This window comes from Neorhizobium sp. BT27B (assembly GCF_050455485.1).
In the GTDB taxonomy this organism is placed as follows: domain Bacteria; phylum Pseudomonadota; class Alphaproteobacteria; order Rhizobiales; family Rhizobiaceae; genus Neorhizobium.
On the sequence record NZ_JBCIYT010000008.1, the window covers coordinates 114534 to 171250 of the forward strand.

Annotated in this window: 55 protein-coding genes and 1 pseudogene (2 of these 56 cut by a window edge); 34 read left to right on the top strand and 22 right to left on the bottom strand. The window is 59.2% G+C overall.

Annotated elements, in window-relative coordinates; genetic code table 11:
* From AAIH70_RS21110 to AAIH70_RS21145, 8 genes are all read left to right on the top strand, one after another.
* Positions 1–349, top strand: partial view of a nucleoside hydrolase gene (locus tag AAIH70_RS21110; protein WP_132277698.1) — the 3' portion only. The gene continues 614 nt to the left of window position 1, outside the view; 349 of the gene's 963 nt are visible here — the last part of the coding sequence; the start codon falls outside the window, past its left edge; the stop codon is at positions 347–349.
* Positions 346–1326 carry a nucleoside hydrolase gene (locus tag AAIH70_RS21115; RefSeq protein ID WP_430035405.1) on the top strand — a complete coding sequence of 327 codons (981 nt, stop codon included), beginning with the start codon at positions 346–348 and terminating at the stop codon, positions 1324–1326. Before AAIH70_RS21110 ends, AAIH70_RS21115 begins: the two co-directional genes overlap by 4 nt.
* Positions 1323–2297, top strand: coding sequence for an ABC transporter permease (locus AAIH70_RS21120; RefSeq protein WP_132277702.1), 975 nt, complete (start codon positions 1323–1325; stop codon positions 2295–2297). The genes AAIH70_RS21115 and AAIH70_RS21120 overlap by 4 nt, the downstream gene beginning before the upstream one ends.
* A complete protein-coding gene (locus AAIH70_RS21125; protein WP_132277704.1) occupies positions 2297–3238 on the top strand; it encodes an ABC transporter permease in 942 nt (313 codons plus the stop codon). Before AAIH70_RS21120 ends, AAIH70_RS21125 begins: the two co-directional genes overlap by 1 nt.
* A 4-nt stretch (positions 3239–3242) precedes the next feature.
* Positions 3243–5060, top strand: a complete 1818-nt coding sequence (locus AAIH70_RS21130) for an ABC transporter ATP-binding protein (protein WP_430035408.1) — start codon at positions 3243–3245, stop codon at positions 5058–5060.
* Positions 5061–5072: 12 nt separating this feature from the next.
* Positions 5073–5963, top strand: a complete 891-nt coding sequence (locus AAIH70_RS21135) for a ribokinase (RefSeq protein ID WP_430035411.1) — start codon at positions 5073–5075, stop codon at positions 5961–5963.
* Between the two features lie 441 nt (positions 5964–6404).
* A complete protein-coding gene (locus tag AAIH70_RS21140; protein ID WP_430035413.1) occupies positions 6405–6746 on the top strand; it encodes a helix-turn-helix transcriptional regulator in 342 nt (113 codons plus the stop codon).
* A gap of 277 nt (positions 6747–7023) precedes the next feature.
* A complete protein-coding gene (locus AAIH70_RS21145) occupies positions 7024–7770 on the top strand; it encodes a HipA domain-containing protein (RefSeq protein ID WP_430035416.1) in 747 nt (248 codons plus the stop codon).
* A 147-nt stretch (positions 7771–7917) separates the two neighbouring features.
* Here AAIH70_RS21145 and AAIH70_RS21150 read toward each other — a convergent pair whose 3' ends face one another.
* From AAIH70_RS21150 to AAIH70_RS21170, 5 genes are all read right to left on the bottom strand, one after another.
* Positions 7918–8835 carry an SMP-30/gluconolactonase/LRE family protein gene (locus AAIH70_RS21150; protein WP_430035418.1) on the bottom strand — a complete coding sequence of 306 codons (918 nt, stop codon included), beginning with the start codon at positions 8833–8835 and terminating at the stop codon, positions 7918–7920.
* Positions 8836–8872: 37 nt separating this feature from the next.
* Positions 8873–9820, bottom strand: coding sequence for an ABC transporter permease (locus AAIH70_RS21155; protein ID WP_430035420.1), 948 nt, complete (start codon positions 9818–9820; stop codon positions 8873–8875).
* Entirely contained in the window at positions 9817–10758 is a 942-nt protein-coding gene (locus AAIH70_RS21160) for an ABC transporter permease (protein ID WP_430035423.1), read from the bottom strand. The genes AAIH70_RS21155 and AAIH70_RS21160 overlap by 4 nt, the downstream gene beginning before the upstream one ends.
* A complete protein-coding gene (locus AAIH70_RS21165) occupies positions 10755–12215 on the bottom strand; it encodes a sugar ABC transporter ATP-binding protein (protein ID WP_430035425.1) in 1461 nt (486 codons plus the stop codon). The genes AAIH70_RS21160 and AAIH70_RS21165 overlap by 4 nt, the downstream gene beginning before the upstream one ends.
* Positions 12216–12297: 82 nt before the next feature.
* Positions 12298–13305 (bottom strand): ABC transporter substrate-binding protein, encoded by a 1008-nt coding sequence (locus tag AAIH70_RS21170; RefSeq protein WP_430035427.1) that lies wholly within the window; start codon positions 13303–13305, stop codon positions 12298–12300.
* A gap of 241 nt (positions 13306–13546) precedes the next feature.
* Between AAIH70_RS21170 and AAIH70_RS21175 the strand changes: the two genes are divergently transcribed.
* Both AAIH70_RS21175 and AAIH70_RS21180 read left to right on the top strand, forming a co-directional pair.
* Positions 13547–14785, top strand: a complete 1239-nt coding sequence (locus AAIH70_RS21175) for a GAF domain-containing sensor histidine kinase (RefSeq protein WP_430035429.1) — start codon at positions 13547–13549, stop codon at positions 14783–14785.
* Positions 14782–15492 (top strand): response regulator transcription factor, encoded by a 711-nt coding sequence (locus AAIH70_RS21180; protein ID WP_132277722.1) that lies wholly within the window; start codon positions 14782–14784, stop codon positions 15490–15492. Before AAIH70_RS21175 ends, AAIH70_RS21180 begins: the two co-directional genes overlap by 4 nt.
* Positions 15493–15690: 198 nt before the next feature.
* Here the strand turns inward: AAIH70_RS21180 and AAIH70_RS21185 are convergent, their stop codons facing one another.
* Positions 15691–16293 (bottom strand): hypothetical protein, encoded by a 603-nt coding sequence (locus AAIH70_RS21185; protein WP_430035431.1) that lies wholly within the window; start codon positions 16291–16293, stop codon positions 15691–15693.
* Positions 16294–16319: 26 nt separating this feature from the next.
* Between AAIH70_RS21185 and AAIH70_RS21190 the strand changes: the two genes are divergently transcribed.
* Positions 16320–16505 carry an SMP-30/gluconolactonase/LRE family protein gene (locus AAIH70_RS21190; RefSeq protein ID WP_132277724.1) on the top strand — a complete coding sequence of 62 codons (186 nt, stop codon included), beginning with the start codon at positions 16320–16322 and terminating at the stop codon, positions 16503–16505.
* A 583-nt stretch (positions 16506–17088) separates the two neighbouring features.
* Here the strand turns inward: AAIH70_RS21190 and ribA are convergent.
* The gene (gene ribA, locus AAIH70_RS21195) at positions 17089–18204 is read right to left on the bottom strand and encodes a GTP cyclohydrolase II RibA (RefSeq protein ID WP_430035434.1); all 1116 of its coding nucleotides are present in this window, start codon (positions 18202–18204) and stop codon (positions 17089–17091) included.
* A 305-nt stretch (positions 18205–18509) separates the two neighbouring features.
* Here ribA and mdoH point away from each other — a divergent pair, with 305 nt between their 5' ends.
* From mdoH to AAIH70_RS21220, 5 genes are read left to right on the top strand one after another with little or no spacing between them, the layout of a single operon-like run.
* On the top strand, positions 18510–20459 hold the full coding sequence (mdoH, locus tag AAIH70_RS21200) for a glucans biosynthesis glucosyltransferase MdoH (RefSeq protein WP_430035436.1): 1950 nt from the start codon (positions 18510–18512) through the stop codon (positions 20457–20459).
* Positions 20456–21430: a zinc-dependent alcohol dehydrogenase gene (locus tag AAIH70_RS21205; RefSeq protein WP_132277730.1), complete on the top strand. Its 975-nt coding sequence runs from the start codon at positions 20456–20458 to the stop codon at positions 21428–21430. Before mdoH ends, AAIH70_RS21205 begins: the two co-directional genes overlap by 4 nt.
* An 18-nt stretch (positions 21431–21448) precedes the next feature.
* Positions 21449–21847: a 6-pyruvoyl trahydropterin synthase family protein gene (locus AAIH70_RS21210; protein WP_430035438.1), complete on the top strand. Its 399-nt coding sequence runs from the start codon at positions 21449–21451 to the stop codon at positions 21845–21847.
* Positions 21844–22905 (top strand): glycosyltransferase family 4 protein, encoded by a 1062-nt coding sequence (locus tag AAIH70_RS21215; RefSeq protein WP_430035440.1) that lies wholly within the window; start codon positions 21844–21846, stop codon positions 22903–22905. The genes AAIH70_RS21210 and AAIH70_RS21215 overlap by 4 nt, the downstream gene beginning before the upstream one ends.
* Positions 22902–23684, top strand: a complete 783-nt coding sequence (locus AAIH70_RS21220) for a class I SAM-dependent methyltransferase (RefSeq protein WP_132277734.1) — start codon at positions 22902–22904, stop codon at positions 23682–23684. The genes AAIH70_RS21215 and AAIH70_RS21220 overlap by 4 nt, the downstream gene beginning before the upstream one ends.
* 31 nt (positions 23685–23715) lie before the next feature.
* Here AAIH70_RS21220 and AAIH70_RS21225 read toward each other — a convergent pair whose 3' ends face one another.
* From AAIH70_RS21225 to AAIH70_RS21240, 4 genes are all read right to left on the bottom strand, one after another.
* Positions 23716–24525, bottom strand: coding sequence for a RibD family protein (locus tag AAIH70_RS21225; protein WP_430035442.1), 810 nt, complete (start codon positions 24523–24525; stop codon positions 23716–23718).
* A 273-nt stretch (positions 24526–24798) separates the two neighbouring features.
* On the bottom strand, positions 24799–24999 hold the full coding sequence (locus AAIH70_RS21230; protein WP_430035444.1) for a transposase: 201 nt from the start codon (positions 24997–24999) through the stop codon (positions 24799–24801).
* A 286-nt stretch (positions 25000–25285) separates the two neighbouring features.
* On the bottom strand, positions 25286–25759 hold the full coding sequence (locus tag AAIH70_RS21235; protein WP_132277740.1) for an AtaL-like protein: 474 nt from the start codon (positions 25757–25759) through the stop codon (positions 25286–25288).
* Positions 25760–25798: 39 nt separating this feature from the next.
* Positions 25799–26668, bottom strand: a complete 870-nt coding sequence (locus AAIH70_RS21240) for an SDR family oxidoreductase (RefSeq protein WP_430035446.1) — start codon at positions 26666–26668, stop codon at positions 25799–25801.
* Positions 26669–26778: 110 nt separating this feature from the next.
* Between AAIH70_RS21240 and AAIH70_RS21245 the strand changes: the two genes are divergently transcribed.
* The gene (locus AAIH70_RS21245) at positions 26779–27669 is read left to right on the top strand and encodes a LysR family transcriptional regulator (RefSeq protein WP_430035448.1); all 891 of its coding nucleotides are present in this window, start codon (positions 26779–26781) and stop codon (positions 27667–27669) included.
* Positions 27670–27799: 130 nt separating this feature from the next.
* Here AAIH70_RS21245 and AAIH70_RS21250 read toward each other — a convergent pair whose 3' ends face one another.
* Complete coding sequence (locus AAIH70_RS21250) at positions 27800–28531, bottom strand: SDR family NAD(P)-dependent oxidoreductase (protein ID WP_132277746.1); 732 nt, start codon at positions 28529–28531, stop codon at positions 27800–27802.
* Between the two features lie 81 nt (positions 28532–28612).
* Here AAIH70_RS21250 and AAIH70_RS21255 point away from each other — a divergent pair, with 81 nt between their 5' ends.
* The gene (locus AAIH70_RS21255; protein WP_132277748.1) at positions 28613–29005 is read left to right on the top strand and encodes a winged helix-turn-helix transcriptional regulator; all 393 of its coding nucleotides are present in this window, start codon (positions 28613–28615) and stop codon (positions 29003–29005) included.
* Positions 29006–29274: 269 nt separating this feature from the next.
* On the opposite strand, the gene AAIH70_RS21260 is transcribed toward AAIH70_RS21255, so the two are convergent.
* Positions 29275–30027 carry an FCD domain-containing protein gene (locus AAIH70_RS21260; RefSeq protein WP_132277776.1) on the bottom strand — a complete coding sequence of 251 codons (753 nt, stop codon included), beginning with the start codon at positions 30025–30027 and terminating at the stop codon, positions 29275–29277.
* A 453-nt stretch (positions 30028–30480) separates the two neighbouring features.
* Between AAIH70_RS21260 and AAIH70_RS21265 the strand changes: the two genes are divergently transcribed.
* The 10 genes and pseudogenes from AAIH70_RS21265 to AAIH70_RS21310 all read left to right on the top strand — a co-directional run.
* On the top strand, positions 30481–30954 hold the full coding sequence (locus AAIH70_RS21265) for a RidA family protein (protein ID WP_430035451.1): 474 nt from the start codon (positions 30481–30483) through the stop codon (positions 30952–30954).
* Positions 30955–30976: 22 nt separating this feature from the next.
* Positions 30977–31732 (top strand): amino acid ABC transporter ATP-binding protein, encoded by a 756-nt coding sequence (locus AAIH70_RS21270; protein ID WP_245519275.1) that lies wholly within the window; start codon positions 30977–30979, stop codon positions 31730–31732.
* Between the two features lie 10 nt (positions 31733–31742).
* The gene (locus AAIH70_RS21275; RefSeq protein ID WP_132277780.1) at positions 31743–32411 is read left to right on the top strand and encodes an amino acid ABC transporter permease; all 669 of its coding nucleotides are present in this window, start codon (positions 31743–31745) and stop codon (positions 32409–32411) included.
* Between the two features lie 9 nt (positions 32412–32420).
* Positions 32421–33071, top strand: a complete 651-nt coding sequence (locus tag AAIH70_RS21280) for an amino acid ABC transporter permease (protein ID WP_430035453.1) — start codon at positions 32421–32423, stop codon at positions 33069–33071.
* Between the two features lie 41 nt (positions 33072–33112).
* Complete coding sequence (locus AAIH70_RS21285) at positions 33113–33958, top strand: transporter substrate-binding domain-containing protein (RefSeq protein ID WP_430035455.1); 846 nt, start codon at positions 33113–33115, stop codon at positions 33956–33958.
* 183 nt (positions 33959–34141) lie between these two features.
* A complete protein-coding gene (locus AAIH70_RS21290) occupies positions 34142–36232 on the top strand; it encodes a hydantoinase/oxoprolinase family protein (RefSeq protein ID WP_430035457.1) in 2091 nt (696 codons plus the stop codon).
* Between the two features lie 14 nt (positions 36233–36246).
* Positions 36247–37884, top strand: coding sequence for a hydantoinase B/oxoprolinase family protein (locus tag AAIH70_RS21295; RefSeq protein ID WP_430035459.1), 1638 nt, complete (start codon positions 36247–36249; stop codon positions 37882–37884).
* Between the two features lie 66 nt (positions 37885–37950).
* Positions 37951–39156 carry a pyridoxal phosphate-dependent aminotransferase gene (locus AAIH70_RS21300; protein WP_430035461.1) on the top strand — a complete coding sequence of 402 codons (1206 nt, stop codon included), beginning with the start codon at positions 37951–37953 and terminating at the stop codon, positions 39154–39156.
* A 74-nt stretch (positions 39157–39230) separates the two neighbouring features.
* Complete coding sequence (gene kdgD / locus AAIH70_RS21305) at positions 39231–40136, top strand: 5-dehydro-4-deoxyglucarate dehydratase (RefSeq protein WP_430035463.1); 906 nt, start codon at positions 39231–39233, stop codon at positions 40134–40136.
* A gap of 199 nt (positions 40137–40335) precedes the next feature.
* A pseudogene (locus AAIH70_RS21310) lies at positions 40336–40501 on the top strand (3'-5' exonuclease); the annotation flags it as partial.
* Positions 40502–41040: 539 nt separating this feature from the next.
* On the opposite strand, the gene AAIH70_RS21315 reads toward AAIH70_RS21310, so the two are convergent.
* Genes AAIH70_RS21315 through AAIH70_RS21325 form a run of 3 tightly spaced genes read right to left on the bottom strand, consistent with a single transcriptional unit; the run spans position 41041 to position 44688 of the window.
* Positions 41041–42675 (bottom strand): GMC family oxidoreductase, encoded by a 1635-nt coding sequence (locus tag AAIH70_RS21315; RefSeq protein WP_132277794.1) that lies wholly within the window; start codon positions 42673–42675, stop codon positions 41041–41043.
* 14 nt (positions 42676–42689) lie between these two features.
* Positions 42690–43217 carry a sugar dehydrogenase complex small subunit gene (locus AAIH70_RS21320; RefSeq protein WP_430035465.1) on the bottom strand — a complete coding sequence of 176 codons (528 nt, stop codon included), beginning with the start codon at positions 43215–43217 and terminating at the stop codon, positions 42690–42692.
* 52 nt (positions 43218–43269) lie between these two features.
* Positions 43270–44688: a c-type cytochrome gene (locus AAIH70_RS21325; RefSeq protein WP_245519276.1), complete on the bottom strand. Its 1419-nt coding sequence runs from the start codon at positions 44686–44688 to the stop codon at positions 43270–43272.
* Between the two features lie 334 nt (positions 44689–45022).
* Here AAIH70_RS21325 and AAIH70_RS21330 point away from each other — a divergent pair, with 334 nt between their 5' ends.
* The 3 genes from AAIH70_RS21330 to AAIH70_RS21340 all read left to right on the top strand — a co-directional run bounded on the left by AAIH70_RS21330 (position 45023) and on the right by AAIH70_RS21340 (position 47338).
* Complete coding sequence (locus AAIH70_RS21330) at positions 45023–45961, top strand: LysR family transcriptional regulator (protein WP_430035467.1); 939 nt, start codon at positions 45023–45025, stop codon at positions 45959–45961.
* 208 nt (positions 45962–46169) lie between these two features.
* On the top strand, positions 46170–46904 hold the full coding sequence (locus tag AAIH70_RS21335) for a sulfite exporter TauE/SafE family protein (RefSeq protein WP_132277802.1): 735 nt from the start codon (positions 46170–46172) through the stop codon (positions 46902–46904).
* Between the two features lie 242 nt (positions 46905–47146).
* Entirely contained in the window at positions 47147–47338 is a 192-nt protein-coding gene (locus AAIH70_RS21340; RefSeq protein WP_132277804.1) for a sigma factor, read from the top strand.
* A 307-nt stretch (positions 47339–47645) separates the two neighbouring features.
* Here AAIH70_RS21340 and AAIH70_RS21345 read toward each other — a convergent pair whose 3' ends face one another.
* From AAIH70_RS21345 to AAIH70_RS21370, 6 genes are all read right to left on the bottom strand, one after another.
* Complete coding sequence (locus AAIH70_RS21345) at positions 47646–48245, bottom strand: flavodoxin (protein ID WP_132277806.1); 600 nt, start codon at positions 48243–48245, stop codon at positions 47646–47648.
* 6 nt (positions 48246–48251) lie between these two features.
* Positions 48252–49469, bottom strand: a complete 1218-nt coding sequence (locus AAIH70_RS21350) for a (R)-mandelonitrile lyase (RefSeq protein ID WP_132277808.1) — start codon at positions 49467–49469, stop codon at positions 48252–48254.
* 179 nt (positions 49470–49648) lie between these two features.
* On the bottom strand, positions 49649–50665 hold the full coding sequence (locus AAIH70_RS21355) for a zinc-dependent alcohol dehydrogenase family protein (protein WP_132277810.1): 1017 nt from the start codon (positions 50663–50665) through the stop codon (positions 49649–49651).
* A 52-nt stretch (positions 50666–50717) separates the two neighbouring features.
* Entirely contained in the window at positions 50718–51518 is an 801-nt protein-coding gene (locus AAIH70_RS21360; RefSeq protein ID WP_132277812.1) for an SDR family oxidoreductase, read from the bottom strand.
* A gap of 193 nt (positions 51519–51711) precedes the next feature.
* Complete coding sequence (locus AAIH70_RS21365) at positions 51712–52764, bottom strand: multidrug effflux MFS transporter (RefSeq protein ID WP_430035470.1); 1053 nt, start codon at positions 52762–52764, stop codon at positions 51712–51714.
* 77 nt (positions 52765–52841) lie between these two features.
* Positions 52842–53831 (bottom strand): aldo/keto reductase, encoded by a 990-nt coding sequence (locus AAIH70_RS21370; RefSeq protein ID WP_430035472.1) that lies wholly within the window; start codon positions 53829–53831, stop codon positions 52842–52844.
* Between the two features lie 157 nt (positions 53832–53988).
* Here AAIH70_RS21370 and AAIH70_RS21375 point away from each other — a divergent pair, with 157 nt between their 5' ends.
* From AAIH70_RS21375 to accC, 3 genes are all read left to right on the top strand, one after another.
* Positions 53989–54885 (top strand): LysR family transcriptional regulator, encoded by an 897-nt coding sequence (locus tag AAIH70_RS21375; protein WP_132277816.1) that lies wholly within the window; start codon positions 53989–53991, stop codon positions 54883–54885.
* Between the two features lie 284 nt (positions 54886–55169).
* Positions 55170–55592 carry an acetyl-CoA carboxylase biotin carboxyl carrier protein gene (locus tag AAIH70_RS21380; protein ID WP_132277818.1) on the top strand — a complete coding sequence of 141 codons (423 nt, stop codon included), beginning with the start codon at positions 55170–55172 and terminating at the stop codon, positions 55590–55592.
* Positions 55592–56717 carry the 5' portion of an acetyl-CoA carboxylase biotin carboxylase subunit gene (accC, locus tag AAIH70_RS21385; protein WP_430035474.1) on the top strand. Its footprint extends 242 nt past the window's final position, so only the first 1126 of its 1368 coding nucleotides appear in the window; the start codon lies at positions 55592–55594; its stop codon lies off the right edge, out of view. The genes AAIH70_RS21380 and accC overlap by 1 nt, the downstream gene beginning before the upstream one ends.

Genomic DNA, 56717 nt, shown 5'->3' on the forward strand with positions numbered 1-56717 from the left:
TGTCGCCGAGTTTTCGCGCGTCAGCGGCCGCATTTCCGCAACGCTTGCCGAACTCATGGCCTTTTGGGATCGCAACGATGTGCGCCGTTACGGCTCGCGTGGTGGTCCGCTGCATGATCCGCTGGTCATGGCCTATATTCTTGCACCGCACCTGTTTGAAACCCAGAAGGCCCGCGTTTTCGTTGAATACGAAAGCGAGCTCTGCATGGGCCAGACGATTGCCGACTGGTACGGCAAGAGCGGGTTGGAGCCGAATGCCGACATCGTCACCAAGGTCGATGCGGAAGGCGTGATCGCCTTTTTCCTCGAGCGCCTGTCGCGTTACGCCGACGAAAAGGTTGTCGCATGAGTATCCACAAGGTCATCATCGATGCGGATCCGGGCGTGGACGATGCCGCCGCCATCCTGATGGCGCTTGCCTCGCCGGAAATCGAGGTTCTCGGCCTGTCGATCGTGGCCGGCAATGTCTCGCTCGAACATACCGTGACGAATGCCTGCAAGCTGGTGGGCGTGAGCCGTCGTCGTGACGTGCCGGTTTTTGCCGGTGCCAGTGGTCCGCTGGTCCGCGAGCAGGTTTTTGGCAAATATGCCCGCATCGGCTCGTTCGATGATACGCTGGTCAAGGCGGGCGATATCGTGCTTTCGAAAGAGAGCGCGATCCAGTTCATCGTGCGTTCGGCACGTGCTGCCGCAGCGGCAGGCGAGCAGATCACCATCTGTGCTATCGGCCCGCTGACCAATGTCGCGTTGGCGCTGATCCAGCATCCGGATGTGGCGCACGGTATCCGCCAGATCGTCTCCATGGGCGGTGCGTTTACGGCACTTGGTCACCGCACGCCCTGGGCGGAATTCAATATTTATGCAGATCCGCATGCGGCCGAAATCGTTTTTCAGTCCGGCGTACCGATCGTGCTGATGCCGCTCGACATGACCTTTCAGGCTCTTTTTACTGCCGAGCATTTCGAAAGATTTCGCGCTGGCGGCGAGGCGGGTGAGGCACTCTACAATCTCTTCACGACCTTCGACCGCAGCGACGAAAAACGCTTCGGTCGTCCGGGCGGGCCGATCCATGACGCGACGACGATCGCCTGGCTCATCCGCCCCGAACTGTTCACCAGCCGCGAGGCTTTTGTCGGCGTCCAGGTCACAGGCCTGACGATGGGTTATACCTATGCCGATTTCTACAAGAAGATGGATCGGCCGGCCAATGCCACCGTCGTCACCGATGTCGACGAAACCGGGTTCATCGAATTGCTGATCGAGCGCATTGCCCGCCATGGCGACGTGGCGCTCTACGGACAAACTCTGGGAGGCTCAAACGCATGAGCGGATATCTCTTAAGCCGGTCGCTGCAGACCGTGCTCACACTCCTCGTCATGTCGGTTCTGGTCTTTGCCGGCCTCTATCTGGTCGGCAATCCGGTTGACGTGCTGTTGAGTTCGACGGCGACGCCGGCGGAACGTCTTCAGGTCATCCAGTCCTTTGGCCTCGATCGGCCGGTCTGGGAACAATACTGGCTTTTCCTGACCCGCGCGTTGTCCGGTGACCTCGGCAATTCCTTCGTGTTCAACCAGCCGGCCCTGACGCTGATCCTCAACCGTATGCCGGCAACGCTGGAACTGGCCTTCGTCGCATTGTTCATGGCGCTGGTCATCGGCATTCCGCTGGGTGTTTATGCCGGCCTGAAGCCGAAAGGTTTCATTTCCAAGTCGATCATGACCTTCTCGATCCTCGGCTTCAGCCTGCCGACCTTCTGGATCGGTCTGGTGATGATCATGTATTTCAGTGTCTATCTCGGCTGGCTGCCGTCTTCCGGCCGTGGCGATACCGTCAATATGCTCGGCGTGCCGCTCTCGGTGTTCACGTGGGATGGCCTGTCGCATCTGTTTCTGCCGGCCTTCAATCTGGCGCTGTTCAAGATCTCGCTGGTCATCCGCCTTACCCGCGCCGGCGTGATGGAAACCATGCAGCTGGATTTCGTCCGCTTCGCGCGCGCCAAAGGCCTGACGGAACGCCGTATCGTCACCGTGCATGTGCTGAAGAACACGCTGATCCCGCTCATCACCGTCATCGGGCTCGAGCTCGGTTCTCTGATTGCCTTTGCCGTCGTCACCGAGACCATCTTTGCATGGCCGGGCATGGGCAAGCTGATCATAGACGCCATCGGCGTTCTCGATCGCCCCGTCATCCTCGCCTACCTGATGATCACCGTCGTGATGTTCAGCGTCATCAACCTGCTGGTCGACATCCTCTATTCAATCGTCGATCCCCGCGTCCGTCTTGAGGGGAACTCGTGATGACCGACAACAATTCGACCTCGACCACTTCGGTGCATACAGCCGCCAACAGCGGCGCGAAATCCGCCTCGCGCTCTCCTACCCGCGAAGTCATCTATGCCCTGCTGCATGACAAGCTGGCGCTGCTCGGCATCGTGCTGGTAACGATCTTCATTCTCGCCGCCGTTTTTGCGCCGCTGATCGCGCCGCAAAACCCGTATGATCTGGCGCAGCTGGATATTCTCGACGGGCGTTTGCAGCCCGGTTCGGAAAGCATGTCGGGCATGACCTATCTGCTCGGCACCGATACGCAGGGCCGTGACCTGTTCAGCGCCATTCTCTACGGCCTGCGCACCAGTATTCTCGTCGGTCTCTCCAGTGCCGCCATCGCGCTCGTCATCGGCGCGTCGATCGGCCTCACAAGTGCTTATGTCGGTGGCCGCACGGATTCGATCCTGATGCGTATCGTCGATATCCAGCTCAGCTTTCCGGCAATCCTGATCGCGCTGATCTTTCTCGCCATCCTTGGACAGGGCGTCGACAAGATCATTCTGGCGCTGGTCGTGACCCAATGGGCCTATTACGCCCGCACGATCCGCGGTTCGGCGCTGATCGAGCGCAAGCGCGCCTATGTCGATGCCGCCCGCTCCATGGCGCTGCCGGATCGCAGCATCCTGTTCCGGCATATCCTGCCGAACTGCCTGCCGCCGCTGATCGTCGTCGCCACCATGCGTGTCGCGTACGCGATCATGCTGGAAGCGACGCTGTCCTTCCTCGGTATCGGCCTGCCGGTCACCGAACCGTCGCTCGGCCTGCTGATTTCGAACGGTTTCGAATATCTGTTGTCAGGTGATTACTGGATCAGCTTCTTTCCGGGCATCGCGCTTCTGTTGCTCATCGTCGCGATCAATCTGATCGGCGATTCCTTGCGCGACATCCTCAATCCGCGTCGTGAGGGCTAAGATCATGAGCAATACCAACACTGGTCCAATTCTCAAGATTTCCAACCTCAACACGGCCTTCCGGGTCGGCAGCGAGTGGCGCAATGTCGTCAACAACGTGAGCTTCGACATCGCACCGAAGGAAACTGTCGCAGTCGTCGGCGAAAGCGGCTCCGGCAAGAGCGTCACCGCCATGTCGATCATGCGGCTTCTGTCGCCCGGCAATTCGCGCGTCACCGGCAAGATCGAGTTCGAGGGCAAGGACCTTCTGTCGATCCCGCTCGACGACATGCAGAAAATCCGCGGCAACCGCATCGGCATGATCTTTCAGGAACCGATGACCTCGCTCAACCCGGTGCTGAAGATCGGCGATCAGATCACCGAGGTTCTGCGCCAGCATCGCGGCATGTCGCAAGCCCAAGCACAGGCGGAAGCCGTGCGGCTTCTGGAAAAGGTGCGTATTCCGTCGGCAAAATCGCGCCTCAATGAGTACCCGATGAATTTTTCGGGCGGCATGCGCCAGCGCGTCGTTATTGCCATCGCCCTTGCCTGCGATCCAAAGCTGCTGATCGCCGATGAGCCGACCACGGCGCTCGACGTCACCATCCAGGCGCAGATCCTCGAGCTGATCAAGACGCTGCAGGAAGAGGAGGGCATGTCCGTTCTCTTCATAACCCACGACATGGGTGTGGTCGCGGAAATTTCCGATCGCACCGTCGTCATGTATCGCGGCGAACAGGTTGAGACCGGCACCACGCATGACCTGTTTGCCGGCGCCAAACATCCGTATACCCGCGCGCTTCTGTCAGCCGTGCCGCAGTTGGGCTCGATGACGGGCAAGGATCGGCCATTGCGCTTCCCGCATGTCGACATGGCAACGGGCGAAATCCATCCGGTCAAGCCGACCGAAGACACCGTCAAGCGCAATCAGCCACCGATCCTCAAGGTCGACAACCTAATCACCCGTTTCCCGGTCAAGCAGGGCTTTTTGCGCAAAACGATCGGCCGCATCCATGCCGTTGAAGGCGTGTCGTTGGAACTGCGTCAGGGCGAAACCCTGTCGCTGGTCGGCGAGAGCGGCTGTGGCAAGTCCACGACTGGACGCTCGATCATTCGTTTGACGGACCCTGTCTCCGGTGAAGTGCAGATCGACGGCAAAAACGTGCTGAAAGCCGGAAAATCGGAACTGACGGATATTCGCCGTGAAGCACAGATGATCTTTCAGGACCCGTTCGAAAGCCTAAATCCGCGCATTCGTGTCGGTCAGGCGATTGCCGAGCCGATCATCAGCCATGGTCTGGTCAAGGCGTCGGATGCCCGCCAGCGTGTCGGCGAGCTGCTGGAGCGTGTCGGTCTTGCCGCTTCGATGGCGGATCGTTTCCCGCACGAGTTTTCCGGCGGCCAGCGCCAGCGTGTCTGCATTGCCCGTGCGCTTGCTCTGGAGCCAAAACTGCTGATCGCCGATGAGTCCGTTTCGGCGCTCGACGTCTCAGTCAAGGCGCAGGTCATCAACCTGATGCTCGACCTGCAGGAAAAGCTTGGCCTCGGTTATCTCTTCATCAGCCATGACATGGCCGTTGTGGAGCGTATCAGCCACCGCGTCGCGGTCATGTATCTCGGTGAAATCGTCGAGATCGGCCCGCGTCAGGCCGTGTTTGAAAACCCGCAGCACGACTACACTAAGCGGCTGATGGCAGCGGTGCCGATCGCCGATCCGTCACGTCGGCAGACGCGCCGCATCTCCAATGACGAGATCAAAAGCCCGTTCCGCGCCGCCAATTATGTAGCCCCGAAGCGCACTTATGAAGAAGCCGGCGAAGGTCACTTCGTGCAGGTCGCGTAAGGGGAACATGCCATGATCATCACCTTCGGCTCCATCAATGTCGACTTCGTCTACGAGGTCGAAGACATGCCGCAACCTGGCCAGACGCTGCTTGCCAAAAAGTTTCGTACCGAATCCGGTGGCAAAGGCGCCAATCAGGCGTTGGCGGCGGCGCGTGATGGCGCCGAGGTGGTCATGGTCGGTGCTGTCGGCTATGATAGTCTGGCCAAGATTGGCTTGCAGAACCTGTCCGCTGCCACGGATATCAGCCGGGTTGCGCGTGTCACGGAGCCAACCGGCAATGCCTCGATCCATATCGACGCCAATGGCCGCAACATGATCGTTGTCGCAAGCGGCGCCAATCTGGCGGCGTCTTCGGATATGGTGGAGGAAGGCCTGCTCGCGCGGGCGAACATCGTTCTCCTGCAAATGGAAAATGATGTCGCCGAGGTGGAAAAGCTGATCCGCCGTTCGCTTGCCGTGAAGGCGACCTCGATCCTCAATCTGGCGCCTGCCTTTCCCTTGTCGCAACAGGTTCTGTCGCTGTGTGATCTTGTCGTGGTCAACGAGGATGAGGCGGAAGCACTGGCCGGTTGGCTTGGCTGCGGCCCTTCGGCGGAAGCACTGTCTGCGCACCTCGATACCGGTGTTCTGCGTACACTCGGCGGTGATGGCGCGGAAGCGTGTGCTTTTGGAGAAAATGTCCGCATCGCTGCTATGTCGGTATATGTTCAGGATACAACGGCGGCTGGCGATTGTTTTGTCGGAGTACTGGCGTCTGCGCTTGATCGCGACCTGCCATTGAAGGTGGCCATGCAAAGAGCATCGGTTGCCGCTGGTTTGGCGTGCTCTCGGGCAGGGAGCCAAAGCAGCATCCCGTCATTTCAAGAAACACAGCTTGCTCTCACCGATACGAGATCTTAACGCTTCCCATCTGTGAGGACTCTTAAAAAATGTGTTCAACGTCTGATGGGAATCGACATCGACACTAATGCGCCAATATGATTGGCGAGCAGCGCATTAACCAAATCAAAAATTTGTGGAGGTATCTCAAAAAATCGTTCCCGCTGAAATTAATCAGCTGCCCGATCAGAGAGCGGTCTTAAAAATACAAGATATTAGAAACTTAGTTATCTACTCCACAGGTCGGTGGTTCGATTGTGTTCAAAGCGTAAGGGTGTTGGCTGGAGCTCACGAGCAAACCGGCACGGTGACGCCCTAATATCTTGGTGAAATTTTTGTTCGATGCATGGCGCATATAGCGCGAATGTGTTCGATGTATCTTTCAATAGTGAACAATGCGAAAGTGTTGCGCTAGCTCGATGCATAGCGCATATTGTCGCTATGTGATTGATGAATCGACCAATGCCGGCCACTAAAAAACAGAGCTACGCTCGATATACGGTTGCTGCGGTTAGCGTCCTGGGGAGTATGATCCAGCTTGAGCGTAAATCTCGCAAGATGACGGCGCAGGAGCTTGCCGGCCGGCTCGGCATAACACGCGGAACTCTTCAGCGGCTCGAACAAGGAGATCCCAAAGTGGAGCTGGGCCTTGCCTTTGAGGCATGTACCGTTCTCGGCATTCGGCTTTTCGACGAAGATCTTGCTGGTATCACGTTCAGAAACGAAGACCTTCAAAAACGCCTTACGCTTCTACCCAAATATGCGCGCCCACGAAAACAGACAGCGGTCGACAATGACTTCTAAAAAGCCGCAGCCAACAGAAGCGTTCGTATGGGTGTGGCGATCAGAAAGCCCCGATCCAGTAGTGGCCGGTCGCCTTGCAGTGACGAATGGCGGAATCAGCTTCGTTTATGGTCGATCTTATCTCGAAGACCCGCGCTCGGTTGCCCTTTATCTCCCGGAATTACCGCTCGAGACGGGCGAGATAAGACCTCTCCATGGTCTTTCAATGGCCAGCTCCATTCGCGACGCTTCGCCCGACGCATAGGGACGTCGTGTTATTCTTAATCGCGCGTTCGGCGTGAAAGGCGGCGAGTTGAATGGACTGGACCTTGATGAACTGACTTTTTTACTTGAGTCAGGCTCAGACCGAATTGGGGCGCTCGATTTCCAAGCATCGGCGACGCACTATATTGGCCGGGGGACCGGCCAGGCCACTCTTGATCAACTTCTGACCGCCGCAGAACGAGTTGAGAAAAATCTTCCTCTCAGCCCCGAACTTGATCAAGCTCTCCATCACGGCAGTTCGATCGGTGGGGCGAGGCCAAAAGCCCTAATCGAAGATGGTGCTCGTAAATTCATTGCAAAATTCTCGAGCAGTTCCGACGCTTATAGCGTGGTGAAGGGCGAATATATTGCGATGCGCCTAGCAGCTCTTTCGGGACTTAACGTGGCGCCGGTAGAAATCGTTCGCGCATCCGGGAAAGACGTGTTGCTTGTTCAGCGCTTTGACCGATTCCACGCGGGCGACGCTTGGTATCGCCGGTCGCTTGGACCCGTCTGCACGGCCGCGACCGTGCATTTCTGTGCGGCTGTACCGAATTTCTCATGGCTGGAGATCCGCAACAGCCCCGCCGAAACGCATCTTGGCTTTGAAAATTCGGATTTCTTCCCGGTCCAGCCCAAGCTCGAAGGCGCGTTTTATCCGGTCTCCGACGCTCCTGGCCTTGGTATCGAGGTGAACGAAGAGTTGCTGGCAAGGCAGAGTTTCGAATTCTGGGAGGCCCCGCACCTGAAGCGTCGGGATGGATCCGTGACGAATTGGTGAGTGACTGCCTGCTGGCCGCCAGCGGGAGGCCGCCCTTTGGAAAGCCGCGCTGGCGGCTGCTTGTCCCGCCCTGCAAGCAACCGAAGCTCGTCTTCTATCCGCTTCCCGGCCCTGACGGCGGATAAAAGCGAAGCGGCCATGGAGCATTTATCCGATAGAACTGCCGTTGGTCGCGGTGTAGACGGCATACAGCGACCGCGTTGCCGTTATGAACAGGCGGTTTTTGCGTGGCCCGCCGAAGGTGATATTGGCGACCGTCTGCGGAATAAGGATTTTTCCGAGCAGCTTTCCATTCGGCCCGAAACAATGCACGCCATCGCCGGCGCTGGTCCACAGATTGCCGTGAATATCGAGGCGAATTCCATCCGGCAGGCCGTTGTCGAGTTCGCAGAACACGCGGCTGTTGGAGACATGACCGTCTTCGGCCATATCGAGGGCGCGGATGTGGCGCGGCGCGCTGGTGTCGTGGCTGGAGGATGAATCCGCAACGTAAAGCGTTTTTTCGTCCGGCGAAAACGCAAGGCCATTGGGCTGGCCGAAATCGGTGATGACGGCATCAAGTCTGCCGTTTGCCGGATCAAGCCGGTAGACGTTGCGTGTCGCTTGCTCCGGCTCGGCGCGATATCCCTCATAGTCTGACTTGATGCCGTAGGTGGGATCGGTGAACCACACGCTGCCATCAGATTTGACGACCACATCGTTGGGCGAGTTCAGGCGTTTGCCCTGATAGCTGTCGGCCAGCACGGTGATCGAACCGTCGATTTCGGTGCGGGTCACGCGCCGGCCGCCATGTTCGCAGGTGACAAGCCGGCCTTGCCGATCGCGCGTGTTGCCATTGGCGAAGTTTGACGGCGAGCGATAGGTCGATACGCCACTGCCTTCCGTCCAGCGCAACATGCGCTGATTGGGAATATCACTGAAGATCAGGCAGCCGAGATCTGCAAACCAGACTGGCCCTTCAGCCCATCGGCAGTCGGAATAAAGTTCCTCCAGATCCGACGTCCCGACAATCAGGTGGCGGAAACGGTCGTCATGGATCTCGTAGATGGAAGATGGCTGCGGCATGGTCTTTAAGTCCAATCGATATGTTCGAAACGGGTGATCAGCGGCTCGAGCGCTTGCCGCCGGCAAGCAGGATGACCGCGATGATGATGAAGCCGGTGAGCATGAGGCGGATGCCAGCGCCGAAACCGTAAGTATTGAGCATGGACACCACCAGGAACATGAAGAGCGATGCGCCCCATATGCCCGGAATGTTGGAATTGCCTCCGGCAACCGCGGTTCCGCCGATCACCACCACGGCGATCGACATCAGCAGGTATTCCGAGCCCATGTTGAGCGCGGCGCCGCCGGAAAAACTGGCGAGCAGATAACCGCAGACGGAAGCCAGCACCGCACAGAGCATGTATGTGACAAGCCGCGTGCCATCGACGGGAATACCCGCCATGCGGGCGGCGAACCGGCTCTGGCCGATCGCCGAGATCCAGCGCCCATAGATGGATTTTTCCAGCATAACCCAGGCGATAACCGACAGAACCAGCGCCACAAGCGCGATGTTGGGAATGCCGAACAGGCCTGATGTCGTGAAGTTCGCGAGAGTTTCCGGCGGCTTGATGCGCAGGCCGCGATTGCTCCAGATCGCCACCGACTGGACGATGAAACTCATCGACAGCGTGGCGATGATCGGCGGAATGCGCAGGAGCTTGATCAGGATGTAATTGCCCAAGCCGATGACCAGGCCAACGCCGATCGAGGCCAGCAGACCGACGATGATCATCCCGTCCTGCACATCCATCAGTTTCAGTGCCAATGTGCCGGACAGCGTCATGGTGGCGGGGACCGAGAGGTCGATATTGCCCGGTCCGAGCGTGATGACGAACATCTGGCCGATGCCGACGATGACTGAAAAAGCCGCGAATGTCAGTGCTGCCTGTGACAGTCCGAAGGAACTGGCGCCACCGGTGAAAAGGACGGTGATGATCCAGACGGTGATGGTGGCGGCAAATGACCAGATCCACGGCTTCTCGGCGATGAATTTTTGTATCGTCATTGATGTTTCTCCCGCTTTTCCAGCCGGTTGAGGGCAAGGCGCAGTGCCAGCACGACGATCAGGATCGCGCCCTGCGCGCCGATCTGCCAATCCGGCGATATGCGCATGAAGGAGAGGAATGAGCCGGCAAGCGTCAGCGTCAGCGCGCCGATGACGGCGCCGATCGGCGAAACCTTGCCGCCGACGAATTCGCCACCGCCGAGAATGACGCCCGCAATCGACAGCAGTGTGTAGCGCAGAGCGATATTGGCATCGGCGGAGGTCGTGAGGCCGACCAGCGCGATGCCGGCGAGGATGGCGAACAGTCCGGCCAGCGCATAGGTGGCGGCGCGGATGCCGATCACCGACCAGCCGGCGCGTTCCACCGAGCGGTCATTGCCGCCGGTGCCGCGCATCAAGACGCCGAAGGACGAGCGCATGACGATGTAGTGGGTCACGGCGGCGATCAGGATGCTGGCGACGATGGCCATTGGCACGAGCGGCGGTTTGGCGGTCATGATCGCCCGCGCCCAGGAGGGGGCGGTACCGCCGGGCGAAGGCAGAATGAGGACGGCAAGGCCGCCCCAGACGAAACTCATGCCGAGCGTGACGACGATCGACGGCAGTTCGCGAACGTGGATGAGCACGCCCATGCCGGCATAGGCGGCGATTGCGCCGATGAAGATCAGCACGCCGAGAAGCGGCGAGGTCTGCAAAACGGTGGCTGCCACGCAGGCGCAAAAACTGACGAATGTGCCCATCGACAGATCAAGATCGTTGACTGACATGATCAGCATCTGCGCAATCGTTGCCAGTGCGATCGGCACCGCAAGATTGAACAGCAGGTTGAGGCCGGTATAGCTCATCGCCCGCGGCTGCATGTAAAAGACGGCGGCCAGAAGCAATGCCAGCGACGCGGCGGGAATGATCAGGCGGATCGTGCCGGAGGAAAGCTTCATGCCGCTTCTCCTTCACTGAAGGATGCGGCAAGTACATTCTTTTCGCTGATCTCATCACCAACCAGTTCGGCAACGATGGCGCCTTCGCGAAAGACGTAGACGCGGTCGCAAAGGCGGATTTCGTCCATTTCCGTCGAATACCAGATGAAGGTACGGCCCTTGGCAGCCTCGGAGCGGAGGATCTCGTAAACTTCTTGCTTGGTGCCGATATCGACGCCACGCATCGGGTCATCCATCAGCACCGTTGAGGCCGTGGTTGCCAGCGCGCGGGCAAACAGCACTTTTTGCTGGTTGCCGCCCGAAAGCGACAGGATGCGGTTTGTGATGTCAGGCGTGCGGATTTCGATGCGCTGTTTCCAGCCCGCGCCAAGCGCGTCTTCACGGGCGCGATCGACTATTTTTCGCGACGACAGCTGACTGAGCGAGGCGATCGACAGGTTTTTCAGAATGCTCCAGAGTGGAAACGTGCCGTTGAGGCTGCGATCGCCGGCAACAAAGGCGATGTCGCGTTTGCGCGTCGGCCACCAGTTGCTGTTGTGCTCCAGATAAAGATCCAGCAGCGCGTCGGTCTGGCCGTGGCCGCCAAGTCCGGCAAGGCCGATCATCTCGCCGCGATAGGCTTTGAAAGCGATGCCGTGTCCGCGAGGCGGCGGCATGGAAAGAACCGGAGAACCCGTCTGCTCGGTGGTCTTGCGCGAAAATTCCTGCTCGCGCACGACATTGCCCATGGCCTCGACAAGGCTGTGGGTGTTGAATTCCTTTGCTGCGCGATCGGCGACGACACGGCCGTCCTTCATCACCACGATGCGGTCTGATGTGGACAGGATTTCGCCGAGAATATGCGAGATCAGCAGGACAGAGCCGCCGTCGCCGATGAAGGTGCGGATATACGCCATCAGCTGGGCGGCAAGGCCGGCATCCAGCGAAGAGGTCGGTTCGTCGAGAATGACGAGTTTCGGCCGCTGGTTGAGGCCGGCAAAACTGATGGCGATTTCCACCATCTGCCGCTCGGCGATCGACAGGTCGTCCACGGTGCTATCGCAATCGATGGCGTGGCCGGGGAAGATTTTCTGTAGTTGTGCGACGACCAGTTCGCCGGCACGGGCGCGCCAGTTCCAGCCTTTCAGTTCCGCATGCATGATACGAACATTTTCATTGACGGTCAGGTTGGGGCAGAGGGACAATTCCTGAAACACGCAACGCACGCCATTGGTGCGGGCGGCGGAAATGCCGTGAACGGCTTGGCCGCCATAGGTCAGCGTACCGTCATGCGGTTCAAGCCCGCCATTGATGACATTAACGATGGTCGATTTGCCGGCGCCGTTATGGCCGACGAGCCCGACACATTCGCCGGAATGGATCACGAGGTCGGCGCCATCGAGCGCCTTTACGGCCCCGAAGGTGACCTTGATGGCACGCGCGGCCACCACCTCTTCGCGTTTCAAAGGGTCTGTCATGCGATCGCTATCGGTTGGTCTGTCGCAAGGCCGTGCCGGGGCGAGGGGCATCCACTTTCGCCCCGGCAGCTTGGAGATGGCGTTACTTGCCGGCGATGACCTTCTGGGCATCCTCGAGCGAATATTCGACATTCGCCACGCCACCCTTCTGGGTGTTCTTCAGGTTATCCTCCAGATTGTCCTGGTCGATCCGCAGGAAGGGCACGACGAGGTCCTTCTTGACCTCTTTGCCGTCCAGGATCTGCTGGGCGACCCAGAAGGCGAGCGTCGAGACGCCGGGCGCGATGGAGACCGACATGGTCTCGTAACCGTCCTTGTCCTTCTGGCTTTTCCACCACACGAGTTCATCCTCGCGGTTGCCCATGACGATGGTCGGGGTCGGGCGCTTGGCCGCGGCAAAGGCCTGTGCTGCGCCATATCCGTCGCCGCCCTGGGTAACGACGGCCGCCACTTCCGGCAGGCTCGGCAGAACACCGGCAACGGCACGCTGGGCAACGTCCTGCGCCCAATCGCCATTGACGGAACCGACCACCTTGAACTGCGGGTTCTTTTTCACGCCGGACTCGATGCCGGCATGGATCTCGTCATCGACGGAAACGCCGGCAAGGCCGCGAATCTCGAGAAGATTGCCGCCCTTGGGCAGTTTCTTGGCGAGATAATCGATCTGGCTTTCGCCCATCGCCTTGAAATCGACGGCGATGCGCCATGCGCAGGGCTCGGTCACGATGCCGTCGAAGGAAACGACGGTGATGCCGGCATCACAGGCTTCCTTGATGGCGCCATTGAGCGCCGTCGGAGAAGCGGCATTGATGACGATCGCATCATAACCCTGCAGGATCATGTTCTGGATCTGCGCCGCCTGTTCGGTCGCCTGGTTTTCTGCCGTGGTAAACGGATCGGCGGCAGCAATCACACCCTTGGAAACGGCTTCCTTGGTGATCTTGTCCCAGCTTGTCAGCATGGCCTGACGCCAGGAATTGCCGGCATAGTTGTTGGAAAGCGCGATTTTCTTGGACGACGTATCGGCGAAAGCGGTGCCGCCAAGGCAAGCAAAGGCGACGGATGCCGCCAGCATCATTCTGATGGTCATGATTTCCTCCCAAAAGCTCCCAAAAAATCTCCGGGCCGCTCCTCAACGGTTGTTCGGAGATAATCATTGCCCTGAGCCCCTCTTGCTCAGTAAATCGAGAATGGAGGAGAATTTTCACGTTGTATAGGCGCATACGAGCACCGCTTTTGCGGGAGCACGTCAATGATCTGCGGGTTCCCGCAGGACAAGCTGAAAAAGCTGGCGCTAAATGACGTTCAAGGACTCGGAGGAGGTCCAAACCATGATCGATCTCGGGCGCAATGCGCTGTTCGACCGTTATCTCGGCATTTCCAGGCTGTTGGCTGGGCAACTGGATTTCAATTCGATCATCCAGGCGGTGGCCGAGGAAATCCGGCATATCATTCCGCACGACCATCTCGATGTCTGCATCAAGATGGTCCACGGCAAATACCATATCGCCTATGAAAGCGGGCTCGAAACCGCCTGGAGCAGGCAGCCGCCGGCGCTCCTGAGCGGCAGCCCGATCCGCACCTTGCTGGCCGGCGAAGTGGATTTTCTTCTGGCGACCGATGCGTGCAGCGATCCGCGTTTTCACTTCGAAGGTGCCTTTTCCAGCCCGATCGTCGAGCTTTCGCTGCGCAGTCGGGTACATGTTCCCTTGAAGGCGCAAGGCGATGTCATCGGCGCGCTGAGCTGTTCGTCGCGACAGCGCGATCGGTACGATAGGGAGGATGTCGAAAAGGCGCGCGCGGTGGCGGATCTTCTGGCGCCCTATTTCTTCGCGCTGAGGGCCGCCGAACAGGCCAAGCTTTCGGCCGTGATCGAAACCGAGGCAAGAGCACGTGAAGAGGGGTTGCGGTTGGGGGCCTTGAAGCTGACCGAGGCGCTGGAGGCGGAGCGGCAACGCATCGGCATGGATCTGCACGACCAGACGCTGGCCGATCTGACACGCCTCACCCGCCGCATCGAGCGGCTGACCGGAAAAGGCACCATACACGGCGATACACTAGTGCCGTTCTGTCGCGCCTTGCAGCAATGTATGCATGATCTGCGTCAGATCATCGAGGAGGCCAAGCCCACGGTGCTTCAGCTATTCGGTGTGGCGGAGGCTATCGAAAATCATCTGGAGCGCTCGGTGCGCGAAAGCGGGCTGCCGGTACGCTGGCGGGTGATCGATCTGGCCGGCGAGGCGCTTGTCGATCTCGACCGAACCGTTGCGACTGCGCTGTTTCGCATCGTGCAGGAGGCGGTCAACAACGCCATCCGCCATGGACAGCCGAACACGGTAATCGTGACGTTGAGTGCCGACGAAGGCGCGATTTCCCTTGAAGTCAGTGATGACGGAGGCGGATTGGTAGCGCATCGCGATCTGCCAGGTCGGGGTATCGACAATATGAAGACGCGGGCCAGGCTGATCTCTGCGCGATTGGAGATGGCGGCACATCCGGGCGGGCAGGGAACGATGGTGAAGGTGACACTTCCGTTGAGGCATGCGCTGAAGACGGATGCGGCAGAATGAAGGTTCTCATCGTGGAGGACGATGCGTTGCATCGCTCCTATCTGAATGAAGCGGTGCGCACGGCGCTACCCGAATGCGATGCGGTGCTGGAGAGCGAAAACGGTCGGCTGGGCGAGATCGAGGCGCGAAAGCTGCGCGCTGAATTCATTGTGATGGACCTGCAGATGAGCGAGCGCAACGGCATAGAGGCCGCCCGCACCATCTGGCGGGAAAGACCGGATACAAAAATCCTGTTCTGGTCCAACTATTCTGATGAGGCCTATGTCCGCGGTGTTTCGCGTATCGTTCCGGAAGGCGCGACCTACGGGTATGTGCTGAAATCGACATCGGAAGAGCGCCTAAAACTGGCTTTGCGCAGCGTATTTCTGGAATCGCAATGCGTGATCGACCGCGAAGTGCGTGGCATCCAGCAGAAAGGCATGGGGTCAGGACACGGGCTGAGCGATGCCGAATACGAGATTCTTGTCGACGTTGCGCTGGGGCTGACCGACAAGACCATCGCAAGCCGAAAAAAGCTGTCGCTGCGTACCGTGCAGAACCGTCTACAGCAGCTCTATGAAAAACTCGAGGTCTATCAGGAGACTGGCGATGACGAGAGCCGTTACAATCTTCGCACGCGTGCGGTTGCTGTCGCATTGATGCGGCGCGTCCTCAATGCAAGTGCGGTGGAGCGCGCCGAACGCGACCTGCAGGACGATGCGGACTGATCGGAACAGATTGTCGAACCTCCACCGGTCAATAACACATATGTGCTAATGCAACGAACTGTCGTCATATGACATAAGATCACGCGACTTGCGGGTTCGCAATCTGGGGGGAGTGCAGATAGTGCCTAACAAACGTGTTGTCATCGGGGATGATCATCCCGTATTCCGGGGCGGTCTTTCGCAACTCATACGTCAGATTTATCCAGACGCAGAGATCGTAGAAGCGGGAACCTTTAACGATGTTTTGGAGGCATCGCGGCGTGGCGCACCACCGGTGCTGATCGTCATCGACCTTCTGTTTCCCGGACTGGATATCGAAACATCCCTGACCGCGATGCGACAGGAGTTTCCAAAGTCCTCGCTTGTCATTGTTTCCATGCTCAATGACCCACGGACGATCCAAACGCGCACTGCTGGTCGCAGACGCAGCAGGCCTACACGTTCTTTGCTGGAACGGACAAGCTTGATGCCGCACTCCTGCTGAAAACATGTTTCGGCTTTGAGCATGACGATCGTTTGCGTAGGAAAAGAGACGCTATTGAGCGAGAGCTCGCTGTCGGGCCGCTTGTCCATCGCTACAGCGATGTTTGCAAAGAAGAGGGGGATTTTGTCGCCTGCTGCTGTTGGCTGGTCGAAGCCTATGCATTTCTCGGGGAGGTCGATCGTGCCGAGGATATGCGCGTTCAGCTGCTTGAAAAACTCCGCAACAATTTCGGTATTCTCACCGAACAGATCGATCCCGCGACCGGGGAAGGGCTGGGCAACCTCGCGCAAGGCTTGAGCCACCTCGCTTTCCTTCACGCAATGTTCTCGCTTCAGGAAAACAGATGATGGATGTTCGAATTCTCGACGCGCGCTTGCCGGCCTGCCAGCTGGATGAAGGTGCTTATTGGGATGCGCCAACAGCCTCCCTGCACTGGGTGGATATCATCGGGCGCTCGGTCCATCGGTATTGGCCGGGCAATCTGGCGCACCAGACATGGGCCGTGTCTAAGGAGGTCAGCTCTGCCTAAGCATCAGGCCGGGTCGATGTTTGAGATCCGCGGCGTACGCGGGCGCCCGTACTACTTGATATACGCCGATGACGCGTCGGGATTGCAGAAGCCGTGGGGTGATATAATTGGCGGTTTGCGGCGCTCGAACCATGATGGCGCAATCGCATTCCGCGTCAAAAGGCCATCGCTCTTGTCCGTCAGATAAAGTTGTGCGCTGGTATTAGGGAACATCATTTGGTATTTGCCGAAGAGCGGCTCGATACGTCGCCACCCATAGCAGATCGGTGCCGAGACGCGCAGCACCCCATTGGGTCCGACGCGTCCCAAGCCGCTTTCCACCTTGGCGTCACGTGAACCATGGATCAAGAGGCGGGAGCAGCGTTCATAAATAGTCTGCCATCGTAGGTAAGCCGGCATTGACGGGTGGAACCGGTAAACAAACGGGCGCCGACAAAGCGCATTGGTGGCGCGGGTCACCCCCGCCGCTGAGATACTTGGCCGCCCTTGCGAAATTTCCGGTTTCGGCAGCGGTGATGAATAGCGACAGTTCATCCGTATCGGTTATGTTACGCTGCTGCCGTTGTCGTCTGCCAACGCATCTCTATTCCGCCGCCTGCTGCATGGTGTCCACATCCAGCAGATGGCCCGACCGCCTTGCCTTGGTGGCAAGGTAGTTGCGGTTTTCGGGCGTTACCACACCCATGACCGGTGTGCGGCGATGGACATTGAAACCGGCCGCTTCAAGCGCCTTAAGCTTACGCGGATTGTTGGTCAGCAACTCCACCGAACTGATACCGAGCGCCGTCAGCATGGCAATGGCGGCATCGTAGCGGCGACCATCTTCCTCGAAGCCGAGAACGGCGTCCGCGTCCACCGTGTCTAACCCCTGATGCTGGTATCCGTAGGCGCGCATTTTGGCGGCAATGCCTGTTCCGCGCCCTTCCTGATCAAGATACAGCAATATTCCGCCGCCGCGCTGTTCCAGGAGCAGCAGCCCTTCACGCAACTGGTCACCGCAGTCGCATTTCAGCGAACCGAAGAGATCGCCGGTCAGGCAGGATGAATGGATTCTGACGGGCACAGGACGCGCGACGTCGGGCTTGCCGACGATGATCGCCACCTGGTCGCGCTGTGCCACCCCTCCACGAAATACGACGAATTCCGCATTCTCTATACCTTTCAGGGGTACGCGGGTTCGTGCCACGATGGCAAAATCCGCTTCCGCTGCCGGCGTATGGTCAAACGCATCGGCGGCGAGGCGCGCACAACCCTCGAAGCGTTGATCTCCGGATTTTACCGCAAAACAGATGAAAGCCGGCAGAAGCAATGCGGCGCGTGCCAGTCGCTCAAGCGTCACACTTTCACCGGACGCCGGTTGCCATGCCGGCAGATGGTCCGCACCCCGGCCATAGGCAAGTTCGGTCAGCCCCTCATAGGCAAGACCATCCATGGCGAAGAACACGCCGGACGGGGCATTGATGTCCAGCACCGACGAACGGGCGCGCGTGACGAACAGCAACTGCTTGCCCCGTGCTACCACGGCGAAACGATCGACTGTTTCCGGCGTTGCCGTATCGAGCGCCAGCACGGCCTGGTCGCGGCCCTCAGCTTCGATCAAGACCGGTCGGCCATAGCGCAATTCGGAGATCGCCCTTTCGCAGGCGATATGCCAACGATCAATGGCGGAAAAGAAACTAGCGGGCGCTGGCTGAAACATGGTGTCTCCTTCGGATCACATTCCGGCGCGCGGATTTTGATAAAGTCGCGCTGCACGGGTGATGCTCCAGACGTAGGGCAAGCTTGCCGGAATCCGAGGCCCGAATGAGGCGAGATGGAGAAATATTGAATTTCACAAGCGAACATCACGCACATGTTAAAACGCCGTGATTTCCGATATTTAATTAGCTTGCCCCGGAACAGGACGACCATGGCGCGGCCTTTCCTTGCTGACATACCGAGTTTCAAAATATCCGCGTGAGCCCGGCTTGTTAAACCATGCCCCGCGCCTAGTTGGCATAACGAATGCGACTTATCGAAAGCATGGATATGGACTTGCAAAACCGCCAGCCGACCCCTGACGCAGTCGCTACCAGCGACGCCGGTGCGCGGCTTTACTCGGATGGGAGCAGTCATGCGCTCGAAGCGATATCCTCTACCGGTCTTCCGGTCGCATGGCGTCGATTTGTCGTCCTTACCCTCAATCTGGTCACGCTGCTGGCGATTGGTAGCGTGGTGTTCCGCATTCTCTCGCCCGGCGGCATCGATGTGCCTGAAGCCCTGATGCTGGGCGGCTTTCTGATCGCCACGCCATGGACGGTGCTGGGGTTCTGGAACGCCGTCATCGGACTGGTTCTCCTGCATGGACCAGGGGACCCGGCGCGCAGCGTCTATTCTTTCTACCGCCAGGGAAAAGGCACGCAGCCACGCAGCCTGTCGTCGCAGACGGCGTTGACGGTGTTTCTGCGAAACGAGGACCCTTATCCGGTTTTCGCGCGTCTGGACGCCATGACGCGAAGCCTGCGTTCGACTGGCCTAGACCGACATTTCCGTTTTTTTGTTCTGAGCGACACCTCCGATCCATGCGTGGCGATTGCCGAGGAAACTGCATTCGCACGGTTCTCGGCCGAGATGGCGGAACAGGGCGGCAAAGTGCCGGTCTACCGCCGACGCATGGTCAATGCGGGTTTCAAGGCGGGCAATATCCGCGAATTTATTCATGAATACGGTAAGGACTACGACTTCTTCCTACCGCTTGATTCCGATAGCGTCATGTCAGGTGATGTGATCACGCGTCTTGCTGCTGCCATGGAAGCGCGCAGCGAAATCGGCCTGATGCAGACACTTGTCGTAGGCGTGCCGGCCACCAGCGGATTTGCGCGCATGTTCCAGTTCGGCATGCGGCACGGCATGCGCTCGTTCACCATGGGCTCGGCATGGTGGACGGCCGATTGCGGCGCGTATTGGGGCCATAACGCCATGATCCGGACGTCGGCGTTTCTGGCGCATTGCGACTTGCCGGTTCTTCCCGGCGCGCCACCGCTTGGCGGGCACATCCTCAGCCACGACCAGCTGGAAGCGGCCTTCATGCGGCGCGGCGGCTATGAGGTGCGGGTTCTTCCTATCGAGACGCGCAGTTTCGAGGCCAATCCTCCCACCCTGCCGGATTTTGCAAAGCGCGATCTGCGCTGGTGCCAGGGCAATATGCAGTACTGGCGTTTTCTGTTCGAGCCAGGTCTCAAGCCGGTCAGCCGTTTTCAGGTTCTGCAGGCAATCCTCATGTATCTCGCTCCACCGGCCTGGATCATCGCGACATTCGCAGCGGCTTGGAAAGCCGTTTCATCCGGCTTTGACAGCAGCTACATGCAGCTCGGCTTCTGGCTATTCATCTCCATCTTCCTGCTTTCCATCGCGCCGAAGCTTGCCGGCATGTTAGACGTGCTTCTGACGCGCGGTGCCGTGAGGAGTTATGGCGGCGGGCTGAGGCTCGGCCTTTCAGCCGTCATCGAAGTATTGGCATCGATGCTGATTGCACCGATTATGGCCGTTTACGTCTCGATTTTCCTGGTCGGCCTCCTGCTCGGCCGTTCGGTCACCTGGAGCGGCCAGAACCGCGACCGGCTTGGCATTTCCTTTTTGTCCGCCACAAAAGCCATGGGCGTTCAGACGATAATCGGCTTCACGCTTGCCACGATCATTTATCTCGGGGCGGGAGGCGAAACGTTACTTTGGGCCATGCCGGTGGTGGCCGGCCTGTGCCTGTCCATCCCGTTCACCGTGTTCACCGCCTCGGCCGCCTTCGGCAGATGGTCGGCCCGGTCCGGCATTTTCGCCATTCCTGAGGAAGGGCATCTGCCGCGCGTGCTGAGCAGGCTTGTGCCCGATGGCGCCCGGCGCTGGCGCCGTCCCGCGCGTGACGGTCGCGAAACCGATATGCAGCTTCCCGAACAGGCGCAAACGGATGGCGGCACATGACTCCAGCGCAAGCTCTCTGGCTGAAAGGCAAGGAACGCGCCGAGTTTCGCGAAGAAGAACTCCCGCCCCTTGGCGAAGGTGAGGTGCGGATAAGGAGCCGGTTCGGCGCGATCAGTCGCGGCACTGAGGCGTTGGTCTTCCGTGGTGCCGTGCCGCAAAGCGAATACGCTACGATGCGGGCGCCACTGCAGCACGGGGATTTCCCGTTCCCGGTCAAATACGGTTATGCCGTCGTGGGCACGATCGTTTCCGGGCCGGAGGCACGTCTCGGCGAAACGGTATTCTGCCTGCATCCGCATCAGGACGTTTTCGATGCGCCGGGGCAGATGGCCATTTCCCTGCCCGCATCCGTTCCGCCCGCAAGGGCGATGCTGGCCGCCAACATGGAAACGGCCGTGAACGGCATATGGGATGCCGGCATTCTGCCCGGCGACAGAGTTGCGGTCGTGGGCGGCGGATTGGTCGGACTGCTGGCCGCCTATCTCGCTGCCGGCATTCCCGGCACCGAGGTGACCGTCGTCGACGTCAATGACGACCGCCGGCGCCTTGCCGAAATATTCGGCTGCGGTTTCATCAAAGCCGTCGAGGCGCAATCTAGCCCCGGCGATCGCGATGTCGTCATCCACACCTCGGCCAGTGGCGCCGGCCTTGCAACAGCGATCTCGCTTGCCGGGTTCGAGGCGCGGATCGTTGAAATGTCCTGGTATGGCGAACGCATGTCGGACGTGCCGCTCGGCGGCCGCTTTCATAGCCAGCGTCTGTCGATTATCTGCTCGCAGGTGGGTCATGTTCCCCCCAACCGCCGCAGCCGCTGGCCGCTCTCGCGCCGCATGGCAAAGGCGCTCGAACTGCTTGCCGACAACCGGCTGGATACCCTCATCTCCGGGGAAACGGCATTTTACGATCTCGATCGGGACTATGCGTCGATCCTCGCCAACCCCAGCACGCTTTGCCACCGCATCCGTTATTGACGAACCGAAGGAAACAGCATGTTTGCAGTTGAAGTCCGTGACCACATGATGATTGCCCATAGCCTGGCCCGTCCGGTCTTCGGTCCGGCGCAGGGCATGCATGGCGCAACCTTTGTGGTCGATGCCGCCTTCATGACGGAAGATCTCGACGAGGACGGGCTGGGCGTCGATATCGGTCTGGCGACGACGATCCTGAAGGAAACGCTGTCGCCGCTGAACTACCAGAACCTCGATGAACTCGATGTCTTTCGCGGCAAGGTGACGACGACCGAGGTGCTTGCCAAGCACGTTTTCGACCAGTTGCGGGACGCCATCCAGGCGGGCAGGCTCGGGGCGAGCGGCATGCGGATCAAGCGCCTGAAGATCACCTTGCATGAAAGCCACGTGGCGCGCGCCTGGTACGAGGCGGCGATTTGAGCGGGACAGGAAACAATCGCCATCTCGTCTTCGCGATTCCCGGAGATCTCGACACGTTGAGCGGCGGTTACGGCTATGATCGCCGGATGATGTACGAACTGCGATTACTCGGCTGGACCATCGACCATCTGCAACTGCCTGCCGGTTTTCCCGATCCGAGCGACGCGGAGCTTGCGGAAACGGCGCTCCGGTTGGCGGCAGTGCCGCAACATGCGCTCGTCGTCGTGGATGGCCTGGCCTTCGGCGCGATGCCGCAGATCGCGCTTGCCGAGCGCCAAAGGCTGCGCTTGGTCGCCCTCGTCCACCACCCATTGGCGCTAGAGACCGGCATTTCCGCGGAAACCGCAGTGAAACTGAGGAAAAGCGAGAGGACGTCGCTTGGTGCAACGCGCGGCGTTGTCGTCACCAGTCCGGCAACGGCACGAACACTGGTCGCGGAGTTCGGTGTTGGCGTCGAGCGTATCCATGTTGCCGTGCCGGGAACAGAAAGGGCGCCGCCGGCGCGCGGCAGCGGCGACGACGCGTTGCAGATCCTGTCGGTCGGTTCGCTGACGCCGCGCAAGGATCACGCCACGCTGGTATCGGCATTCGGCCGTATTGCCGACAGGCCTTGGCGATGCCGGATCGTTGGCAGTGACAGGATGGATAGCACCTGCGCGCATGACCTGCGGCAGCAGATCGTCGAGGCAGGTTTGGCCGACCGGATCACCGTCACCGGTGAGATCGCGGATGTCGCCGCCGAATACGACCGCGCCGACATTTTTGCGCTTGCGAGCCGATATGAGGGTTTTGGCATGGCATTCGCGGAGGCGATGGTGCGTGGCCTGCCGATCGTCGGCTGCCGTGGCGGCGCCATTCCCGATGTCGTGGACGAAAGCGCGGGTATTCTGGTCGCGCCGGGCGACGTGTCCGGATTTGCTGATGCTCTGGCGGGCCTGATCGACGCGCCATATAGGAGACGGGATTTTGCCGACGGATCTCTTGCGGCTGGACACTGCTTGCCCGACTGGCCGATGACGGCTGCGACGCTGTCGGATTTTCTGAAGGATATTGGATGAGCGGATTTGAAACACGCTGGCTCGACCTGCGAGAACCGGCGGACCATGCCGCGCGCGACGCCGGACTCTTGCAAAACGCGACCGCATATGCCGATGCCGGCGGCAATGCGGTTACCGTCGTCGATCTCGGCTGCGGCACCGGCTCGACACTGCGGGCCTTCTTGCCGGCCGCGACACGATGGCAATGGCAGTTGGTGGACAATGATCCCCTGCTTCTGGCCGAAGCCGCAAGCAGGAACCACAACGGCATGACGCTTGACTGCGTACAGACCGATCTCGGCGAACCATCACCGGAGCTTTTCAAACGGGCACGACTGGTGACGGCATCCGCACTTCTCGATCTGGTCTCGTCGACGTTTCTGCACATGCTGGTATCCTCGCTGGATAAGCGGGACTGCGGTTTCTACACGGCGCTGAACTTTGACGGACGGTGCATATGGGATCACGCCCACGTGGCGGATGCCCGCATCGTCAACGCCTTCAACATGCACCAGAGGCGGGACAAGGGGTTCGGGCCGGCACTCGGGCCCGTGGCGGAAGGCGTGTTGCGCGATATCCTTCGGACAAACGGCTTTCGTGTTTTGACTGGCAAAAGTCCTTGGCGGCTTGGCGCCGGCGAGGTGGAACTGCAGCGGCAGTTCATCATCGGCATGGCGACAGCCGCTGCCGAAACGGGGCTGGTGGATCATGCCGTGGTGGAAGACTGGCGCAACTATCGGCTCGATCATGCCGACAGCAATTGCGAGATCGGCCACTGGGACATGCTCGCCCTGCGATGACCGCTTCTGCCGGCCGAAGCGATATGAGAGCCTATTCCGCAGCAACGCCGCTGGCCGCGACCGCGTTTAACCCGGGCGTCGCGCCGGCTCGGAAATCGCAATCGAAAAGGATGTCGCTTCCCAGATTATAGGTGGTGACGCGCGGGCGCAGTGCCTGCGACAATGCCTTGATCGGCGGCAGGCTCAATCCCGGCAGCCCGGATCCGACAATGATCGGTGAAATGCACACATGCAGGCGGTCCAGCAATCCGTGACAGAGGAAATGTTCGATCGTCGTCGCTCCACCTTCGATCAGGATACTGGTGAGGTCCCGTGCCACGAGGGATGCCAGAATATCCGCAGGCTCCAGCAAACCGGCGGCATTGCGTGACAGCGTGATCGTCTCGACATCGTGCCTCGGGGCGATATCGTCCGCTTGGACGATGATGGTCCGCGACTGGTCATTGAGCAATTTCAGGCCGAGCGGGATGCGCCCGTTGGGATCGATGGCGACGCGGACCGGGTTTGGCCCGCTGACATTGCGCACGGTCAGCCTCGGATCGTCCGCCAGGACGCAGCCGACACCGACCACGACGGCATCGACAAGCGCCCGGATTCGATGGAGATGGTTGAAGCCATCGCGCCCGGACAGGTCACGGGCATCGCCATCCAGTGTTGCGACACGGCCGTCAAGCGACTGACCGACCTGTGCGATGACCATTGGCCGGCCGGTCCTTCGCGCCAGCGGGCGATAGAGTTCACCAGCAGCGACATCCGCAAATGCCGGCCATTGCGACGGCTTTCCGTCCCGTTCATCCAGCAGAGCCGACCAGGTTTGATCGCAAAGACGCGTAACATTCATGATCATGCTCCGTAAAAACCTGCCGATTGTTTGGCAACCTGCCTTGCCTGCAAAGCTATATGAAGCAGCAGCGAAATCTCTCAAGCAAACAGGCGAGGTTTTGTTCGGGCTCACGCTTTGTTGTTCCGGCAACAATCGGAAGTCGTATCGTGACGACCTCTGCTGAGGCTGACAAACGTGTTTTCGTGCAATCGACATTCACCGCATCCACGTGCACGGGATTACTGCTTCAGCGCCCATGTCGGCGATGAGGTTTCGCAGAGCAATTGAATCTTAGGCTTTGTCAGCGAGTACACGGTTTGGCGAAAGCTCGTCGAGAAGCGCCGGTGCAAGCGGCGCATCACCAACTTGGCGTGGTGTGAGGACCAGCTTCAATGGTCGGCCAAGAGCATCCACTGCCATATGGATCTTGGTCGTTGGGCCTCCACTTGGAACGCCCCAGAGCCTGTCTCTTTTTCTTGGGTCATTAATCAACAGCCTTATTTTGGCGTATAATGTTGGAGTGGCATCCTAGGTGTTTGGTCCCGGAAGATCTCCACGAAGGCTCTAACAAGCGACTGCGTCAAAATGGCGAGGCGTGGTTAGCTGCCTTCGGTTAACTCGACGGTCGAAATGGCGGAAGAAGGCGGGATTGACACCGTTGCAAGGCTCGACCAATCGCGACCTGCAGACGTGCCTCCATTGACTGATGGTCATCCATTGAGCTTGTCCGGCGATTCCTGTCGATGGCTGTCCCGCGAACGACATTGATGTTGGACGTTCAGACCTTGCCTTTAGCGACTAATTCGCGGGTTCGCTTGAGTGTCGAGAGAAGGGCAGCTTTGTAGCCTTGATCACTGTCGAACTGTGCCTGGTCGCGCTCCTCCTCCGGACCGTTGGGTTCCTTGCCGTGTAGGCCGAGATAGCAGTAGAAGCGCAATTGCAGCGCACCTGTCGCGTCCTCGAAGAGTTCGTTGACGATCGCCCCTTCGCGTGGCCCGGTTGCCTGAAAGAATGTTACTTTCCTTTCGGTTTCCAGCGAGATGATCTCGCGTAGATCGGCCCCGGCAATAGTCGCCTCGCGGACGAAGTGTGTGGCGCTTTCTTCTACCACGTCGCATCGGGTACACAGACCCGGCGGCAGGAATAGCCGAGCGTCGCGAGCCTTGAGTTCAAGCCCTGCCCAGGCTTGGGCGCGGGTCAGAGGAAACTCGCCCTCGGGATTTACGGAAACGGTGGCGGTCGAATAGATCATGATGTGATTCCTTGTCTCGAAAATTTGGATGATAAGAGCTTATGCGGACTTTGAGATGCCGACGGCGAAATCCCTGTAGGAGCGCAATCGGCGGCCGAGAAGATTGGTAAGGCGCTCGACGTCTCCGTCCTCAGGGCGCATGCCGTCGCTGATGAAGCGCTCGCTCATTAGGCGCATGTCATATGCCATCCAGCTCGGCATGAAGGTACGCAGGTTCTGTTCGAAAGCTTCGACGTCGCCGCCGCCGTAGGAGATCTCACGACCGAGAACCTCGGACCAGATGGCAGCTATATCTTCGCCAGTCAGGGTATCGGGACCAACGAGGTTGAGTCGCGTAGTGGGCAGCGGATCGATCGCTTGTTCGCGGCGCAGCAGTTCAAGCGCGGCAATTTCGCCGATATCGGCGCTGTCGATCATTGCGAGGCCCCGTGAACCGATCGGCATGGGGTAGACGCCGTAGCCCGAGATGACGTCCTTGATGGTGATGTCGTTCTGGATGAAATAAGCAGGACGCAGAATGGTAGCGTCGAAGCCCATCTGTTCGATCATGCGCTCCACACCAAACTTGCCGGCGAAGTGCGGCACGTTCACGTAAACGTCGCTGTGGATCACCGACAGATAGACGACGCGCTTGATTCCTGCCTCGCGGGCCACGTTGAGCACGATCAGCGCCTGCGTGAACTCGTCGGCGACAACGCCGTTGAGCAGGAACAGTGTCGAGACGTCGGACATTGCGTTGCGAAGTGCGTCAACGTCCAGAAGATCGCCTTGGGCAACGGTAACGCTTTCCGGAAAATTCGCCTTCGCGGGATCGCGGACAAGGGCGCGGACATCGGCGTTGCGGGCAACGAGCTGATGGATGACGTGCCGGCCGATATTGCCCGTTGCGCCTGTAACTAGAATGGTCATTGAGGTTCTCCGTGTTTTGTTTGTGTCTTGAAGACACCCCGAATATGAGTGGTTCACTTTCGATCCAATAGATTGTAAATATAGACCTTGCGTCTCACAGGTGGAACGCTATGGACCTTCTTTCACTTTCCGACTTTGTCCTTGTCGCGAGACACGGGGGATTCGGCAGAGCCGCTCGGGCCGCAGGACGGCCTAAAGCGACGCTGTCCCGACGCGTGGCTGAATTGGAGGCCAGCCTCGGTCTGCGCTTGTTCGAGCGCGGGTCACGGATGTTGAAACTCACCGAAGAAGGCAGGGCTCTCCACGAGCGGACCGGTGCCCTGCTGACGGAGATCGACGAGACTGCCGCCGCCATCGCTTCCGGCGGGAGCACGCCTCGGGGACGACTCCGGATTAGCGCTCCATTGCTGTTCTCTCAGACCGCCATGGGCAAGATCGCCGCCGGGTTCGCCTTGAAGTATCCCGAAGTGAGATTGGAAATCACGAACGAAGACCGGGCTGTCGACATGATCGAGGAAGCTTATGATCTCGTTATCCGCGTAAATCCCGCCCCAGACGCATCCCTAGTCGGCCGCGCCTTTCTCCATGATCGGCTGGTGGTTGTGGCCAGCCCCGATTTTTCCAGTCCGGTTGGGGACGTCGCAGTACCCGGCGTAGTAAGAGGGGCCGGCAGTCAGCAGGTCTGGAACGTCTCAGGAGCGAAAGGCTCCGAAACGATCAGGGTCGATCCCGTCCTCGCCTTGTCGTCACTTATCATGGTTCGGGATGCCGTGCGCGCCGGGGTCGGCGTCGCACGACTTCCTATCTCTTTGGTAAGCAACGATCTGGCCGACGGAAGTTTGCGGCATTTGGGTGATGTCGAGGGGGCAGGAATCGCCCTATGGGCTCTTTACCCGTCCCGGCGACTACTCAGCGCACGAGTGTCGGCTTTCCTCGAGTTCCTGAAACACGCCTTCCCGAACGGGACACCCGATGAATTGGCGGCATACATCGGTAAGTAGCCGGCCTATGACGCCAATGGCTTGCATCCATAGAGCAATGACGTGGGCTTCTAAGAGCGCATTCTCTCGCCCGTCATAAGCGTGTCTGGTGTACCCGAACACTTCAAGTCCACACCATTTCGAATGTCTTTTAGACTTGCTGTAGCCCGCCGTCGACGCACAGCTCAGCACCCGCGATGTAGCTGGCATCATCGCTTAGCAGGAACAAGGCGGCAGCAGCCACTTCTGAAGGCCGCGCCATGCGGCCCATCGGGATCGGGGCGACAATAGCCGCGCGAGTGTCCTCCGCGACAGAAGCCATCATTTCCGTATCCGTTGGGCCGGGTGCGACGACGTTGACCCTGATGCCTTTGGGCGCGAGTTCTGCCGTCCAGGCTCTGGCATAGGCCCGAACGGCCGCCTTGGTGGCGCCGTAAGTTCCGTAGCCCGGATATCCCGCGTTTCCGGCAATAGACCCGACGAGGACGACCGAGCTGCCTTCTGCCATTGCGGGTAGGGCTGCCTGGAGGCCGAACACCATCCCTCTGACGTTGACGTCGAAGTGACGATCGAAGTGCTCCGGCGTGATCTCGGCGATCTGCGAGGGCTCGGAGAGACCGGCATTCAAAACAAGCGCGTCAATGCGACCGTGTGCTTCACGCACTTTCTCAACCGCAACTACCATATCCTGCGGAGAGCTCGCGTCCGCGGTGATGCCGGTCGCACCATTGCCAATGCCTTCGGCCGCCTTCTCGACATCCTCGCTTCTACGGCTGGTGATGAAGACTTTCGACCCTTCGGCAGAAAGCCGCTCTGCAATTGCCAAGCCGATACCCTTGGCGCCACCGACAACCAGCGCAACCTTGTTATCCATTCGAGCCATCGTAAATCCTTTCACTGAATGATCTCGGGATGATATACGATGGATATCTGATATCAATTACGCACCTGGAATAGCCTAGATATGGACGACTATACCGACCTGGAAGCCCTCTCTCACCGCGCGCTTTGCGACATGCCGCTGGTTCGTCCGGTGCTCGACAAGATCGCCGACAAATGGACGATCCTGATACTGACGGTAATCTGCCCCAAACCCTCGCGCTTCAATGAAATCAAACGGCGTCTTGATGGGATCACGCATAAGGCTCTGTCCGATGCCCTGAAGAGACTTGAGCGTAACGGTCTTGTCACGAGAACGGTGCTACCGACGCAGCCGATCGGCGTGGAATACGCAATCACTCCATTGGGCCATTCTCTGCGCGAGCCGTTTGAAGCACTGTGCGCATGGGCTCAGGCCAACGGCGACAGGGTCGAGGCAGCCACGCGTTACTATGACAAAACGTTGAATCGCCGTTGATGAGTCTTCAATGTCGGCTTTTGGCGCGAGGCTGTTGAGTTTCAGCAAGTTTTAAGCCAATTTTCTATCTCGTACTGAGCCATTTATGAGTGTCAAGATGCTGATCGACCGAGGTTTTCTTAGTAGGAGCGGATCGCTTGGAAACGCAAGAGCGGATCAGATCCTGACGAAAACCAACAGACATGTTTCACGAACCACCTGGGTGACCGGTTCATATCTCTTCAAGACCATACCTATCACACTATCACCAGCAGGTTTGCACACGCGCCTCATTCGTCTTGCGCTATATTGCTAAGCGGAGAACTCGTCCCGTCTGAAAATCCCCGGTAGCGCAAATGGCTTCTGTTCAGATGCGCACGCATCGCTTCCCGGGCCTTCTCCGAGTTGCCTGTGCTGATTGCTTCGCAGATCGCCCGATGTTCCATAACTGTGTTTTGGACGTAGTCACCAGTGATCAGCGCCGGATTCAACTCTTTCGAGAACGCCGGCTGCGGCAAAATCTGCAGGCTCATGAGGCTGAAAAATTCGATGAAGGCGCCGTTGTTGGTCGCTTCCGCGATTGAACGGTGGAAAACGAAATCGAGGTGATCGAGGGCGGCATCGTCATCCAGCGATGCCTCGAACTGACGTGCTGCATTCCAGATGTTGGATTCCTGCGCCCAAGAACGCCGCACGGCCGCCAGCCCTGCGGCATGCACCTCGAAGGCCATGCGCAGTTCAAGCAGATCCATGAACGATGTTTTCAGACGAGACAGGGGAGCAAGTGCGACATCCGCATCGAATGTACCGGGATCGTCCGTTTCCGCGCGTGGCGGCTCCAGCACGAATACGCCGACGCCATGGCGTGCCTCGACGATGCCATCCGACCGCAGGGCCGATACTGCCTCGCGAATAACCGTTCTGCTGACGCCAAACTGCTGCGACAGCTGGCTGAGCGACCCGAGCTTGAAGCCCTTTGCAAGCTGGCTGTCGCTGATGTGGGTCTTTAATGCCCGTATGGTGCGGCCAGTCAATGTATCCAAAAGTCACCCGTATCGTCACGCGCGGTCGGTGCGTATGTTTGTCAAATCACCTTAAGGTAGCACGACTTGGCGCAGTGATGCTACCTCCCAATTGACAATTCCCTTTAAAGAGTGCGCACTCCTGAATTTTGTTTGGGTTTTCCGTCTGAATTGCAGCGGCTAATCCGTTTTTCTCAAAAAATATAATTTTGGCTGTCCGCTGCCTGCGGGCGTTATTCCGGTGGTGATACCACAAAATAATTCATTTTAAACAATATTTTAGGCAGTGTCTCATCGAGTTATCACCAAAGAGATACCATCACTAGAATGGATATTGACAAGAGGTAGTATTTCAATAATCTCGGGGCATAAGAAGTGAACAAACGACCAGCCTGAGAAAATTGGATGGCGATTTGTTCCGGGAACGTGGTTCGCACCCAGGGTGCGTTCAGTGAAATCAGATGGAAAGCTGCTATGAGTGTCGTCGCCGCACGTCTCTCCGAGCGGGGCATCGCATTGCCTTCAATTGCCCCGGCTTCAGGAAACTACATCTCCCATAGGCTCGTCGGAAGCCTTTTGTTCGTATCGGGCCAGATCCCCAGGATTGATGGTGTCGAGCATTATGTCGGTGTCGTCGGACAGGAGATCTCGCCTGAGGACGGCTACAAGGCCGCCCGCCTTTGCGCGCTTAACATTGTTGCGCGGGTGAGGGCGGCGTTGGATGGAGATCTTGATCGTGTCGTCGCCTGCGTCCAACTGCGCGGTTTCGTCAATGCACCTGCGGATTTCAAAGGTCATCCGGCTGTGATCGATGGCGCCTCCGATCTTCTGGTGGAGGTTTTTGGCGGCAAGGGCCGCCATGTGCGCACGGCACTCGGCGCCGGATCGTTGCCGCGCGGATCGTCGGTCGAGGTCGATGCCATTTTCGAAGTCGCACCAAAAGCCTGACAACAAAAAAGGGGAACTGGCCATGAACGGGACCAGCATGTCGGAAAAAGCCATCGCCATGAGCGGCGTCAACAAGTGGTACGGCCACCTGCAGGTGCTGAAGGGCATCGACCTTGAGGTCGGTCGCGGCGAACATATCGTCCTTTGCGGTCCATCCGGTTCGGGCAAGTCCACCCTCATTCGCTGCATCAATCATCTTGAGGAAATCCAGGAGGGCAGTATCGCCGTCAATGGTACCACGCTCAGCCAGAAGGGCAGCAATGCGGATCACATCCGTCGCGATGTCGGCATGGTTTTCCAGCAGTTCAATCTTTTCCCGCATTTGACGGTGCTGCAGAACTGCATGCTGGCGCAACGCCGCGTGCGCAAGGCGTCCGCAGCCGAGGCGAAGGAAAAGGCAATGCGTCATCTGGATCGGGTGCACATTGCCGAGCAGGCCGAAAAATACCCCGCCCAGCTCTCCGGCGGTCAGCAGCAGCGCGTGGCGATCGCCAGGGCGCTCTGCATGGATCCGCAGATCATGCTGTTCGACGAGCCGACATCGGCGCTCGATCCGGAAATGGTCAAGGAAGTGCTCGACACGATGATCTCGCTGGCCGATGACGGCATCACGATGATCTGCGTGACGCATGAAATGGGCTTCGCCCGCGCGGTGGCGCATCGCGTCATCTTCATGGATCGCGGCGAAATCATCGAAAGCGCCAAGCCGGACGTGTTCTTCAGCAATCCTGCCCATGAGCGCACCAAGACTTTCCTTGGCCAGATTCTCAATCATTGAGGCGCGGCTGATGAATTATACATTCGATTTCACCCCCGTCCTTGCCGCATGGCCATCGCTTCTCGACGGCATCATCGGCACGCTGAGAATGTCGTCCCTGTCGATGGTCTTCGGCCTCAGCCTCGGCATCGTCTTCATGATGATGCGGATGAGCAAGAACAAGGCGCTGCGGGCCATCGCCATCGGTTATATCGAGCTGATCCGCAACACGCCGATCCTCGTGCAGGTCTTCTTCGTTTTCTTCGGCATGCCGGCACTTGGCATCCGGCTGAGCGGCGAACAGGCAGCGATCCTAGCCATGACGCTCAACTGTGCGGCCTATGCGGCGGAGATCGTGCGCGGCGGCGTCCAGTCGATACGACCAGGACAGTTCGAGGCGGGCAGGGCGCTCGGCATGCATGCGATCGATATCTACCGGTTCATCGTGTTCCGGCCGGCGATCAGGGCGGTCTATCCGGCTTTGTGCAGCCAGTTCATTCTGATGATGCTGAATTCCAGCCTGATGTCGTCGGTCTCTGCCGAGGAACTGACCTATTTCGCCCAGACGCTGGATTCCCAGACCTTCCGCAGCTTCGAGATCTATCTCACGCTCGGCGTCATCTACCTGGCAATGTCGCAGTTCTTCTCAATCGCTCTCGGCATGATCGGCCGGGTCTATTTCTCCTATCCGGCAAAGTGAGGCACTGCGATGATCCGTCAGTTTGGTTCCGGAGAATTCCTCTTTCTGCTTGAAGGCGCGCGCTGGACCGTTGTGCTTTCGCTTCTCGCCTTCTTTTTCGGCGGCATGCTTGGACTTGCCGTTGCACTCGGCCGCACCGGCAAATGGAAATGGCTGCGCATCCTGACCGCCACCTATATCCAGATCTTTCAGGGCACGCCGCTGCTGGTGCAACTGTTCTTCGTCTATTTCGGCCTGCCTCTCCTCGGTTTCAAGGTGGATGTCTGGGTGGCGCTGACAATCGGCTTGTCGCTTCACACCAGCGCGTTTCTGGGTGAAATCTGGCGCGGCAGCATCCAGGCGGTGCCAAATGGCCAAAGCGAGGCGGCCCGCGCACTGGGCATTGGATACATGCACCGGATGGTGGATGTCGTCCTGCCACAAGCGTTTCGCATCGGCCTTCCAGCGACGATCAGCTTCCTCGTCAACCTGATCAAGGGCACGGCGCTGGCCGCGTTGCTCGGGATGACGGAGCTGACCCGATCCGGTCAGCTGATGGCAAACATCACGTTTCAGCCGCTGCAGGTCTACGGGGCGGTCGCACTGATCTACTTCATCATCTGCATACCCCTGACCTATTGCAGTGCACGCATCGAGCGGCGCCTCAACGCCGCGCGATAAAACAAGAACGCATGCCAAGAAAACCAACCAGAGGTGACCATATGTTCAATACAGCATTGACCGTTTCGCGCTCGAAAGTTTTGGGCGGTCTTGCCGCCATGCTTCTGGCCGCAACCTCCTTTGCGACAGCCGCACTGGCGGTGACGCCGGAGGAAATCAAGGCCAAGGGTACCGCCACGATCGGCGTGCAGATGGACCAGTTCCCGTGGGGCTTCATCGGTGCGAAGGGCGAAAATGATGGCTTCGATATCGATATCGCCAAGCTGATCGCCAAAGAGCTCGGCGTCGAGGTCAAGTTCGAGCGCATTACCGGCCAGAACCGCATTCCGCTGCTGGTCAACGGCAATGTCGACTTCCTCGTCCCCTCGATGACGATTACCGAGGAGCGTGCCAAGGTCATCCAGTACGCCATTCCCTATTCGTCGAACGACATCACCGTCTGGGGCAAGACGGATGCGGATATCAAGGCGAACGAGGATCTCTCGAAATTCGTGATCGGTGTCAATCGCGGCAGTGCTTTTGAACCCCTGCTGGTCAAGGTTGCGCCGAAAGACACCCAGATCAAGCGCTTTGATGATGATGCCACGACCGTTCAGGCACTTCTATCGGGCCAGGTCGATGCCATTCTGGGAAGTGTAACCTATGGCCTCGTCATCAAGGAGACCGGCAACGACGCGCTGTTCGGGCGCAAATACAAGGTTTCCGACAATTTCCAGGGCATGGCCGTTCGCAAGGGTGACCTGGAAATGCTCGATTTTCTCAACGATTTCGTAGCCCGTCATACCGCTGACGGTACGCTGGATGCCCTCTACAAGAAGTGGATCGGCGTTGATCGTGCGAAACTTCCGACAACGCTGCCGGGCGTCGATTTCACAGGCAAGCAGTAAATAACAGCGCCAGGGCCCTGCGCGGTCACCAGCCGCGGCCGCGCAGGACGGCACAAACATCAACAACTGAAGAGCTTTTGGCCCCCGCCGCTTCGCGCGGGCGGGGACAGGCCTCTGCACGCCGAAAACCGGATTTTCAGGCAGGGCGCAACAATAGCTCGCTTACGGAGCATGAGACAGACAATGGCGAAAGATGGCAAGCAGATCAGGGTCGGTGTCGATATCGGTGGCACCTTCACCGACGTTGCGATGGAGGTAGGCATCACGCTCCATTCGATCAAAGTTCTGACCGATTATTCCTATCCCGAAAACGCGATCGTCAAGGGGGTTCGCGAGGTTGCGGAAGTGGCCGGAGTGAACCTTTCCGAGATCGATACGATCATCCATGGCACGACGCTGGCCACCAACGCGCTGATCGAGCGCCGTGGAGCCCGCACGGCCTTCATCACCACCAAGGGATTTCGCGACGTCATCGAAATGCGCACCGAAAGCCGTTTCGAGCAATATGATCTCGATATCGTGCTGCCGGCACCGCTGGTTCCGCGCAACGAACGTTTCGTCGTTGACGAGCGCATCGGCGCCGATGGTTCGGTGCTGAAAGCTCTCGATCTCGCCGAGGTCGACGCGCTGTGCGACGAGATCATCGCCGCCGATTATAACAGCGTTGCCATCGGTTTCATCCATTCCTATCTCAACGGCGCGCATGAAAAGATTGTCCGCGACCGTCTTCTGGCCAAGAAACCCGATATTTCCGTATCGATCTCGTCGGAAGTGTCGCCGCAGATGCGCGAATTCCAGCGTTTCAACACCGTCTGCGCCAATGCCTTCGTCAAGCCGCTGATGGCATCCTATCTCAATCGTCTCGTCGGTCGTCTGACCGAAGAGGGCACGCGCTGCCCGGTTTTCATGATCCATTCGGGTGGTGGCATCATCAGCGTCGAAAGCGCCATCGAGTTTCCGGTACGCCTGCTGGAATCCGGCCCGGCCGGCGGCGCCATCTTCGCGGCCCATATCGCCAGCAGCTACGGTCTCGACCAGGTGCTTTCCTATGACATGGGTGGCACGACCGCCAAAATCTGCCTGATTGAAAAGCAGACACCCAAGACGTCCAAGACTTTCGAGGTGGCCCGCACCTGGCGCTTCAAGAAGGGCAGCGGCATGCCGATCTCCATTCCCGTCATCGAGATGGTCGAGATCGGTGCCGGTGGCGGCTCGATCGCCACCATCGACAGCATGCGTCAGATCCGTGTTGGCCCGCACAGCGCCGGCTCCGAGCCGGGGCCTGCCTGCTACGGCCGCGGTGGCGCCAACCCGACCGTCACGGATGCCGACCTGATCCTTGGTCGCCTCGATCCGGACGAGTTTGCCGGTGGCGCGATGAAGCTCGACCGCTCCGCTTCCGACAAGGCCATGGATGCGGACCTCGCATCGAAACTCGACACGGATATCGCCACGGCCGCTTATGGCCTCAGCGAAGTGGTCGACGAGAACATGAGCAATGCCGCCCGTATGCATGCGGTGGAAAACGGTAAGGAGCTTTCCGAGTTCACAATGATCGCGTTTGGCGGCGCGGCTCCCATCCATGCCGCGCGGCTGTGCGAAAAGCTCGGCATGGCAGATCTCTTGATCCCGCCGGGGGCCGGTGTCGGTTCAGCCATCGGCTTTCTGCGGGCGCCCTTCGGTTTTGAGAGTGTACGCAGCGCCTATAGCCGCCTCAGCCGCTTCGATGCCGCCGCAATCAACCAGACGGTTGCCGAGCTAAGCGCCGAGGCAATCTCCTTCGTGCGCTCCGGTTCGCCCGAAGCTAACCCGGATCTCGAATGCATTGCATACATGCGTTATGTCGGCCAGGGCTGGGAAGTGCCGGTGACGATCGATGTGCGCGATTATGCGGATGCCGATAGCGACTTTTTCCGAAAACTGTTCGACGAACAGTACGAGCACTTTTTTGGCCGCGTCATCGATGGCCTCGATGTCGAGATCGTCAGTTGGTCGCTGAGAGCAACCTCGAAGGTTACTCCGCCGGATCGGATCGGCCGGACGGCGAAGACGAACGCGGCAAAAGTGCGCGGCACCCGCGAAATTTTCGATGTGCAGGAAGGCAGCTTCCAGACGGCATCGATCGTTTCGCGTGCCGACATGAAGAGCGGCGAATTCGTACCCGGCCCCGCCGTCATCACCGAACGCGAGACCTCGACCATCATCACCGCCAGCCGCGAAGTCATCATGCAGGCCGATGGCTGCCTGCTCATACGCGTCAAGCAAAGCGCTTGAACGGAGGATTTGACATGAAAACCAACGCACTTTCCGAGGTCCACATGCAGATCATGTGGAACCGCCTGATCTCCGTCGTCGAAGAACAGGCCGTCACCCTCATCCGCACCGCATTTTCCACCAGCGTGCGTGAATCGGGCGACCTCTCCGCCGGTGTCTTCAACCGCGGTGGTCTGATGATCGCCCAGGCGGTTACCGGCACACCGGGTCACGTCAACGCCATGGCCGAGGCAGTGGGCCATTTTATCCGCGATATCGGACCTGAGAACATTTTTGAAGGTGATGTCTACATCACCAATGATCCCTGGAAGGGCACAGGTCACCTTCACGACTTCACGGTGGTTTCACCAAGCTTCCGCAACGGTGCGCTGGTCGGATACTTTGCCTGCACCGCACATGTGGTTGATGTCGGCGGCCGCGGTTTTGGCCCGGATGCCAATGAAGTTTACGAAGAGGGCATTTTTGTCCCGATCATGAAATTTGCGGAACGCGGCAAGGTCAACAAGGATCTCGTCAACATCCTGCACAACAACGTGCGCGAAAGCCATCAGGTGGTCGGCGACGTCTATTCGCTGGCGGCCTGCAACGAGATCGGCCATCGCCGCCTGATGGACATGATGGAGGAATTCCAGCTCGCCGATCTGGAGACTCTGGGCGAATTCATCTTCAAGCGCAGTTATGACGCCACGATTGAACGCATCGCCGCGCTGCCGAAGGGGTCCTATTCCAATACGATGCGCGTCGACGGCTACGGGTCACCGATCGATATCGCCGTGCGTCTCGATGTCGAAGGCGATCACATCCTCGCCGATTTCGACGGTACCTCGCCGCCGAGCCCGAAAGGCATCAATTGCCCGATCATCTATTCGGCGGCCTATGCATGCTACGGCATGAAGGTTGCGATCGCACCCGATATTCCAAATAACCACTATTCGCTCCTGCCGTTCCGCGTAACGGCACCGAAAAACTGCATCCTCAATGCCCAGCATCCGGCGCCGGTTTCGGTGCGCCATGTGCTCGGCCACCTCGTGCCGGACGCGGTGCTCGGCGCCGTGCACAAGATGCTGCCCGGCAAGGTGCCGGCGGAAGGAGCAGGGGCGTTGTGGAACCTGCATGTCAGCGTGCGCCCGCTGCAAGGGGACAAGGCGCCTGCCGATGGCGGCCAGCGGGCCGAGGTGCTGCTGTTCAACAGCGGCGGCGCCGGTGCCCGCTCGACGCTCGACGGCCTCAGCGCCACGGCTTTCCCGAGCGGCGTGCATTCCATGTCGATCGAGGCCACCGAGCATGTCGGCCCGGTGATCTTCTGGCGCAAGGAGCTGCGTGATGGTTCCGGTGGTGCCGGCCAGTTCCGCGGCGGTCTCGGTCAGGTGGTGGAAATTTCCACGACCGAAGGTCATGAGATGCATTTCAACGCGATGTTCGATCGTGTCGACCATCCGCCGCGCGGCCGCGAAGGTGGTGAGAACGGTGCAGCCGGTGCGGTCCTGCTCGATGACGGAACGCGTCTTCAGACCAAGGGACGCCAGTACGTGCCGTCCGGCCGCAGGCTGATCCTGCAGCTTCCCGGCGGCGGCGGTTATGGTGCGCCGGACAAGCGTGATCCAGCTGCGGCGCAGCGTGATCTGGATTTTGACTACGCGCCGAAAGGCTGACGAAACCGGATGCCGGCGGGAAAACCCCGCCGGTTCCGACAAACTTTTTCAGCGGGAACTATGGATATGACGTTCGAGAACACGCGCGCGGCCGGCATCAAGTCGTCGCCGAGCATGGCCATCGCAATGGCGGCAAAGAAGCTGGCCGCGGAAGGCCGCGACATCATCGACCTGTCCTTGGGCGAGCCGGATTTCGAGCCGCCCGCACATGTGGCGGAAGCCGCCGCCGAGGCGATCCGCAAGGGACGCGTGCGCTATGGTGCTGCGGCGGGCATGGACAGCCTGCGGCAGGCGATCGTCGCCAAGTTCAGCCGTGAAAACCAGCTCGAATACAAGATCGACGAGGTGATGGTGGCCAATGGCGCCAAGCAGATCCTGTTTGACGTTTTTCTCGCCACGCTGGAGCCGGGCGACGAGGTGATTATCCCCACACCGTGCTGGGTATCCTATGGCGATATCGTCTCGCTGCATGGCGGTGATCCGGTCTATGTGTCCTGCGGACCCGAGGCTGGCTTCAAGATCGATGCGGCAACGCTCGAAGCATCGATCACGCCCAAAACCCGCTGGCTGATGCTCAACTCGCCGTCCAACCCGACCGGCGCCATTTATTCTGATTCGGAATATCAGGCGCTTGGCCAAGTGCTGGCCCGTCATCCGCGCGTTCTGGTGATTTCCGACGAGATCTATGAACACGTTTTGCTCAAGGACGTTCCGTTCGTTTCCTTCGCGCAGGCCTGCCCGGAGTTGCGCGACCGCACGCTGATCGTCAACGGTGTCTCGAAAGCCTATGCCATGACCGGCTGGCGCGTCGGTTACGCCGCCGGGCCCAAGGCTTTGATCGCCGTACTGAACAAGATGCAGTCGCAGAGCGTCACTTCGGTCTCGACGATTGCGCAGGCGGCGGCGCTTGCGGCGCTGACTGGCGACCAGGCTTTTGTCGGGCAGGGCGCTCAGACTTTTGCCGGCCGCGCTAAAATCGTCGCCGATCGTCTGGCGCAGATCGACGGCGTCGATTTTACGCCACCGGACGGTGCGTTCTACGCCTTCATCGGTATTCAGCGGCTGCTCGGCCGCAAGACGGAGACAGGCCAGGTGCTTGCCGACGACCCGGCCTTTGCCGCGCATCTGCTGCAGCAGTTCGGCCTGTCCAGCGTGCCCGGTGCCGCCTTCGGCGCGCCCGGTTTCATCCGCCTGTCGATCGCGGCATCCGACCGTGAACTCGAAGGTGCCTGCGACCGGCTCGGCGCCATGGTCGCTTCGCTGAAGGACTGAGTTGGGATTCCCATCCTGCCACAAATATCGAAACGGCGGCGATCATCACTGCCGCACGCCAAGGAGCTTGAAACATGAAGACCGAAGACCTGAAACACGCGCTGGGCGCGGGCTTGCTATCCTTTCCGGTGACGCATTTCGACGCCGAGGGAAAGTTCAACCCGAAAAGCTATGCCGAACACGTCAACTGGCTGTCCGGTTTCGAAGCCACCACGCTGTTCGCAGCCGGCGGCACGGGTGAATTCTTCTCGCTGTCGCCGGAGGAAATCCCTCAGATCGTGCGCGTTGCCAAGGAAGCCGCCGGCGAAACGCCGATCGTGTCCGGCTGCGGTTACGGAACCGACATTGCCGTCTCGATCGCAAAATCGGTCGAAAAGGTCGGCGGTGACGGCATCTTGCTTCTGCCGCATTACCTGATCGATGCGCCGCAGGAAGGTCTTTACCGGCATATCAAGGCCGTCTGCCAAGCGACCGGCATGGGCGTGATGGTCTATAACCGCGACAATTCCGTTCTCCAGCCCGATACGCTGGCGCGTCTCTGCGACGAATGCGAAAACCTCGTTGGCTTCAAGGACGGTACGGGCGATATCGGCCTGGTGCGCCAGGTCACCGCCAAGATGGGCGATCGCCTGACCTATCTCGGCGGCATGCCGACGGCGGAACTATTTGCTGAAGCCTATCTCGGCGCCGGTTTCACCACCTATTCGTCTGCCGTCTTTAACTTTGTGCCGGGCCTCGCCATCGAATTCTACAAGGCGCTGCGGGCTGGCGAGCGGGCGAAATGCGAAACGATCCTGAACGAGTTCTTTTATCCGTTCATGGCGATCCGCAATCGATCCAAAGGGTATGCGGTATCCGCGGTTAAAGCCGGTGTTCGCCTACAGGGCTTCGATGCTGGTCCGGTAAGGGCACCGCTGCAAGACCTGTCAGCCGAAGAGCTGACGATGATGGAAAAGCTGATCGGCAAACATAAGCGCTGATGTTCAGTTCCGAATGAGGTGCTTTCATATGGCAGCACCATTACGTTTCGAAATCAGAAAATGTAAAAATCGGTTAGGTGCGACGAGAGATATCGAAGTTTAATCAGACACTTAACGATATTCAGATGCAGTAACGGCTGAATTGAAATATCTCGAAAGCGCCGATCCGATGAGCGGATGCGAATGAACTGTCGCTTGCCGGTGGTCGGATGGAGGGGAAGGACGGCCGAAGTCATGGTGGGTCGAAGTGGATCAACCCGATCTTGCCGACGAGCTTCACTATCTGTGCACCGAAATCTACCGATATCCGGAAAGGAGATCCGCCCATCATGTATCTGACCGCCTTTGACCGTTTCCGTGCCTAACGGCTCGAAATTAGACAGACGAGTTTCCAGATTTGCGCACCGCGTATAGGTGGGCTGCGACACAGCCTCTAACCCGGCGTGAGGGATCGTATATAACAATTCCAACGAAGCGATGTAACTCCTCCCACAGAGCTTCGTATTTCAGGCGGCCCACTCCTCCTCCCAAGGGTGGCCTGAACGGATAGTCGCACTCCTCCTCCCAGCCGCTGTCCAATGATTTCGAAAAGCCTGCGCACTCCTCCCGCGCAGGCTTTTTCGTTTCTGCCTACATCCCGAAATCCAGTTGCGACTGATCCTCATCGCCATCTTGGCCCTGATCGTTCGTCTGCGAGGATAGGGCCACGCCAAGCAACCGCACCGACAGCTTGAACGGATAGCGGTCCGTTATCCTTTCAAGAGCTTGGCGTCCTTGCGCAGTTGCTCGGGTGGATCCGATCAAGTCGAAATTTTTCCAACCGGCATCAGAGCGCCGTGACCAGAGGCCGGCTCTCCGATGCTGTTCATTTAGGGTATGGATGACGCCAAAATTGGCTTAACGTCTATAATTCCCGGATCAATTGCTCGGCGATCCGAACACTCAGAGCGGCTCCGGTGAGTGTCGGGTTCATGCACGACGCTGACGGCATGACACTGGTTCCGGCGATGAACATGTTGGGATGGTCATGCGTGCGGCAATCGCGGTCGACGACCGAATCCTTCGGGTCATCGCCCATGCGGGTCGTGCCCATGACGTGTTGACGGTTTTGCCATTTCACGTCGGTCGACAGGACTTCGGCATCCAGCAGTTCGGCGATCTTGTTGAGATCCTGCAGGCCGCGGTCACGGCCGGCGTTCCAGTAGTCCGTGACCGAGTAATAGAGAACCGGAACCGGGATGCCGAGCGCGTCGAACTTGGTCTTCGACGGCGTGACGCGGTTTTCGGCCAAAGGCAGCGGTTCGAAATCGATCGCCCAATTGAGCGAACGGGCCGAATATTTGCGGATCTGTTCATCCAGCTTGGACCCGAGAATACCCTTCTTCAGAAAACCTTCGGTCATCTGCGCGGTCGGTACGGTGTTGCGCACCTTGATCTTGTAGCTCGGGTAATCCTTGCGAAATTCGCCATCGCGCTGGTTCAAATAGACCAGAAGCTCCGTCGGGCCTTCGCCCGGCCACATGTCCTCCTTGGTCAGCATGTTCATGCTGATACCGGTATGGTCCATGAGGTTGCGGCCGACCTGATCGGACGAGTTGGCAATGCCGTTCGGATATTGTTCCGAAGTCGAGATCAGCAGCAGTTTTGCGGATTCGATGCCGTAGGCGGCGAGTACGAAATATTTGGCCGTCAGGCGATGTTCGGAATTGTCCGGCTTCTTGTACCAGATGGCCGTGATTTTGCCGTCGTCACCGGCCTCGATCTTGTAGACCGGCGAATTGTCGAGCAGCTTGGCGCCATGGCGTTCGGCCTCGTCGATATGCATCGACCCGTCATATTTGGCACCGATCGGACAGACCGGATTGCAATTGTTGTTGCCTGCGCAGACCGGGCGGTTGCCATAGGGGCGCGAGGCGCGCCCATGCGGTTCCAGAACCGGATTGAAGCCACCAATGAGAAGCTTTTCCGAAAGCGTGTCGAACATATAGGAGGAGTTCAGCTGCTTCATCGGGAAGGGCATCGAGCGTGGCGGCATTGGGCCGCCGCCCTGACCGCTTTCGTCCTGCCCATCGGTGCCGGTGACGCCGAGTTCGAGCTCAGCCTTGTTGTAATATTGCTCGAGATCGGCGTAACCGATCGGCCAGTCACGACCGCGGCCGTAGAGCGACTGGATCTTGAAATCGTTCGGGATCATCCGCCACAGCGCCGAGCCAAAATGCCAGGTGGTGCCGCCAACCACCCGCAGGTAGGAGGTGTTGTATTTCACCGGACCCTCGTATTGCAGGTAATCTCCATAGGTAGACGGCGCATGCGGCAGGCTCGGGAACGGAGAACCGGCGCCCTGCAGCTTGGCATTGGCAAGCGACAGTTTCACCGGCGCATTGCGATAGGTCTCGACGATCTCGCGGCGGTTGACGCGCGGACCGGCCTCCAGAACGATGACCTTCTTACCGGCCTTGGCGAGGTTGGCGGCAATGATGCCGCCCATGACGCCCGAGCCGATGACGATCAGGTCCGCATCATAGGATGTGTTAGCCATTGTCTTTGTTCCTGTCAGATCTTGCTACCTGGCTTCGGTCCCCAGGCGTTGGGGCCGGGACCATAAGACGGGATGGTAAGGAGGCCCTTGGTCGGGCGATACATCAGCGATTCGGCATAGGTGATTAGCTCGGCATCTTCCGGTTCGCCGACGACGCCGAGATACCAGGCGGACACGATCTTGGTGGCTGTTTTGGTCAGCGCCGGTTCGGTGCCGGTCAGCGCTAGAAAGCCATCCATGTTCGGCACGCCGGATTGTCTAATCAGCTTGGACAATGCATCCATGCTGGCATCGAGGTCACCGTCGCGTTTCTTCAGCGCAGCAAGGAAGCGGGCGCCGAGAACCGGATCCAGTGAGTAGCCTGTGAGGAATTCCGACAATTGCGTGAAGGACACCACACCATCGTCAGCGGCGGTTGCCGAAAGCGGGCCAGCAAGATCAGCGGTAAGCGCCAGGCCGGCAATCGCGACCGTGGTGCGCAGCAGCCCGCGGCGCGAGACGGGTTGGCCGAAGGCGGCCGTTGATTTGGTATCGATAGGCATTAGGATCTCCGGGGAGCGATCAATGCGGAAAGGGGAAGGCGATGGTTGTCGTTCAGGCCGCAAGCGGACGCGAACGGCGACGCAGCACAAACCAGACGACCAGCGCCAGAACGATGACGGCACCGACGATTGCGGTGGGGGCTGCCAACGGTGCCAGCCTAACGATCAGTGGCTTCTCGCCGCCGTCGCGGATCCGGGCGACATCGGTCGCGGTCACTTTGACAGCCGGGTTGCCGTAATTGGCCAGCACGTAATTGCTGACATCGGCGATATCCTTGTCCGAAAGACGGTCGGTGTAAGCAGCATCAGGTCCGAAAGCGGGCATGAAGGCGACGTTTTCGGCCGTGGTCCGATGCAGGCCATAAAGGATGGTGGCAATCAGGTTGTCTGGGCGGTCGCCGCCGGTCGCGGTGTTGTTGAACAGCGACGGATAATGATTGTTGCCCTGTCCCTCCGGTTGGTGGCAGGCGGCGCAACTGCCACTAAAAATGTGATAGCCGTTTTCATCCCGCGCCTGACCCGGCAGGCCACGCAGGGACGCCTCGATTGCGGTCGATGGCTCGCCATATGTATCGCGCGCCTGCTGGTCGCTTGAGGCTACGGCCGGCACGTCCTTCAGATAGGTGACGATCGCCCTGAGGTCTTCGTCTGGCAGATATTGCAGGCTGTTTTCAACGGCTTCCGCCATCGGACCCGCAGCTTGGGCCTTGCCGGCGACATTGCCGGTCTTGAGGTATTGGATAAGATCACCATCCGACCAGCCACCGATGCCGGCAACCTTGTCGGAGGTGATATTGGGCGCAAACCATGGGCCGATCGCGCCGCCTGCCAACGGCTGGCCGGTATCTTCCGCCATGAAACCGTTGCGTGGAGTGTGACAGGTCCCGCAATGCTCCAGCGCCTCGGCCAGGTAGGCGCCGCGATTCCATTCAGCGGATTTTGCGGGGTTGGGCTCGAAACGTGTCTTGTCGAGGAAAAGCAGGTTCCACACCGCCATCGAAGTGCGGATCGAGAACGGGAAGGGCAACTCGGTTTGCTGCGGCTTGTGATCGTCCGGATTTACGCCCTGCATGAAATAGGCGTAAAGGGCCTTCATGTCGGCGTCGGTGATCTTGGCATAAGCGGTGTAGGGCATTGCCGGGTAAAGGTGGTTGCCGTCCTTGGCAACGCCATCACGCACGGCACGCGAAAAGTCCTCTTCGCTGTAATTGCCGATTCCGTCGGTTTTCGAGGGCGTTATATTGGTCGAAAAGATCTTGCCGAGCGGCGTGTCGATGCCGTAGCCGCCGGCAAAGGGTGTGCCGCCATGCGGCGCGGTGTGACAGGCGGCACAGTCGGCCGCCGTCGCAAGATGACGACCGCGCGCCACGAGATCGGCAGTCTCATCCGCGAAGCTCGCGCCGGCCGTTGCGACCAGCGCCGAAAGACAGAGAACCGCGGGGCGGATTGAAGCGGAAATCGGCGCAAACAAAGTGCTCCCGAAATAAGTACCGGGCAAGACAGGAGGCTTAGGCATATATCCCTGTGCTTTCATCAAGCATGAACAATCAATAACGGTTCCAGACGTGCCTCCCACACGCCGGGCCGATCTTCATCGTCGCGAACCGAGCTGGCAAATCGGGAAAATACCACTCGTATTGAAGCAATTCTTGAACAAAAAGCTTGTTTAACGGGTTCAGGATTAAACCTGAGGCGTGTCGATGTGTCACGGCGCGACTTGATTTGTGTCATAGCGCCGCGAAAGATAGCTTGTGTAGTCAGTTTGTCGTAAAAACAGCCTTCACCAACTGTGAAAGCTTAAAGCCATGAAATTCGACCTCACGGATCTCAGGATATTTCTCTCGGCCGTCGAGGGCGGAAGCCTGACCGCAGCGGCCTTGCAGAACAATATCGTCGTAGCTGCGGTCAGCGCGCGGCTGCGCAAGATGGAAGTCAGCTTTGGGCTTCCACTAGTGGAGCGCACTGGCCGTGGCATCCGGCCAACGCTTGCCGGCGACATGCTCGCGCGTCATGCACGTTTGGTGCTTGACGGTGCCAGAAAGCTGGAAGTGGAGCTCGAAGCGTTTGCGGAGGGGCGCGGAGGCAGCATCAGGCTGCTTTCCAATACGAACATGCTGTCCGAGCATATGCCGCAGATTCTCGGGCGGTTTCTCACCGATAACCCCGACATCGTCGTCAGCGTCAAGGACAAGCCAAGTTTCGAAGTGGTCAACCTACTCAGGAATGGCGAAGCGGATATCGGCATCGTGGCGGCGTCGGCAGACATGACCGGTCTTGAGGTCTGGCCATTTGTGCGGGATCGGCTGGCCGTTATCGCTCCCGAGGGTTCGCAACTTGAAGGGCCGCTTGCCTACACGAGCATTCTTGACTGTCCGATCGTCGCGCTCAACGAAAATGTGGCCTTGTCGCAATTCCTGCGGCGGCTTGCGGCCGAACTCGGTCGGCGCGCAACGATACGGATGCGTGTCGAAAATTTCGAGGCAATGTGCCGTGTTGTCGAGAGCGGCGTGGGAATAGGTATTGTTCCGGAAACCGCTGCGATGCGTTATTCCCGTATGATGAACCTCCGCATTTTGCCGATTGCGGATGCGTGGGCAGAGAGGGAGCTCTATCTTTGCGTCAGAAGTCGCGAGCAGCTGCCTCGATACGGTCAGGCGCTGCTTGCCCATATGCTCGATTACGTCGATACAGTTCGCATTCCGCGACCGGAAACTGACGGAGGCGGTGCGCAGCCTTGCGGGTGAACATAAGGCGATGCTACGGGCCTATCATGGTCCCATAGTGTTGTGGGTACGTCTCTCCAGGAGCCGTGAACGCCTAGGAGGAACTGGAGAAAACGGCAAGCTCTTCTTCCTTGTCGCCAATCGCCCCGTCTCGCTGCTGACCTACGAGGCGATCACCGAGTTGAACGACGCTTTTCCCAGCTGAAGCGGATCGAAAAAGGACATTCCTTTGGATCAATGGCTCGTCCTTCTGAGCGTCGCTCTGGCCGCAGGTGCGCTGAGCGGATTGGTTGGCACCGGAGCCAGCCTTCTGCTTCTGCCGGTTCTGGTGCCGATGTTCGGCGCGGTCGAGGCGATCCCGATCATGGCGGTGGCGGGTTTTCTCGCCAATCTGTCGCGCGCACTGGCCTGGTGGCGGTCGATCGTCTGGAAAGCGGTGCTCGCCTACACGCTGCCCGGCATGCCGGCCGCAGCGCTCGGCGCCTATACGCTCATCCACCTGCCGGCGGGATGGCCGGAAGCGATGCTCGGCCTGTTCATCATGGCGCTGGTGCCGATCCGCCGCATGGCCACGGCCAGATTTTCAACCGCCGGGATCGGCCATCTGGCATTGACCGGCGCCGTGGTCGGCTTCCTGGCCGGGATATTCCTTTCGACGGGTCCGCTGAGCGTCCCGGCATTCCTGGCCTTCGGCCTTGTACGCGGCGCCTTCATCGCAACGGAAGCGGCCGCGTCGCTTCTCGTCCAAGCCGCCAAGATCGTGAGCTTCCGGGAATTCGGCGCCATGACGGTAACAAACATGCTGCGGGGCGTCGTCATCGGCGGTGCACTGATGGCAGGGACGTTCCTGATCCGTCCCCTCGTGGCGCGCCTTCGTGATCATCATTTCAGGACGATGATAGATGTCGTGACGCTCGTGTCAGGTGCTTGGCTTCTGGCATTCGGTCTTGGCCATCTGCTTTAAGACGTGTCGCATCTTCGCAACGGTGGGGCAAAAGCATGCTCTCCTACGAACCTGTGCAAACCGGCGAAAAATATGCAACAGGGCAAAGACGGGCGAATTCGACTGCTAAAACATCACTGCGAAATGAAGGGTTTGCGCGATGTGCTTGGCGCAGTAGAATTGATCTAAACTATTGAGGTTGAAAGGCTTCTACGACTTTTGTAGCAAGGGTGTCTTTTGTGCAAGCGAGCCAGCCTCTTCCCATGACCATAGCTTACGAGAACATTGCCAAGTTGTATGCTGCCGAACATGACAGGCTTGAGCGCCAGATTTTCTGGCGCATCGGCTGCAGGGCAACCGCCGGGGATCTCGTCCATGACATCTTCCTTCGGTTGTGGGAAAAGGCGACGCAACCGAGGGGCAGCGATGCTGCCTATCTTACCAGATGCGCGTAACGCAACGATCGACCATGTCCGCTCGAAGCGACGGCGCGGTGAATATTTGGCCATCGCAGTGCTGACCGGAACCATTTCGTCACTTCGCTAACCTGACTGCCTGTCTGACAAAAGAATGATGGCAAAGTAGGCAGCATAGGTTCACATCGCTTCAAGACTTTAATGCCAGCCGGAACTCCGGCCGTAAGTCGTTTCCTACCACTGAAATTTCACCCGACTGCGATCAGTGCCTAGACGTTTTTGAACCGCTCCAGACCCGTCGGGCCATTCATTCACTAAAGCCACGTTGTTATCTTTGGCGAGCTCGCTAGCCACGATCAAGCCAGCCGGAAACCTGTTCGAGGGTCCGCCTTTCCTGGCCCGCTTCCATCGAAAAGGCAGGTTTTAAAGTAGCAGCAGGCAGATGGGTACGGAAAACCTCTTGGCTATTGCCAACTCCGTAACCTCCGTGGGTGATAAACGGCACCACCACCTTGCCGGAAAAATCATGCGCGCGTAGGAAGGATCTGATGACCGGAGGCGCGGTCATGCCCCAGATCGGCATACCGAGATAGATCAGGTCGTAGCGGCCGAGGTCGGCAACGAAGTTTCCCAAGGCTGGCAGATAGCGCTGCGCCGTCTCACGGCGTGCCTGCTCCACCGTCGCTTCGTAATCTTCCGGATATGGGTTTCTTGTCTGTATTTCGAAAAGTGTAGCGTCTTGCGCACGACGTATCTGGCGGGCAACGACCGCCGTGTTGCCCGTGCGCGAGTAGAATGCGACCAGCGCCCTCGAGGATTGGCTGGTCGCCGGTTGCGCGGAAGTGCCGGAAGCCGACAGAGCAAGACCCGCAGCGGTTAGAGGCAATGCCTTCAGCAAGCGTCTTCTTCCCCAGTTGTCCAGCTCGTCATCGACCTCCAGTTCCATACCGACTCAGTCTATCGCAGGCTTGGACGCGTATTCCTCGTCGGTCACCTTCTCCATCCAGGTGACGGAACTTCCCTCATCCGATTCTGAAATGGCGAAGTGAGACATCGCCTGATCCGGAGAAGCGCCATGCCAATGCTTCACGTTGGCCGGAATCCAGACTACGTCTCCGGGCCGGATCGCCTCGACGGGGCCACCAACCTTCTGAACAAGACCCTGTCCAGAAATCACATAAAGCGTCTGGCCGACCGGATGCGTGTGCCAGGCTGTGCGTGCGCCGACCGTGAAGGAAACGACGCCGCCGCTGACAGTCGCCGGAGCGTCTGCGCTGAAACGGCTGCCCACCTCCACATCGCCTGTGAAATAGTCCGCCGGACCCGCTGCCGGGTTCGTGTTCGCACGTGTGATCTTGATATCCATGGAGGATGTATCCTTGCTTGTATCAGTCGATGTCGGCTGGGCATTCGCAGCGCGAGCTTCGAAGACGGCTCTTAGAACGGGAACGGCGGACATGGCGCGCGGCCACCCGGCGTAGAATGCGACATGGGTTATGGCTTCCGAAGCTTCCGACTGTGTCAGCCCGTTGTCCATCGCTCGGTTGGCGTGGAAGGGAAGCTGTTCCGGCTGGCCAATGGCGACAAGTGCAGTCATGGTGACAAGGCTGCGGTCACGGGCTGAAAGGTCCGGCCGCTGCCACAGATCGCCGAACAGGACCCGGTTGGTGAGATCGGCGAGAGCCGGCACGGTTGGAGCCACGGTCGTGTTGACCCTTGCCGTTCGTGCCGCTTCGGCTGCTGCCTCCAGCTCGATGCGTGCCTCTTCGCTGTTCGCCACGGGAGCGATCTTGCGCTCGTCGAACACCTTCTTGACTTCCTGGACTGCTGAAATCGCGTTCGGCCAACCGGAATAGAGGGCAAGCTGGGTGATCAGTTCTCCGATCTCGGAAGGCTTGACACCATTGTCGAGCGCGCGGCGGACATGACTGCCGATCTGCGCGGACTTGCCCGTAGACACCAAGACAGAGACCGTGACGATGCTGCGGTCACGCGGCTGGAGTTCCGCCCGTTCCCACACTTCGCCGAATAGCACACTGTCGGTGAAGTGCCCAAGGCCGGGGGCCACATCATAGACCGCCGGGGGCGCGATCCGCCGCCGTTCTTCCTGAGCCTCCACGCCAGTGGCTGCGAGCGTTGATATGGCGATACTGGCGGCGATGTTCTTCATCCAGAAATCCTCTTCGTGGTGCAAGTCAGCATCGCGCGTCGCACGATGGGCCGCATTTAGAGATGGGGGAGCAATCCCAGGAGATTAGATGGGCAATTCCTATTGGCCCTATGCGCCCAGTTCATGAATTCGAACAAAAGGTCACGCAATCCAGATCGGCTGCATGACCTGCAGGCAGGTCAGAAGCGCAAAAGCGTCTTGATCGCCCGGCGTTCGTCCATCGCCTTGTAGCCTTCTGCGACGTCTGCAAGAGGGATCTTAAGGTCGAATACCTTGCCGGGGTTGATCTCGCGATCGATGACGAGATCCATCAGGTAAGGGAGGAAACGACGCACAGGGGCGGGGCCACCCAGCAGGCTCTTCTGCTGGAAGAACAGGTGCTGGCCGTCGAAGGTCACGCCATGCGGAACGCCGACGAAACCGATCTTGCCGCCGGGACGGGCGCAATTGATGGCCTGCGACATGGATTCCTGCGTGCCGACACATTCCAGCACCGATGCGGCACCCACGCCGTTGGTCAGTTCCTTGATGCGGGCGACACCCGCATCGCCGCGTTCGGAAATGATGTCCGTTGCTCCGAACTCCAGTGCAAGATCTTGGCGGCTCTTGTGGCGGCTCATGGCTATGATCCGCTCCGCACCCATCCGTTTGGCGGCAAGAACCGCCATCAGTCCGACGGCACCGTCACCGACGACGACGGCGGTGGAGCCTTCCTGCACGCCTGCCGCATCCGCCGCATACCATCCCGTACCAAGCACGTCGGACGTCGCCAGCAGGCTCGGGATCAGGTCGTCGGATGGCATTTCCGCCGTGGGGACCAGTGTGCCATCGGCCAAAGGCACACGAGCAAACGGAGCCTGCGCACCCGTCATAAATTCGACCTGTTCGCAGGAGGACTGGAAGCCGAACCTGCAGTGCGGGCAAGTATTGTCGGACAGACAGAAGGAGCCGACGACGAACTGGCCGGGCCTAACCGTATTCACAGCGCTGCCGATTTCGACCACCACGCCGCAGTATTCATGCCCCATGGCAAGTGGCGATGTCACTTCGTTCGCACCACGGTAGGGCCAGAGGTCCGAACCGCAGATGCAGGATGCCGCCAGCTTAATGATGGCATCGGTCGGCTTGAGGATTTTGGGCTCGGTGACCTCCTCGCAGCGTACGTCGCCCGGGCCATGGAGCATTGTTGCCAGCATGGTTCTGGTCCTTTCAATAGTCAGGTTTCGATGGTTGATCGTGTTTGATGTTTCAGGCGGACGCCTTGCGTGCCCGGACGGCGTCGAGATCCGACATAACCCTTGCGGGCTCTTCGCTGAGCGGCATGTTGTCGACGTCCCGGACCGCATCCAGCGAGCCCGGCCTGTCGCGGTCGATGTCTGAAAACAGCGGAGTCAGGCTTTCCTGGGCAGGACCGTGTTCCGCGACAAGCTCGAACGTCTTCCAGTGGGCGGATGTGTCTGTGACGCTCCCAACTAGGACCTGGGCGATCTGCATGCGTGAGATCACACCGTCCGCGGGTGTACAGGACTGCCGTTCGTCGCCCTGCAGAAAAACCAGCCGATGCTGATCAGGATCATTGTAGTCGAACCATCCGGGGCGAATGATCGTATAGGGGAGGCCACTAGCGCGTACGAGGCGCTCGGCGCGGCGCTTCCAGTCATGCGCCTCGGTCGTCTGATTGTAGCTGCCCGTTCGATTGGTCACGCCGATGGCGGTCATGAGAGCGATCGCGACCTGCCGCGATCCAACCGCCGACAGAATGTTTTGAACACCGCCATAATCGACATGCTCGGCACCGAGCTTGCCCATTCCATCGGAGCCATGGGTGAATATTATGGCAGCCACACCGTCGACGGCCGCCTTGAGGCTTTCGCTTTCGCTCAGGTCACCGAGCACGAGTTCGACGTTGTCGCCGAGCGCTCGCCCCTTGCGCGTGTCGCGAACCAGTGCCCTGACGGAATGCCCGGCCGACAAGGCCTCGGGCACCACGAGTCTCCCGATGCTGCCCGTCGCACCTACACTCAGAATTTTGAGAGGAGTTCCGGTCATTTGACTTCTCCGATTTCATGTTTTGAATGAAGCGCGGTCACCAGCCATGCGCACAGGGTCGATCCGACCGCCATGTTTGCTATGACCCAGCCCATGGGCCATGGCGTGCCGTTGGCGAAAGCCCCTACGAGACCGGATCCGGCATGCCGCTTCCGTACTGGACTGCGCCCACGAGGGAGGAAACGGAGCCAGCCTACTCCGGATAGTCCGCCATGGCGCCCACGATTGAATTGGCAACGATCAGGCCCGTCGCCGAGACGAAAACCAGCATGGGTATGAACAGCCCCCAGAGTCCGCCGAAATCACTGTAGGAATTGACGGCAAGCACGAGGCCGGAGACGGTCGCGATGGTGGTGCCGGCGAACATGATCCGGTTCATCCCGAAGCGATGGACGAGGCGAGCATTGATCAGGTTCGTGGCGACGATCCCGGCCCCGAACAGCAGTCCGTAATTTTCCGAAGGAACGCCATGATAGGTAATGAAGGCGAATCGCGTTCCGGCGATATAGGCGTACATGCCGGCATAAAAGAACGCTCCGGTGCCCGCGTAGCCGAGGATCTTGCGATGGGGCAGAAGCTGAGCGTAGCGTTTGAAGGCGCTGGAAAGCGGATCGGTGCGTCGCCGTTCGACGGGCAGCGTCTCGGGAAGCGTGAACATTCCGGCGAGCAAGAGTGAACCGAGCGCGACGAGTGTCCAGAAAATCCACCGCCATCCGCCGATGGCGGCAATCTGTCCGCCCAAGATCGGGGCAAGAAGCGGCGCTATCGCCATGACCGCGATCAGTGTCGACAGCATCTGAGCCGCTCGCGGACCTTGATAGAGGTCACGAACCATCGCGCGCGCGAGGACGACACCTGCGCAGGCGCCAAGCGCCTGAAGGATTCGCCAGAAGATGATCGTCTGGACGAAGCCGGATGTGGCACATCCGATGGACCCGATGATGAAAAGGACGAGACCGATGGCGACGGGTATCCGGCGACCATACTTGTCGCTGACGCTCCCCCACAAGAGTTGCCCGAGGCTGAAGCCGATCAGAAAACCAGATATCGTGTATTCGATCGAACCCGCGTCAGCGCCGAGTTGGGCAGCCATATCAGGCATGACCGGCAGGTAGAAATCCGTGGAGATCCAGGCGAAACCCATGAACGCGCTCAGAAGCGCAAGTACGTGCCAGCGTGCTCCAGCGGTTTCCATAGAGGTGCCGGCTACGCCGTCTTCGGAGCCGACCTGTACTGGGGATGTCATGTTTGTGAATGGCTTTCCGGATTTTCGGCATCACATGGGCGGCACCGAGGGTGCCACCCACTCTTGATGTTCAGGGATTAGAGGCCTGTGGTCTTCAGCAGGTGTTCGGGGTAGCGCTCACCCTCGACCGTGATTTCAGAAGCAGCCTGCTCGATGCGGGCGAGTTCGGCTGCCGTCAGTTCGACATCGACAGACGCGAGGTTTTCCTCAAGTCTGTGCAGCTTGGTCGTGCCGGGGATCGGGACGATCCATGGCTTCTGCGCGAGGAGCCAGGCGAGGGCGATCTGGGCCGGCGTGCCGCCCTTTTCGGCTGCGATCGACTTGAGAAGATTGACCAGTGCCTGGTTCTTTTCCATCGCCTCGGGTGTGAAGCGCGGCAGGATATTGCGGAAATCACCCTCGCCGAGCTTGGTGTCCTTCGACATGGCACCTGTCAGGAAGCCCTTGCCAAGGGGACTGTAGGGAACGAGACCGATGCCGAGCTCCTCGCAGGTTTCGAGGATCCCGTTCGTTTCCACACCGCGGGTCCAGAGCGAATACTCGTTCTGGAGCGTCGTCACGGGCTGCACTGCATGCGCACGGCGGACCGTATTCGCGCCCGGTTCCGAAAGGCCGAAATGCCTGACCTTACCCGCTGCGATGAGATCCTTCACCGCTCCAGCTACATCCTCGATCGGGACGTTGTGATCAACGCGATGCTGGTAGAAGAGGTCGATCACCTCGACGCCGAGGCGTCTGAGGCTGTCGTCCGCCACCTTCCTGATGTTTTCCGGGCGGCTGTTCAATCCTGCCTGCTTCCCGTCTTCGAATTTGAAGCCAAACTTGGTGGCGATCAACACCTGTTCCCGCACGGGTGAGAGGGCCTCGCCCACCATTTCTTCATTGGTGAAGGGCCCGTAGATCTCGGCCGTGTCGAAGAATGTCACGCCGCGCTCGACCGCCTGGCGGATCAACGTGACGCCTTCCTGCTTGCTGAGCTTGCTGGCGTAGCCGAAGTCCAGCCCCATGCAGCCGAAGCCAAGAGCCGAGACTTCCAGGCCTGAGGTTCCAAGGATGCGCTTTTTCATATCCAGTCTCCATTCGCGTGTTGCGATCAGGTCGACGTCAGCAAGACTCAGATCCTGATCAACTGGCGATCACCTCGTCGTGTGGAGTGATTTAAGGCTGGATTGGTCTTCCAATTAGATGGTAAGTCCGGCATGTACTTATATCCTGGATTCATGAATGAAGCGCGATGAACTTGGCGACCTGATTGCCTTCCTGACGGTTGCCGAAGAGCGCAGCTTCACCAGAGCCGCGGCGCTGATGGGCACGTCTCAGTCCTCCCTCAGCCATACGGTCCGGCGGCTCGAGGAAAGGATGGACGTGCGCCTGCTGACCCGCACCACGCGCAATGTCGTCGCCACAGAGGCGGGCGAAAAACTGATGTCGACCTTGCGGCCAGCGTTCAACGAGATCAGCCATCAGATGGATGCGCTGTCGGCGATGAGACAGCGTCCAGGAGGCAACATCCGCATCACGTCGAGCAGGCATGCGGCCGAGACAATCCTCATGCCCGCCGTGAAGAAACTCCTGGCCGACTATCCGGGCATCAACGTGGAGATTTCGATAGAGCAGCGTTTCGTCGATCTCGTCAGTGAGCGCTATGATGCAGGAGTCAGGCTGGGAGAGAGTATCGAGAAGGATATGATTGCCGTCCGCATCGGACCCGAACTACGGATGGTAGTTGCCGGATCACCGGAATACTTCAAGAAGAACCAGAAGCCGCAAACCCCGCAGGATCTTACTCAGCATCGCTGCATCAACCTGCGCCTGCCGACCCTTGGTGGATTGTACACCTGGGAGTTCGAACGGGAAGGGCGGCCGGTCAATGTCCGGGTCGATGGTCAGTTCGTTTGCAACGACGTGCCGATGATCATTGACGCCGCCCTCGGCGGAATAGGACTGACCTGCCTCCCTGACGATCATCTCGGTCCCCTCGTGAGGGACGGCCGCCTGATCCAGGTTCTGGAGGATTGGTGCGACCCGTTTCCGGGATACCACCTCTATTATCCCAGTCGTCGGCTTGCATCACCTGCATTCGCATTGCTCGTGGATGCGCTGCGATATCGTGCGGATTGACCACATTCGTCCGGCACTAGTCGAGATCAACGCCGCGCGTATCTATTAGCGATCAATCCCCTCCCGTCTGGAAATAATTTTTATCGCGTCCATTTGGCCAAGTGAATGTAAGGGCGACGGTTCGTTATGGCTCAACAGCGGAACCCTATGCCTGCTTCACACCAACTCCATTAAAACTTCGTCTGACCCCATTAGCCGGTCGGCTATGTTACCCATTGGCCTGTGATCGATGGTCGCCTGCTCCATGCGGCGGCCATCCGTGCAGCCCATATGTGGACCGGGAAATGGACCTGTCAAAGATAGAGACCCTGATCGAATTCGTTGGCCGCTCCAATGTCACCGAACTGATGGTCTCGGAAAAGGATACTACCGTCCGGATATTTCGCGACAGGATTTCGGCCGCCCCGGAAAAGGTGGCGGCGAGTGCCGATGCCATCGAGAATGTCGCCCTGTCCAGCGAAACGGCGAATGCAGCGAACACGGTCGCCGCGCCGATATTCGGCGTCCTGCATGTCGCCCCCGCACCAGGCGATCCGCCTTTCGTCAAGGTCAGTGATGAGGTCGTTGAAGGTCAGACGCTGTTCATCATCGAGGCCATGAAGGTTTTCAACAAGATCGCGGCACCCCGTGCCGGCAGGATCACACGACTGACCGATGTCAATGGCGTGGAAGTCGAAGCCGGCGACATGCTGGCGGAGATCGTGTGATGCAGCCGCACCAGCATTTCGACAAGGTTCTGATCGCCAATCGCGGTGAAATCGCGTTGCGCGTGGTGCGCGCCTGCCGTGAGATGGGATTGAAGACTGTCGTGGTCTGCTCTCAGGCCGACAAGGATGCGGCCTATGTCAAAAGTGCCGATCAATCGGTTTGCATCGGGCCTCCGGCTGCTTCGAAGAGCTACCTTAACCAGCACGCTATCTTGCTGGCAGCGCGTCTCACCGGTGCCGGTGCCGTTCACCCGGGTTATGGATTCCTTTCGGAAAACACCCGCTTCTCTGCAGCCGTGGAGGAGGCGGGTCTGACATTCATTGGCCCGGATGCAAGCGCCATTGCCACGATGGGCGACAAGATCGCCGCCAAAAGCGCCATGGTGGCCGCAGGTGTGCCCTGTGTGCCCGGACCCGATGCTGAACTTCCATCGGAAGCTGACGCAATCCGAGCGGTTGCGGCCGAGATCGGGTATCCGGTGATCGTCAAGGCTGCCGGAGGCGGCGGTGGACGCGGCATGCGCGTCGTGCTGACCGAGGCCGAACTTCTTGAAGCGGTGTCGCTGACACGCGAAGAAGCCCGCAAGGCTTTCGGAACGCCGGCGCTCTATATGGAGAAATTTCTCCAGCACCCGCGTCATATCGAAATACAGGTTTTGTGCGATACGCACGGCAATGCCGTCTGGCTTGGTCACCGCGACTGCTCCATGCAGCGCCGCCATCAGAAGGTGGTCGAAGAGGCGCCGGCGCCCGGCATTTCCGATGCCCTGATCGGCCCTGTGGGGGCCGCTTGCGTCGCGGCGTGCAAGCAGATCGGCTATCGTGGCGTTGGCACGTTCGAATTTCTTTACGAGGACGGCGCCTTCTATTTCATAGAGATGAACACCCGCCTGCAGGTCGAGCACCCGGTCACCGAGGAAACCAGCGGTATCGATATCGTCCAGCAGCAATTGCGCGTTGCCCAGGGCGAGTTTTTGTCGATGGAGCAGGGCGATGTGACCTGTACGGGTCATGCTATCGAATGCCGTATCAATGCCGAGGACCCCGCGACCTTCATGCCGTCGGCGGGCGTCATCACCGCACTGCAATTGCCGGAAGGCGAGGGCATCCGTGTCGATACCCATG

Excerpts from the sequence above, each read along its gene's own strand:
- AAIH70_RS21115 (WP_430035405.1), top strand. The coding sequence starts at position 346 with ATGAGTATCCACAAGGTCATCATCGATGCGGATCCGGGCGTGGACGAT.
- AAIH70_RS21120 (WP_132277702.1), top strand. The coding sequence starts at position 1,323 with ATGAGCGGATATCTCTTAAGCCGGTCGCTGCAGACCGTGCTCACACTC.
- AAIH70_RS21125 (WP_132277704.1), top strand. The coding sequence starts at position 2,297 with ATGACCGACAACAATTCGACCTCGACCACTTCGGTGCATACAGCCGCC.
- AAIH70_RS21130 (WP_430035408.1), top strand. The coding sequence starts at position 3,243 with ATGAGCAATACCAACACTGGTCCAATTCTCAAGATTTCCAACCTCAAC.
- AAIH70_RS21135 (WP_430035411.1), top strand. The coding sequence starts at position 5,073 with ATGATCATCACCTTCGGCTCCATCAATGTCGACTTCGTCTACGAGGTC.
- AAIH70_RS21140 (WP_430035413.1), top strand. The coding sequence starts at position 6,405 with ATGCCGGCCACTAAAAAACAGAGCTACGCTCGATATACGGTTGCTGCG.
- AAIH70_RS21150 (WP_430035418.1), bottom strand. The coding sequence starts at position 8,835 with ATGCCGCAGCCATCTTCCATCTACGAGATCCATGACGACCGTTTCCGC.
- AAIH70_RS21155 (WP_430035420.1), bottom strand. The coding sequence starts at position 9,820 with ATGACGATACAAAAATTCATCGCCGAGAAGCCGTGGATCTGGTCATTT.
- AAIH70_RS21160 (WP_430035423.1), bottom strand. The coding sequence starts at position 10,758 with ATGAAGCTTTCCTCCGGCACGATCCGCCTGATCATTCCCGCCGCGTCG.
- AAIH70_RS21165 (WP_430035425.1), bottom strand. The coding sequence starts at position 12,215 with ATGACAGACCCTTTGAAACGCGAAGAGGTGGTGGCCGCGCGTGCCATC.
- AAIH70_RS21170 (WP_430035427.1), bottom strand. The coding sequence starts at position 13,305 with ATGACCATCAGAATGATGCTGGCGGCATCCGTCGCCTTTGCTTGCCTT.
- AAIH70_RS21175 (WP_430035429.1), top strand. The coding sequence starts at position 13,547 with ATGATCGATCTCGGGCGCAATGCGCTGTTCGACCGTTATCTCGGCATT.
- AAIH70_RS21180 (WP_132277722.1), top strand. The coding sequence starts at position 14,782 with ATGAAGGTTCTCATCGTGGAGGACGATGCGTTGCATCGCTCCTATCTG.
- AAIH70_RS21190 (WP_132277724.1), top strand. The coding sequence starts at position 16,320 with ATGATGGATGTTCGAATTCTCGACGCGCGCTTGCCGGCCTGCCAGCTG.
- ribA (WP_430035434.1), bottom strand. The coding sequence starts at position 18,204 with ATGTTTCAGCCAGCGCCCGCTAGTTTCTTTTCCGCCATTGATCGTTGG.
- mdoH (WP_430035436.1), top strand. The coding sequence starts at position 18,510 with ATGCGACTTATCGAAAGCATGGATATGGACTTGCAAAACCGCCAGCCG.
- AAIH70_RS21205 (WP_132277730.1), top strand. The coding sequence starts at position 20,456 with ATGACTCCAGCGCAAGCTCTCTGGCTGAAAGGCAAGGAACGCGCCGAG.
- AAIH70_RS21210 (WP_430035438.1), top strand. The coding sequence starts at position 21,449 with ATGTTTGCAGTTGAAGTCCGTGACCACATGATGATTGCCCATAGCCTG.
- AAIH70_RS21220 (WP_132277734.1), top strand. The coding sequence starts at position 22,902 with ATGAGCGGATTTGAAACACGCTGGCTCGACCTGCGAGAACCGGCGGAC.
- AAIH70_RS21225 (WP_430035442.1), bottom strand. The coding sequence starts at position 24,525 with ATGAATGTTACGCGTCTTTGCGATCAAACCTGGTCGGCTCTGCTGGAT.
- AAIH70_RS21235 (WP_132277740.1), bottom strand. The coding sequence starts at position 25,759 with ATGATCTATTCGACCGCCACCGTTTCCGTAAATCCCGAGGGCGAGTTT.
- AAIH70_RS21240 (WP_430035446.1), bottom strand. The coding sequence starts at position 26,668 with ATGACCATTCTAGTTACAGGCGCAACGGGCAATATCGGCCGGCACGTC.
- AAIH70_RS21245 (WP_430035448.1), top strand. The coding sequence starts at position 26,779 with ATGGACCTTCTTTCACTTTCCGACTTTGTCCTTGTCGCGAGACACGGG.
- AAIH70_RS21250 (WP_132277746.1), bottom strand. The coding sequence starts at position 28,531 with ATGGCTCGAATGGATAACAAGGTTGCGCTGGTTGTCGGTGGCGCCAAG.
- AAIH70_RS21255 (WP_132277748.1), top strand. The coding sequence starts at position 28,613 with ATGGACGACTATACCGACCTGGAAGCCCTCTCTCACCGCGCGCTTTGC.
- AAIH70_RS21265 (WP_430035451.1), top strand. The coding sequence starts at position 30,481 with ATGAGTGTCGTCGCCGCACGTCTCTCCGAGCGGGGCATCGCATTGCCT.
- AAIH70_RS21270 (WP_245519275.1), top strand. The coding sequence starts at position 30,977 with ATGAACGGGACCAGCATGTCGGAAAAAGCCATCGCCATGAGCGGCGTC.
- AAIH70_RS21275 (WP_132277780.1), top strand. The coding sequence starts at position 31,743 with ATGAATTATACATTCGATTTCACCCCCGTCCTTGCCGCATGGCCATCG.
- AAIH70_RS21280 (WP_430035453.1), top strand. The coding sequence starts at position 32,421 with ATGATCCGTCAGTTTGGTTCCGGAGAATTCCTCTTTCTGCTTGAAGGC.
- AAIH70_RS21285 (WP_430035455.1), top strand. The coding sequence starts at position 33,113 with ATGTTCAATACAGCATTGACCGTTTCGCGCTCGAAAGTTTTGGGCGGT.
- AAIH70_RS21290 (WP_430035457.1), top strand. The coding sequence starts at position 34,142 with ATGGCGAAAGATGGCAAGCAGATCAGGGTCGGTGTCGATATCGGTGGC.
- AAIH70_RS21295 (WP_430035459.1), top strand. The coding sequence starts at position 36,247 with ATGAAAACCAACGCACTTTCCGAGGTCCACATGCAGATCATGTGGAAC.
- AAIH70_RS21300 (WP_430035461.1), top strand. The coding sequence starts at position 37,951 with ATGACGTTCGAGAACACGCGCGCGGCCGGCATCAAGTCGTCGCCGAGC.
- kdgD (WP_430035463.1), top strand. The coding sequence starts at position 39,231 with ATGAAGACCGAAGACCTGAAACACGCGCTGGGCGCGGGCTTGCTATCC.
- AAIH70_RS21315 (WP_132277794.1), bottom strand. The coding sequence starts at position 42,675 with ATGGCTAACACATCCTATGATGCGGACCTGATCGTCATCGGCTCGGGC.
- AAIH70_RS21320 (WP_430035465.1), bottom strand. The coding sequence starts at position 43,217 with ATGCCTATCGATACCAAATCAACGGCCGCCTTCGGCCAACCCGTCTCG.
- AAIH70_RS21330 (WP_430035467.1), top strand. The coding sequence starts at position 45,023 with ATGAAATTCGACCTCACGGATCTCAGGATATTTCTCTCGGCCGTCGAG.
- AAIH70_RS21340 (WP_132277804.1), top strand. The coding sequence starts at position 47,147 with ATGACCATAGCTTACGAGAACATTGCCAAGTTGTATGCTGCCGAACAT.
- AAIH70_RS21345 (WP_132277806.1), bottom strand. The coding sequence starts at position 48,245 with ATGGAACTGGAGGTCGATGACGAGCTGGACAACTGGGGAAGAAGACGC.
- AAIH70_RS21350 (WP_132277808.1), bottom strand. The coding sequence starts at position 49,469 with ATGAAGAACATCGCCGCCAGTATCGCCATATCAACGCTCGCAGCCACT.
- AAIH70_RS21355 (WP_132277810.1), bottom strand. The coding sequence starts at position 50,665 with ATGCTGGCAACAATGCTCCATGGCCCGGGCGACGTACGCTGCGAGGAG.
- AAIH70_RS21360 (WP_132277812.1), bottom strand. The coding sequence starts at position 51,518 with ATGACCGGAACTCCTCTCAAAATTCTGAGTGTAGGTGCGACGGGCAGC.
- AAIH70_RS21365 (WP_430035470.1), bottom strand. The coding sequence starts at position 52,764 with ATGACATCCCCAGTACAGGTCGGCTCCGAAGACGGCGTAGCCGGCACC.
- AAIH70_RS21370 (WP_430035472.1), bottom strand. The coding sequence starts at position 53,831 with ATGAAAAAGCGCATCCTTGGAACCTCAGGCCTGGAAGTCTCGGCTCTT.
- AAIH70_RS21375 (WP_132277816.1), top strand. The coding sequence starts at position 53,989 with ATGAAGCGCGATGAACTTGGCGACCTGATTGCCTTCCTGACGGTTGCC.
- AAIH70_RS21380 (WP_132277818.1), top strand. The coding sequence starts at position 55,170 with ATGGACCTGTCAAAGATAGAGACCCTGATCGAATTCGTTGGCCGCTCC.